Annotated in this window: 51 protein-coding genes (1 of these 51 running past the window's edge); 31 read left to right on the forward strand and 20 right to left on the reverse strand. The window is 65.4% G+C overall.

The features are described from left to right. From ACFTWF_RS30985 to ACFTWF_RS31000, 4 genes are all read right to left on the reverse strand, one after another. Positions 1–230 carry the 5' end (the start) of an HPP family protein gene (locus ACFTWF_RS30985; RefSeq protein WP_378464930.1) on the reverse strand. Its footprint begins 334 nt before the window's first position, so the window shows 230 of its 564 coding nt (coding positions 1–230); the start codon lies at positions 228–230; the stop codon falls past the left edge of the window. Between the two features lie 36 nt (positions 231–266). Continuing rightward, on the reverse strand, positions 267–1,163 hold the full coding sequence (locus tag ACFTWF_RS30990; RefSeq protein WP_378464931.1) for a universal stress protein: 897 nt from the start codon (positions 1,161–1,163) through the stop codon (positions 267–269). A 106-nt stretch (positions 1,164–1,269) separates the two neighbouring features. Further along, positions 1,270–1,527: a hypothetical protein gene (locus tag ACFTWF_RS30995; protein ID WP_378464932.1), complete on the reverse strand. Its 258-nt coding sequence runs from the start codon at positions 1,525–1,527 to the stop codon at positions 1,270–1,272. Between the two features lie 52 nt (positions 1,528–1,579). Then, the gene (locus ACFTWF_RS31000) at positions 1,580–2,167 is read right to left on the reverse strand and encodes a CBS domain-containing protein (protein ID WP_378464933.1); all 588 of its coding nucleotides are present in this window, start codon (positions 2,165–2,167) and stop codon (positions 1,580–1,582) included. Between the two features lie 176 nt (positions 2,168–2,343). Between ACFTWF_RS31000 and ACFTWF_RS31005 the strand changes: the two genes are divergently transcribed. Next, a complete protein-coding gene (locus ACFTWF_RS31005; RefSeq protein ID WP_378464934.1) occupies positions 2,344–3,447 on the forward strand; it encodes a 3-oxoacyl-ACP synthase III family protein in 1,104 nt (367 codons plus the stop codon). After that, the gene (locus ACFTWF_RS31010; RefSeq protein WP_378464935.1) at positions 3,431–4,306 is read left to right on the forward strand and encodes a 3-oxoacyl-[acyl-carrier-protein] synthase III C-terminal domain-containing protein; all 876 of its coding nucleotides are present in this window, start codon (positions 3,431–3,433) and stop codon (positions 4,304–4,306) included. Before ACFTWF_RS31005 ends, ACFTWF_RS31010 begins: the two co-directional genes overlap by 17 nt. A 1,053-nt stretch (positions 4,307–5,359) precedes the next feature. Here the strand turns inward: ACFTWF_RS31010 and ACFTWF_RS31015 are convergent. Then, the gene (locus ACFTWF_RS31015; protein WP_378464984.1) at positions 5,360–6,022 is read right to left on the reverse strand and encodes a hypothetical protein; all 663 of its coding nucleotides are present in this window, start codon (positions 6,020–6,022) and stop codon (positions 5,360–5,362) included. A 203-nt stretch (positions 6,023–6,225) separates the two neighbouring features. On the opposite strand from ACFTWF_RS31015, the gene ppsA reads away from it, so the two are divergent. Continuing rightward, the gene (gene ppsA, locus ACFTWF_RS31020) at positions 6,226–8,592 is read left to right on the forward strand and encodes a phosphoenolpyruvate synthase (RefSeq protein WP_378464936.1); all 2,367 of its coding nucleotides are present in this window, start codon (positions 6,226–6,228) and stop codon (positions 8,590–8,592) included. Positions 8,593–8,648: 56 nt separating this feature from the next. Here ppsA and ACFTWF_RS31025 read toward each other — a convergent pair whose 3' ends face one another. Genes ACFTWF_RS31025 through ACFTWF_RS31035 form a run of 3 tightly spaced genes read right to left on the reverse strand, consistent with a single transcriptional unit; the run spans position 8,649 to position 11,736 of the window. Further along, positions 8,649–9,602, reverse strand: coding sequence for a 1-phosphofructokinase family hexose kinase (locus ACFTWF_RS31025; RefSeq protein WP_378464937.1), 954 nt, complete (start codon positions 9,600–9,602; stop codon positions 8,649–8,651). Positions 9,603–9,653: 51 nt separating this feature from the next. Beyond that, complete coding sequence (locus tag ACFTWF_RS31030) at positions 9,654–11,162, reverse strand: AAA family ATPase (protein ID WP_378464938.1); 1,509 nt, start codon at positions 11,160–11,162, stop codon at positions 9,654–9,656. Then, positions 11,146–11,736, reverse strand: coding sequence for a GNAT family N-acetyltransferase (locus ACFTWF_RS31035; RefSeq protein WP_378464939.1), 591 nt, complete (start codon positions 11,734–11,736; stop codon positions 11,146–11,148). Before ACFTWF_RS31035 ends, ACFTWF_RS31030 begins: the two co-directional genes overlap by 17 nt. A gap of 173 nt (positions 11,737–11,909) precedes the next feature. Here ACFTWF_RS31035 and ACFTWF_RS31040 point away from each other — a divergent pair, with 173 nt between their 5' ends. From ACFTWF_RS31040 to ACFTWF_RS31070, 7 genes are read left to right on the forward strand one after another with little or no spacing between them, the layout of a single operon-like run. Then, positions 11,910–12,128, forward strand: a complete 219-nt coding sequence (locus ACFTWF_RS31040) for a hypothetical protein (protein WP_378464940.1) — start codon at positions 11,910–11,912, stop codon at positions 12,126–12,128. Beyond that, complete coding sequence (locus tag ACFTWF_RS31045; protein WP_378464941.1) at positions 12,125–12,490, forward strand: dsRBD fold-containing protein; 366 nt, start codon at positions 12,125–12,127, stop codon at positions 12,488–12,490. The genes ACFTWF_RS31040 and ACFTWF_RS31045 overlap by 4 nt, the downstream gene beginning before the upstream one ends. After that, positions 12,487–14,247, forward strand: a complete 1,761-nt coding sequence (gene acsA / locus ACFTWF_RS31050) for an acetate--CoA ligase (RefSeq protein WP_378464942.1) — start codon at positions 12,487–12,489, stop codon at positions 14,245–14,247. Before ACFTWF_RS31045 ends, acsA begins: the two co-directional genes overlap by 4 nt. After that, the gene (gene pdhA, locus ACFTWF_RS31055) at positions 14,244–15,242 is read left to right on the forward strand and encodes a pyruvate dehydrogenase (acetyl-transferring) E1 component subunit alpha (RefSeq protein WP_378464943.1); all 999 of its coding nucleotides are present in this window, start codon (positions 14,244–14,246) and stop codon (positions 15,240–15,242) included. Before acsA ends, pdhA begins: the two co-directional genes overlap by 4 nt. Continuing rightward, on the forward strand, positions 15,239–16,213 hold the full coding sequence (locus ACFTWF_RS31060; RefSeq protein ID WP_378464944.1) for an alpha-ketoacid dehydrogenase subunit beta: 975 nt from the start codon (positions 15,239–15,241) through the stop codon (positions 16,211–16,213). The genes pdhA and ACFTWF_RS31060 overlap by 4 nt, the downstream gene beginning before the upstream one ends. Before the next feature lie 15 nt (positions 16,214–16,228). Beyond that, on the forward strand, positions 16,229–17,359 hold the full coding sequence (locus tag ACFTWF_RS31065) for a dihydrolipoamide acetyltransferase family protein (protein WP_378464945.1): 1,131 nt from the start codon (positions 16,229–16,231) through the stop codon (positions 17,357–17,359). Positions 17,360–17,368: 9 nt separating this feature from the next. Next, positions 17,369–17,617, forward strand: a complete 249-nt coding sequence (locus tag ACFTWF_RS31070) for an acyl carrier protein (protein ID WP_378464946.1) — start codon at positions 17,369–17,371, stop codon at positions 17,615–17,617. Positions 17,618–17,629: 12 nt separating this feature from the next. On the opposite strand, the gene ACFTWF_RS31075 is transcribed toward ACFTWF_RS31070, so the two are convergent. After that, positions 17,630–20,362 carry a cation-translocating P-type ATPase gene (locus tag ACFTWF_RS31075; RefSeq protein WP_378464947.1) on the reverse strand — a complete coding sequence of 911 codons (2,733 nt, stop codon included), beginning with the start codon at positions 20,360–20,362 and terminating at the stop codon, positions 17,630–17,632. Positions 20,363–20,563: 201 nt separating this feature from the next. On the opposite strand from ACFTWF_RS31075, the gene ACFTWF_RS31080 reads away from it, so the two are divergent. Further along, positions 20,564–22,891, forward strand: coding sequence for a heavy metal translocating P-type ATPase (locus tag ACFTWF_RS31080; RefSeq protein WP_378464948.1), 2,328 nt, complete (start codon positions 20,564–20,566; stop codon positions 22,889–22,891). 19 nt (positions 22,892–22,910) lie between these two features. Here ACFTWF_RS31080 and ACFTWF_RS31085 read toward each other — a convergent pair whose 3' ends face one another. Beyond that, on the reverse strand, positions 22,911–23,792 hold the full coding sequence (locus tag ACFTWF_RS31085) for a universal stress protein (RefSeq protein WP_378464949.1): 882 nt from the start codon (positions 23,790–23,792) through the stop codon (positions 22,911–22,913). Positions 23,793–24,530: 738 nt separating this feature from the next. On the opposite strand from ACFTWF_RS31085, the gene ACFTWF_RS31090 reads away from it, so the two are divergent. Together ACFTWF_RS31090 and ACFTWF_RS31095 are read left to right on the forward strand one after the other, a co-directional pair. Beyond that, positions 24,531–25,010: a hypothetical protein gene (locus ACFTWF_RS31090; protein WP_378464950.1), complete on the forward strand. Its 480-nt coding sequence runs from the start codon at positions 24,531–24,533 to the stop codon at positions 25,008–25,010. Between the two features lie 94 nt (positions 25,011–25,104). Next, on the forward strand, positions 25,105–26,514 hold the full coding sequence (locus tag ACFTWF_RS31095) for a wax ester/triacylglycerol synthase family O-acyltransferase (protein WP_378464951.1): 1,410 nt from the start codon (positions 25,105–25,107) through the stop codon (positions 26,512–26,514). Between the two features lie 34 nt (positions 26,515–26,548). Here ACFTWF_RS31095 and otsB read toward each other — a convergent pair whose 3' ends face one another. Together otsB and ACFTWF_RS31105 are read right to left on the reverse strand one after the other, a co-directional pair. Then, entirely contained in the window at positions 26,549–30,214 is a 3,666-nt protein-coding gene (otsB, locus tag ACFTWF_RS31100; protein ID WP_378464952.1) for a trehalose-phosphatase, read from the reverse strand. 93 nt (positions 30,215–30,307) lie between these two features. Beyond that, entirely contained in the window at positions 30,308–30,841 is a 534-nt protein-coding gene (locus tag ACFTWF_RS31105) for a flavodoxin family protein (RefSeq protein WP_378464953.1), read from the reverse strand. A gap of 514 nt (positions 30,842–31,355) precedes the next feature. On the opposite strand from ACFTWF_RS31105, the gene ACFTWF_RS31110 reads away from it, so the two are divergent. Then, entirely contained in the window at positions 31,356–32,249 is an 894-nt protein-coding gene (locus ACFTWF_RS31110) for a universal stress protein (RefSeq protein WP_378464954.1), read from the forward strand. A gap of 18 nt (positions 32,250–32,267) precedes the next feature. Here ACFTWF_RS31110 and ACFTWF_RS31115 read toward each other — a convergent pair whose 3' ends face one another. Continuing rightward, the gene (locus ACFTWF_RS31115; RefSeq protein ID WP_378464955.1) at positions 32,268–33,503 is read right to left on the reverse strand and encodes a serine hydrolase domain-containing protein; all 1,236 of its coding nucleotides are present in this window, start codon (positions 33,501–33,503) and stop codon (positions 32,268–32,270) included. A gap of 246 nt (positions 33,504–33,749) precedes the next feature. Between ACFTWF_RS31115 and ACFTWF_RS31120 the strand changes: the two genes are divergently transcribed. The 9 genes from ACFTWF_RS31120 to ACFTWF_RS31160 all read left to right on the forward strand — a co-directional run bounded on the left by ACFTWF_RS31120 (position 33,750) and on the right by ACFTWF_RS31160 (position 41,069). Then, a complete protein-coding gene (locus ACFTWF_RS31120) occupies positions 33,750–33,998 on the forward strand; it encodes a hypothetical protein (RefSeq protein ID WP_378464985.1) in 249 nt (82 codons plus the stop codon). Between the two features lie 236 nt (positions 33,999–34,234). After that, complete coding sequence (locus ACFTWF_RS31125) at positions 34,235–35,623, forward strand: wax ester/triacylglycerol synthase domain-containing protein (protein ID WP_378464956.1); 1,389 nt, start codon at positions 34,235–34,237, stop codon at positions 35,621–35,623. 71 nt (positions 35,624–35,694) lie between these two features. Continuing rightward, positions 35,695–35,976: a DUF1876 domain-containing protein gene (locus tag ACFTWF_RS31130; RefSeq protein WP_378464957.1), complete on the forward strand. Its 282-nt coding sequence runs from the start codon at positions 35,695–35,697 to the stop codon at positions 35,974–35,976. Between the two features lie 116 nt (positions 35,977–36,092). Next, positions 36,093–37,241, forward strand: a complete 1,149-nt coding sequence (locus tag ACFTWF_RS31135) for a 4Fe-4S dicluster domain-containing protein (RefSeq protein ID WP_378464958.1) — start codon at positions 36,093–36,095, stop codon at positions 37,239–37,241. After that, positions 37,238–37,699, forward strand: coding sequence for a cyclic nucleotide-binding domain-containing protein (locus tag ACFTWF_RS31140; RefSeq protein ID WP_378464959.1), 462 nt, complete (start codon positions 37,238–37,240; stop codon positions 37,697–37,699). Before ACFTWF_RS31135 ends, ACFTWF_RS31140 begins: the two co-directional genes overlap by 4 nt. Continuing rightward, complete coding sequence (locus ACFTWF_RS31145; RefSeq protein WP_378464960.1) at positions 37,696–38,538, forward strand: FAD/NAD(P)-binding protein; 843 nt, start codon at positions 37,696–37,698, stop codon at positions 38,536–38,538. The genes ACFTWF_RS31140 and ACFTWF_RS31145 overlap by 4 nt, the downstream gene beginning before the upstream one ends. Further along, positions 38,538–39,329: an oxidoreductase gene (locus ACFTWF_RS31150; RefSeq protein WP_378464961.1), complete on the forward strand. Its 792-nt coding sequence runs from the start codon at positions 38,538–38,540 to the stop codon at positions 39,327–39,329. Before ACFTWF_RS31145 ends, ACFTWF_RS31150 begins: the two co-directional genes overlap by 1 nt. After that, on the forward strand, positions 39,313–40,605 hold the full coding sequence (locus ACFTWF_RS31155; protein ID WP_378464962.1) for a Ni/Fe hydrogenase subunit alpha: 1,293 nt from the start codon (positions 39,313–39,315) through the stop codon (positions 40,603–40,605). The genes ACFTWF_RS31150 and ACFTWF_RS31155 overlap by 17 nt, the downstream gene beginning before the upstream one ends. Next, positions 40,602–41,069 carry a hydrogenase maturation protease gene (locus tag ACFTWF_RS31160; protein WP_378464963.1) on the forward strand — a complete coding sequence of 156 codons (468 nt, stop codon included), beginning with the start codon at positions 40,602–40,604 and terminating at the stop codon, positions 41,067–41,069. Before ACFTWF_RS31155 ends, ACFTWF_RS31160 begins: the two co-directional genes overlap by 4 nt. On the opposite strand, the gene ACFTWF_RS31165 is transcribed toward ACFTWF_RS31160, so the two are convergent. After that, positions 41,054–42,067: an Acg family FMN-binding oxidoreductase gene (locus ACFTWF_RS31165; RefSeq protein ID WP_378464964.1), complete on the reverse strand. Its 1,014-nt coding sequence runs from the start codon at positions 42,065–42,067 to the stop codon at positions 41,054–41,056. The genes ACFTWF_RS31160 and ACFTWF_RS31165 overlap by 16 nt on opposite strands. Before the next feature lie 153 nt (positions 42,068–42,220). Between ACFTWF_RS31165 and ACFTWF_RS31170 the strand changes: the two genes are divergently transcribed. From ACFTWF_RS31170 to ACFTWF_RS31195, 6 genes are all read left to right on the forward strand, one after another. Then, positions 42,221–43,120, forward strand: coding sequence for an ABC transporter ATP-binding protein (locus ACFTWF_RS31170; RefSeq protein WP_378464965.1), 900 nt, complete (start codon positions 42,221–42,223; stop codon positions 43,118–43,120). Between the two features lies 1 nt (position 43,121). Continuing rightward, a complete protein-coding gene (locus ACFTWF_RS31175) occupies positions 43,122–43,922 on the forward strand; it encodes an ABC transporter permease subunit (RefSeq protein WP_378464966.1) in 801 nt (266 codons plus the stop codon). Positions 43,923–43,969: 47 nt separating this feature from the next. Beyond that, positions 43,970–44,827, forward strand: a complete 858-nt coding sequence (locus ACFTWF_RS31180) for a universal stress protein (RefSeq protein WP_378464967.1) — start codon at positions 43,970–43,972, stop codon at positions 44,825–44,827. A gap of 24 nt (positions 44,828–44,851) precedes the next feature. Beyond that, complete coding sequence (locus tag ACFTWF_RS31185; protein ID WP_378464968.1) at positions 44,852–46,147, forward strand: MgtC/SapB family protein; 1,296 nt, start codon at positions 44,852–44,854, stop codon at positions 46,145–46,147. A 242-nt stretch (positions 46,148–46,389) separates the two neighbouring features. Further along, complete coding sequence (locus tag ACFTWF_RS31190) at positions 46,390–47,298, forward strand: Acg family FMN-binding oxidoreductase (RefSeq protein ID WP_378464969.1); 909 nt, start codon at positions 46,390–46,392, stop codon at positions 47,296–47,298. Between the two features lie 10 nt (positions 47,299–47,308). Beyond that, entirely contained in the window at positions 47,309–48,196 is an 888-nt protein-coding gene (locus tag ACFTWF_RS31195; protein WP_378464970.1) for a universal stress protein, read from the forward strand. 15 nt (positions 48,197–48,211) lie between these two features. Here ACFTWF_RS31195 and ACFTWF_RS31200 read toward each other — a convergent pair whose 3' ends face one another. Both ACFTWF_RS31200 and ACFTWF_RS31205 read right to left on the reverse strand, forming a co-directional pair. Next, positions 48,212–48,871, reverse strand: a complete 660-nt coding sequence (locus ACFTWF_RS31200) for a hypothetical protein (RefSeq protein ID WP_378464971.1) — start codon at positions 48,869–48,871, stop codon at positions 48,212–48,214. Between the two features lie 99 nt (positions 48,872–48,970). Beyond that, entirely contained in the window at positions 48,971–49,852 is an 882-nt protein-coding gene (locus tag ACFTWF_RS31205) for a universal stress protein (protein WP_378464972.1), read from the reverse strand. A 368-nt stretch (positions 49,853–50,220) separates the two neighbouring features. Here ACFTWF_RS31205 and ACFTWF_RS31210 point away from each other — a divergent pair, with 368 nt between their 5' ends. Then, a complete protein-coding gene (locus ACFTWF_RS31210; RefSeq protein ID WP_378464973.1) occupies positions 50,221–50,403 on the forward strand; it encodes a hypothetical protein in 183 nt (60 codons plus the stop codon). A 54-nt stretch (positions 50,404–50,457) separates the two neighbouring features. On the opposite strand, the gene ACFTWF_RS31215 is transcribed toward ACFTWF_RS31210, so the two are convergent. The 3 genes from ACFTWF_RS31215 to ACFTWF_RS31225 form a co-directional block, all read right to left on the reverse strand. Next, positions 50,458–50,931: a DUF2231 domain-containing protein gene (locus tag ACFTWF_RS31215; protein WP_378464974.1), complete on the reverse strand. Its 474-nt coding sequence runs from the start codon at positions 50,929–50,931 to the stop codon at positions 50,458–50,460. Positions 50,932–51,193: 262 nt separating this feature from the next. Next, positions 51,194–51,370, reverse strand: coding sequence for a hypothetical protein (locus tag ACFTWF_RS31220; protein ID WP_378464975.1), 177 nt, complete (start codon positions 51,368–51,370; stop codon positions 51,194–51,196). A 734-nt stretch (positions 51,371–52,104) separates the two neighbouring features. Further along, positions 52,105–52,341: a TRIC cation channel family protein gene (locus ACFTWF_RS31225; RefSeq protein ID WP_378464976.1), complete on the reverse strand. Its 237-nt coding sequence runs from the start codon at positions 52,339–52,341 to the stop codon at positions 52,105–52,107. Positions 52,342–52,595: 254 nt separating this feature from the next. Between ACFTWF_RS31225 and ACFTWF_RS31230 the strand changes: the two genes are divergently transcribed. Continuing rightward, positions 52,596–54,836: an NADP-dependent isocitrate dehydrogenase gene (locus ACFTWF_RS31230; RefSeq protein ID WP_378464977.1), complete on the forward strand. Its 2,241-nt coding sequence runs from the start codon at positions 52,596–52,598 to the stop codon at positions 54,834–54,836. A gap of 188 nt (positions 54,837–55,024) precedes the next feature. Here ACFTWF_RS31230 and ACFTWF_RS31235 read toward each other — a convergent pair. Further along, the coding region (locus ACFTWF_RS31235) for a hypothetical protein (RefSeq protein WP_378464978.1) at positions 55,025–55,512 on the reverse strand (488 nt) is incomplete at its 5' end.

Genomic DNA, 55,512 nt, shown 5'->3' on the forward strand with positions numbered 1-55,512 from the left:
ACGACCGGGCTGGTCATAGTCTCGGCCGCCGAGGCATCGGCTCGGGGGAGCGTATTGAATTTTTCACGGAGCAGATCACCCTCGGAGACGATGCCCACCAGGTGATGAGATTCGTCGACGACCGGCAGAACCGTGAATCCAGTGCCCGCAATGATGCGGAGGCATTCGTCGACCGGGGTCGATGGAGTCACGGTGGTGACGGGGCTACTCATGATGAGTTGCGCACGCATGACGGCTCCTTCCTTACGCTGGTCTCTCCACGACGATCATCGGCGAGCGATCAGCAGCGGGCAAGTGATGGAGTGCAGAAGCGCACGGCTCGTCGAACCGAGCAGCAGTGCGGCGAAGCCGCCACGCCCCCGGCTACCGGTCACTACCAGTTGCGCCTCCTGTGCTTGCCGGAGTAGGTGGTGAACCGGTCGATCTCGGACGACAACTTTGCGGACGGACACGTCCGGATACTTGTCCTTCCATCCGGCAAGGCTCTCCGACAGGAGAGCATTCTCAGCGGTTTCGATTGCCGGCCAGGAAAATTCTTCGTGACTGCGATCGGTGCGGGCAACGGTCAACAGGCTGAAGTCGCTCCACGCGTGCACCGCTACCAGATCGACCTCGCGCATCGAGGCTTCCTCGAACGCCGACGCGATGGCGGGTTCATTGTTGGGTGAACCATCGATTCCGACCACCACCGGGCCGTCCAGAGGTGGGCCATCCACTTCGTGCAATCCACGGATCACCGCCACCGGGCACGGCGCATGACTGGCGACCGCGGAACTGACCGATCCGACCAGGCCACCGGTGAACTCCCCGAGCCCACGGGAACCCACAACCAGCATGCGAGCCGACTTTCCAGCGTCGAGCAGGACCGACACCGCCGAGCCGTGATGCAGCGCCGTTCGAAGCGTGAGGTGTGTGCCGCACACACTGTGTCGAGCAAGTTCCGCAGCGGCGGCGAGCCGCTGGGTGCCCACATACTCCACGCCGGTGAACGCGCCCGCGGAGAGGTTGACAGCGTCTCCGAACGTACCGGGAGCGGTCAGCAGACAGGACACCAAACGTAGTGGAGCGCGATGGCGGACCGCGGTGTCGGCGGCCCAGCGCACGGCGTCGAGCGATTGCGCCGATCCGTCCACACCCACCACGATCGGCGAATTGGGTTTCATGTCGAGTGCTCGTCTCTGATCGTTCCTGCCGGCCACGTCGGGGATGCGGTCGTGCGTGCTCGTCTCGAGAGGGCACAACGCCCTCGCGGAACCGTGGAGGGGCCGCTCACAGCGAATTCACGCCCTGCAGAAGTAGGGCGGGTAATCCCGGCACCATCAATCCGACACCGACGGAGACGATCGCGCCGCCGGCGACACGATGGTGCGGATTACGGAAGACGCCGAGTCCGATGAAGATGATCGCGGCTGCGCCTCCCAGGACGCTCAGGGGAGTGGCCACCGACAGCGCGGCGAGGCCAGCGAGGGCCGCGGCGGTCACCCAGGGCCATCGCAGGTCCTGAGCGTCGAGAGACTTTGCCTGCATTGCCACCTCCTGTCAGAGAAAGAAGAGGGTCGATGTCACACGACGCAGCGAGCTACTCGGGCGGGAAGTGCACCTCGGCGATGCCCGGCACCGTGTCGGCCAGTGCAGCGATCACATTCCGCTCCGGGTCCTCCGGCGTGACACCGAAGATCGAGGCCGAGCCGTGGGTGACGTCGACGCGCCATCGGCCCGCTCCGCCATAGATGTCGAGTCGGTGTTGCACTTCCTTGGCGATCTGAGTGTCGTCGGTGGTGAGGACGGCGATGAGATCGGGGCGGGTGACGATCCCGAGGATGTCGTGATCGTGGACGATAGGGATGCCCCGCAGTCGTGACCGAAGCATGGCGGATGCGAGTTCGCTGACCTCGGCGTCGGCGGTCATCGCCACGACAGGACTGGCCATGATGTCGCCTGCGGTCACCTCAGGCTTCGTCGTCACCGGGGCGGAGGATCCGCCCAGCTCACGAAATCGTGCACGCAGGAGATCGCCCTCGGAGACGATGCCCACGAGATGTTTCCGCTCGTCGACGACCGGAAGAACCGTGAAGCCCGACTGGCCGACCATTTGAAGGCATTCGTCCACCGAGGTGGATTGGTCCACCGTGGTGACCGGGCTGCTCATGACATGTCGTGCCTGCATGACGACTCCTCTCTTCGTTCATCAGCGTCGGCGCGCCACCGCCGCAGGACAAGGGTCATAGGACCTCACATCATCGAAAACTCGGTCGCGACGCGATCGAGCCTCGGAAGGGTCCAAATGCCCTGGTGACGAGATCGGCGGTGAGCGATTGTGGAGTGAGCACGGAGGTGGAAAGAATGGTCAAGCGCTGGCTGGTCATCGAGTCCGAGCACGAGAACGTGCGGATGCCGTTCGCTACTCGCGTTGCCGGGGCGGGCCGGCATCTACCCACGACACACCTCACCACCACGGATCTGATGTCGACCACCCGTCACTCGACTCACATCGACCTCGAGCGACTGACCGGGATTCGCGAGCGGCGGGTATCGGTGGGGGACGAGGACTCCTACACACTGGCGATCTCGGCGGCACTGGATTGTCTGGAACGAGCGAGCCGCGACGCCGGGTCGATCGATGTGGTGGTCAGTTGCAGCATCACCAAGTTTCACGGTGGTCTCACGCAATGGCTCGAACCCACCATGAGTAGTGCTGTGGCCCAAGCGATCGGCGCGGAGACGGCAATGACGTTCGATCTGTCGAATGCGTGCGCCGGGATGTTGACGGGTGTCACGGTGATGAACAACTGGATCCGCCAGGGAATCATCGAACGCGCGCTGGTGGTCAGTGGTGAGTACATTTCGCAGCTCGGACAGAATGCTGCCCAGCACATCCGGAACATCATGAGCAAGGAACTCGCCTCCCTGACGCTCGGCGACGCCGGGGCCGCGCTGCTCCTCGAACGCGCTCCCGCGGGATCGGGCGGTATCGACCTTGCCGGCTTCACCACTGTCGCCGATTACAGTCGGCTCTGCCTCGCCTACCCGAAGGGCGACGATCCCGGAGCCCGGATGTTCACGAATTCGAGGGGCATCCAGCGGGCGGCCATCGCGGACACCCCGTTGTTGTTGCACGAGGTGCTCGACGTCGCGGGAATCTCCCTGCACGATGTCGACCACGTGATCACGCATCAGACCTCGGCGCGAGCGATCCGCAAAGGGATGGCAGAAGTGACTGCCACTCTCGGCGATTCCCCGCGGCACGACGCCGTCATCACCGTCGACCGTTACGGAAACACGGCGTCGACGACCCACACCGTCGCACTCATCGAGGAACTCGAAGCCGGACGCATACGACCGGGTGAAACCGTGGCATTGATCGCGCTCGCATCGGGTTTGGAGATCGGCGTCGTTCTGTTGACTCTGGACGAGGAATTGGTGGCACGCTATGGGCACAGTCATTGATCGGCTCGACGTCGCCCGAGGCGGCTGGCGTACTCGTCACAGCGCATTGCATCTCGCGGTGTCGGCTGCCCAAACCTGCCTCGAGCGCGCGGGACGGAGCGCTGCTGACCTGGACTTGCTTGTCAATGTCGGGTTGTACCGCGACAGGAATCTGGGAGAGCCGGCACTCGCGGCACTCATTCAGGAAGACATCGGAGCTCACCCGGAAGACCCACACGACGACACGCACGGGACCTTCTCGTTCGATGTCGCAAACGGATCCTGCGGGGCCCTCACCGGTCTCCAGATCGTCGACGGCTTCCTGCGAGCCCGCACGATCGACTGGGCGCTGGTCGTTGCCAGCGACGCCGACCCCGGACGTGGGATGAGCGAGCACTTCCCCTTCGCAGCCACGGGTGGGGCGATCCTCTGCCGCTGGACCGACGACGAATTCGGCCTCGGGCCCGTCCAATGGGTGAACCTCCCCGATGCCGGTGAAAGCTTCAGCGCCACCGTGGGACTCGAAGACTCCAAGAACGTACTTCGATTCCGGGAGTCGGAGTCGATGGACGAGCGATTCGCGAGTGCCGGAGCGCAGGTAGCGCGGGAATGCCTGAAGAAATCCGCCCTCGAACTCGACGACGTCGACCTGATCGCGGTCGCACCCGCCCGGCGGAAGTTCCGCACGGCAATCGCGGAACGTTTGGGCGTCTCGGTATCGCGGATCATGGTCGCAGATGACGAACGGATGCACACCGCATCGCTGGTGGCAGCGCTGGACCGTCGGACCGGTGGTATCCCTGCAGGCAATCGAGTCCTGATCATCGCCGCCGGGGCAGGAATCACCGCTGGCGCGGCGCTGTACAGCGAACATCCCTGAACCCGCACGACGACGGTTCATCCGTCACCGGCGCCGGGACGACGGACCATTCCTCTACCCGACCCGCGGTGGTACACGCGCCGGGTAAAGGGAGTCGTTCGTCAGCCGGCCGCGCCGTGTCCCACCCTCTGCATCGCAGCCACGGGCACCGTTCGAGGCATGTCACCTTCGCCGATCAGTTCACCGTTCGCCCACAGAGACACGTGCCCACCACTGCCCGGTTTGGGTTCGTCGCCCTCGAACAGCATCTTGACGGAAACGTCACCGGTCGGAAGCTTCTGCTCGGACGTCTGCTCCGCCGATGAAGTCGGCGTTTGGCGACGATGACGCCCTCTGCGCCGTCATCGGGTATGTGCACGTTCGCCTCGTTGGCGTAGGGCGTCCAGCGTCGGAGCCCCGCCGAGCATTTGCTCGACAGGGAGCCGGCTGGTGGTGGGGAGCGCGACGATCACCATACCCGTACCGGAGGTGAGCCTCGCCGATCTCGGCCTTCAATTCGCTCTTGACCCGGTGGGACGCGAACATGCCCGCCAGGGCACCGGCACCGGCTCCGACCGCTGCCGCGGCCGACATGGAGCGAACAATCCCACTGCGAGGCCGACGTCCGCGCCACCAGTCGGCACCTTTGCGGCCCAGATGGTCGCCGGTGTCGACCACCGCGACGTTCCCGTCGGAGTCCTCTGCTATCAGGACCGCGCCCCGAAGCCTGAACTGCCGGGAGCGTACCTGAGCCGCGGGTGCATCGAAGTCCTGACAGGCACGGCCGAGTTCTTGGTAGCCGGCAACGAGGACCAGGGCATCACCTGCATCCATGGTGGTTCTCCGTCCCCGATGTCGCCGTTCCTATGAGCGATCTGATTCGAGCTCGTCCGGCCACGGACGCTGCGACAAGTATCACAGGGCCCCAATCTCGGGGACACGTGGCGGCACTCTCGAGATTGTCGACGACGTCGGCAGGAGAGTCGGCAGAAAGTGCACTAGGGCAATGTGTGTCGGGCATGCACGCGTTCGCACGGACGTTCTCCTCCGAATAGGTGCGGTGTGGTTGTCGCGTCAGCCCGGGCGTGCGGCGTCGGTACCGCCGGCCGATGCCAGGACGGCGATCGTGAGGAGCATCTTCCGGCTCATGACGAAGCCGATGGGCTCTATCAGCAGCGGTCCGAAGAACAGCCGGCTGACCAGGCCTGGGCCGTAGGTGCTACAGCCCCGCTCGATCAACCGGGTGCGCCCGGACTGGTCGCGGCGGAGATGAAAAGCCCAGATCGAGGCGTTGCCGGTGCGCGGGTCGCGGGCATGGAGAACGAGGCGGGTATTCGGTTCGACCGACGCGACCGTCAGCGGGGGCGCCTTCGGGTGCAGCCGCACCCCGTCGCCGACGCTCAGGTTCTGGTAATCACCGAGCACCTTCTCGGTGTTGCGCACGCGGCATCCGATGAGATTCTCCAGACCGACATAACTGTAGAAGCCGCCGCGGCCCTGACCCAGCTGAACGATCCAGGGCCACACCATGTCCGGGGAAGCCTCGATCGTAACGGCGTGGGTGTAGCGCCATCGCGGATGCGCGATCAGCTCGTCTCCCGGCAGTGCCACCGCAGCTTCCGCCGCGGTGGCACCCCACGTGGTACGACGCCGGCGTAGCGGTTTCGTCAGGATCACGTGCAGCGCAATCAACACCGCGCCGCCGAGGGACTGCCGGATGACCCGCGCACGCGTCACCGCCGTGACATGCCCGTGCTCGCTCGCCGTGCGGACCAGAATTCTCATTTCGCGGCTCCGTTCGGTCGAGGTAGATCCATCATCGGGTCGCCGTCCAGAGCTCGACAGGGTATTTCGACACCCGTGCGGACCGGCGGTGACTTTGGACCCTGTGCGGTCCGCGGACGACGGTGTTCGCTGGATCATGACGACGAGGAGACCTCATGAACGTGCAACATGCGGCGGTCGAACACCGTTGGGTCGAGCCGATCGATCAACTCCGATTGTCGGACGCGCCCTCGGTAGGAGGTAAGGCGGCCAATCTCGGTGAGCTGACGCACGCGCTCTATCCGGTTCCCCCTGGATTCGCGGTCACCGCGGAAGGCTATCTGGAGGCGATGGACGAAGCAGGAGTGCGCGATTCGCTTCGGGAACACGGGTTGCCGCCCGCCGGAGCCGACGACAAGGCCCTGACCGCGGCGTCGCGCGATTTGCGGTCGACCGTGCTCGGCGTACCGATGCCCGCTGCGTTGCGCGAGGCAATTCTCGGTGCGTATCGCGAGCTCGGCGCCGGGGATCCGAGGGTCGCGGTTCGCTCATCCGCTCCGGCCGAAGACGCAGCCGATACGTCGTTCGCCGGTATCCACGACAGCTTCGTCGGCGTATCCGGTGACGACGCGCTCATCGAGGCGATCGGCAAATGCTGGGCGTCGCTGTGGTCCGAGCGCGCGCTCACCTATCGCAGTGTCCAGGGCGTGAGCGACGAACCGTCGATCGCGGTAGTCGTCCAGTTGATGGTCGACGCCGACCAGTCGGGCGTGGTCTTCACCGCGGATCCCAGAACAGGCGCACGCGACCGAATCGTTGTCGAAGCCGCGACCGGTCTTGGTGAGGTGGTGGTGGGAGGCCAGGTGGAGCCGGATACGTATGTGGTGGCGAAGTCGGGCTTCGCCGTGCTCGACGCCCACATCGGGTCACAGTCCTTCTCCATCACCGCGGATGCGGACGGGGAGCATTCGGTAGAGATTCCCGCCACGGCACGAGGGCGTCGCGTTCTCACCGACCAACAGCTCGAACGGCTCGCGCTGCTCGCCGTCGCTGTCGAAGACCACTATCACGTGCCCCAAGACCTCGAATTCGCGTTCGCCGCAGATCGGTTGTGGATCGTCCAGACGCGTCCCATCACAACGCTGGGGCAGCCCCGCACTCACACCGGGGAACCCCACGAATCGACGAGTAGGGCTCTCGTCCACGGGCTCGGCGCAGGCCCCGGAACCGCGACCGGCCGGGTCCGCGTACTGCGGTCGGTATCGGATGCTCATCGGTTGTCCGACGGGGAGATACTGGTCGCACCGATGACACGTCCCGATTGGCTTCCTGTGCTGCGGCGTGCGGCGGCGATCGTCACGGACGGCGGTGGGATCACCTGTCACGCCGCCATCGTCGGGCGTGAGCTGGGACGACCAGTGGTCGTCGGTACCCGGACCGCCACCAGCGACCTGGTGGAGGGTGCGGTCGTCACCGTCGACGGCGATGCAGGGGTTGTCTACGACGGTGCGGTATCGACGTCTGCACCGGACGCCTCGGATGACGGTGCCGCCGCCACCCCGAGCCCAGTATCTGCCCGGCCCGGCGGAGGGGTCGCACCGGAGGTGACGGCCACCTCCGTCTACGTCAATCTCGCCACACCGGACGCCGCCGAGCGGGTGGCCGCCTCCGACGTCGACGGGGTGGGGTTGCTGCGCGCCGAGTTCATGATCATGGACGCGCTGGGCGGGACGCACCCCGCGGCGATGATCGCGCAAGGACGCCGCGACGAGTACGTGGCCAAGATGGCCGCAGCAGTCGAGCGCATCGCCGCTGCCTTCGCCCCGCGCCCCGTCATCTACCGGGCGATCGATCTCCGCACCAACGAATTCGCCGACCTGTCCGGTGGCGACGTGGAGCCTCACGAAGACAACCCGATGATCGGCTACCGCGGCTGCTTCCGCTACGTGCGCGAACCCGAACTGTTCCGCCTCGACCTCGACGTGCTGTTCACCGTCCGGAAGCGCTACCCGAACGTGCATCTGATGATCCCGTTCGTCCGCACCCGGTGGGAGCTCGCGCAGTGCCTCGCCGACCTCGACACCCATCCTCTGGGCTCGGATCGCCGCATGCACCGATGGATTATGGCGGAGGTCCCCTCCGTCGCATACTGGATTCCGCAGTACGCCGCCCTCGGGATCGATGGGGTCTCCATCGGTACCAACGACCTCACCCAACTCGTGCTCGGAGTCGACCGCGATTCCGAGATCTGCCGCGATCTGTTCGACACAATGGACCCCGCCGTACTCGATGCCATCGACGTGATCATCGACCGTGCCACCCGTGCCGGTCTCACCACATCCCTGTGCGGGCAGGCCGTGTCGACCAATCCGGCGTTGGCGGAACATCTCGTACGCAAGGGCATCACCTCGGTGTCCGTGGCACCGGACGTCGCCGCTACCACCCGCCGCAACGTGTCGGCCGCCGAGCGCAGGATCCTGCTCGACCGAGCGAGATCGGATCTGCGCACATCCTCAGACGAGGGCCGTCGAGGAGCGCGATGAACGTACGTGGGCGACCCTGATCAACAGCGCCACCGGTTTCCACCTCGCGCGCGGGACTATCCGGCGACGGTTCCGGCCGCGGAACCGTCGGTGAGAAGCGCGAAGAATTGCTCGACATCGGCCCGTCGGCACAGAGCGGTCCCCGGTGTCAACAGCATGGCCGCTCCCGCCGCGATCCCGTACCGCACCGATTCGCTCAACGACCGACCGCACGCAAGACCACACACCACGCCCGCGACCATACTGTCGCCCGCACCGACCCCGCTGACGACGTCGACGTCGACCGTCGGGAAGTATTCGTCGTGGGCCCGGGTAACCAGCAGCGCACCTTCGGCGCCGAGCGAGAGGACGATGACCTCGCAGACCCCCCGATCGATGACGTCCCTTGCCGCGGCGACCTGGTCGTCGATCACCGACAATTCCCGACCGGTCCAATCCCGGAGTTCGCGGATGCTGGGTTTGACGAGAAAAACACCGCCCCGAAGTTGTCGCAGGGCCGGCCCGGAAGTGTCCACGATCACGCGCGCACCCAGGTCGACGACGAGATCCGCTGCGCGTTGGTAGAAGTCGGCGGGCACACCCGGCGGCAGACTCCCGCTCATCACGATGTAGTCAGCGTCCGACGCGACCTCGGTGACCAGGTCGAGACAGGCGATCTGCTCTCTCGCGGTCACTGCCGGTCCCGGGAGGACGAATCGGTACTGCAAACCCGTCTCGTTCTCGTTGATTGTCAGGCTTTCCCGTGTCGAGCCGCGAATCGTCAAACTCCGAATCTCGACGCCCTCGGTAACGACGAGGTCCTCGAGAGCTCGGCCCGTATGGCCGCCCGACGGAAACACCGCCGTCGCATCGGCGCCGAGAACGTGCAGTACCCGGGCCACGTTCAGTCCACCGCCGCCAGGATCGCGGCGAGGCGCGCCGCAGCGCACCTTGTCGGTAGGGATCACCCGGGTCGTGCTCGTGGTGATGTCCAGCGCGGGATTCATCGTCAACGTCACGATCGTGGGCATGGGCTCTCCTGTCGTCTGGCAAGCCGGACCGCTTTCGGTGAACGTGTGCTGTCACTGGTCATCTCGCCACCCTGAGGTGGAGTGCCACGCCAGTTCCGCCGTCTTCACGCCTTCCTCACAGGAGGTGTCCGTATCGACCGGCGTTGCCGATGTCCAGGCCGTGGTTCGCGCGGCCATCACGTCGTACACCGCGATGGTTGCGTCCGAGTCGCCGGGCGGGCGGCTGCCGATTCTCTCCACCGCCACGGCGCGGGGTGCTCTGCATTCGAGTTCGACGAGATCGCTGTGGGTGCGGGACGCGGCGAGGACGGCGCGTTGCCGAAACGCCGGTTGTGTCCACGACGCATCCAGAACGACCGATCTCCCCTCCGAGAGATGCTCGTGAGCGCGCCGCAGCATCTCGGTGTAGGTGCGATCAGTCATATTGCCGCTGTACAAGCCTTCGCCGAATCCGGATACCTGGCGGGATCGTGGATCGAGGCCGGCGAGTTCTTTTCGGACGCGGTCGCTGGAGATGACTGCGGATCCGGTGACTTCGGCCAGTCTGCGGGAGAGTGTCGACTTGCCGGTACCGGGCAGCCCGCCGACCATTGCCATTCGCACGGTGCCGACCCGCAGATGCCGCAACGCGAGATCACAGTGCCCCCGCGCATCGTCGCGGGCAGCACGAGATCCCTGGGTGTACCGCAGGCACGCTACCTTCGCGCGAACGAATGCCCGGTACGCGATGTAGTGATGCCGCAAAGACACCGCTGGCTCGTCGAGCACCTCGCTGCAGTAGCGATCGAGGAACCGTCCCGCCAGGTCTTCGCGCCCCAGGTACTCGAGGTCCATGGCCAGACATGCGGCGTCGTCGACGCCGTCGACGTGCCGTAGATGGTCGTCGAAGTCGAGACAGTCGAGAATACGCGGACCATCGGCGAGGCAGAAGATGTCGTCCGCCAGCAGGTCGCCGTGACCGTCGACGATCCGACGGTCATGAATGCGACTGTCGAACAGCTTCTTTCGACCGTTCAGGTATCTGTTCGCTCGTCGCTGAACCTCGTCGAGGTCCGCCGCAGGCAACACCCCGCACCCGTAGCTCGTCACCTCGGACACATTGGCCTGCCAACGGGCGGCAACCACGTCGGGTGCCGCGTCGCAATCGATCTCGTCACCCCGCTCGGCTCGGGCGTGGAATCGGGCGAGAACAGCGGCGATCGCATCCACCTCCGCGGTAGCATCGGCACCCCGGCAGACCAGGCGGGCCAGCCGTCGGTCCGACGGCATCCGGCGCATCTTCACGATCGATTCGTTCGGTCCACCGCACGGATCGGTCAATTCGGCGACGCCGAGATACACGTCAGGGCAGAGCCTTCGGTTCAGAGCGACCTCACGCTCACAGGCGGCCCGCCGCTGTTCGGCGGTACCGAAGTCGGCGAACGCCGTCCGGATCGGCTTCTTCGCCTTGAAGACGACCTCACCGACCATGACGACGTAGGCGGTGTGCGTCTCGGCGCCGTCGACGTCGGGTTCCTCACCGGACCGGCGCGGGCACCGCGCGCTAGTGGAGTCCGACATCGGACCGCGTCACATCATCATCGGCGGAACGGTGAGGCCCCGAACAGATGTCAGCGTGCGCTCCGCCGGCATCCAACTCGAGGTCGAGGTGAAGCGTGGTCCCATGCCGACGCAGCGCATGGGACCACCCCTGGTCTCGGAGCACCTCGAGCATCAGTGAGTTTTCCACCAGCACCTCAGCGGTCATGCGCCGGACGCCATGCGCCCGCGCGGCCTCGACGAGCCGATTCAGGAGCATCGTCCCGATTCCGTGCGACTGATACGGGTGCTTCACCACCAGAGCGAATTCGACCAGCGGGGAGTCGTTGTGCGCCTGATCGGACGGGCTCACGTAGTTCGCAACGCCCACCAGGATGCCGCCGATGAACGCGCCCAGCGCACAATGCCCGGGGTCCTGCCGGCACAGTGATTCGGCGAGATCCTCGAAATGCTTCGGACGGGCACCGAAGAACCTCATGTAAGCGTCGTGCTGATCCAGCTGCTCGTGCAGATCCTGCACAGCGGCACTATCGGTTGATTCGAGGTAGCGCACGAGAACGCTGTTTGTGACCGCGCGTGATCGAATGACATTCATCCCCGTCACCGTCCATCTCGTCGGAATGCCATTCAATCGCGAGTACGTCCCGGCATGTCAGAGCCTTTGGTCCTCGACTACGGTCCTTTGCCTCTATTGCAGGCTCGGGCGGGTCGCGATGCTGAGGACAGTGCGAATGCGCACACTTCGCATCGAAGGAACATCGCATCGCTATGACCACGACCAACGCTGACACGTACGACAACCCGATGCCGCACGCGCAACTTGCGGCGGTACGGCGGTTCGTCCTCGAGTTCGGGGCGAACTTCACCCGGGACGCGATTGTTCGCACGGTTGAGGGCACCATTGCGGATCATTCGGGAGGCTTCCCCGCCGGGGGTAGCAGTGCGATCGTCGAGCTCCACCCACCGACCGAAATGGATGATCCATGACAACGCCGTGGCAAGCTCCCCAATCGCAGGAATCCCGGTCCCAGGTGAGCAGACCGGTGCCCGCGGCCACCTGGCCTGTGGAGATCGAGATACACGAACACGACGCAGAGAAGTCCTGTTCACAGGCCACGGCACGGTTGCGCACTCGCGACAAAACCCTCGAAGGACACGGAGAAGCCGGTTGCCGCTCTCGGCACGCCGACACAGTGCAGGTCAGTCGCCAGCTGGCCGCAGCTCGTGCGCTGGCCGACCTGGCGCACCAGTTGTTCGAGCTGGCATCCACACAAGACGCGGCTGCGGTCGCACACCGGCGCACTCTCGGGCTCCCGACGCCGGACGTCGACTGTGATCAGCGGCCATGACGATCGTTCCCGCCACCAGCGGGGTGTCTCCGAACTTCACCGACTACGACGAGGAGCGCACACGGTTCTCGTGGTCGGGCATCGAGCGACAACTCGGCCCGGCCCCCGGTGGATGCAACATCGCGTATTACGCGGTCGACCGCCATGACAGCGGGCCACACCGCGACAAGGCCGCTTTCCGATTCGTCGGTCCGAACACCGACGCCGGCGAGCTGTCCACGACCGAGGTGACCTACGGGGAATTCGCACACCGTGCCCGCAAGTTCACCAACGTGCTGCGCAGACTGGGTGTCGTCAAGGGCGACCCCGTCTTCGTGTTCACCGGGCGCATCCCGGAGTTGTACGTCGGCATCCTCGGCGCCCTGCGCAACGGGAACGTCGTCTCGCCGTTGTTCTCCGCCTTCGGACCCGAACCGCTGGCCACGCGAATTCGGCTCGGCGGCGCCCAGGTCCTGATCACCACGGAGCAACTGTATCGACGCCGGGTGGGGAAGATCCGTGGAACGCTGCCCACCTTGCGTCACGTACTGCTGGTCGGCGATTCCGCTGCCATCTCCGACATTCCGGACACGCTCGATTTCCACCGCATGATGGAGGAAGCCGACGACGACAGCGACATCACGCCGACCTCCGCCGAGGACAGCGCCCTGCTGCACTTCACGAGCGGTACGACCGGAACCCCCAAGGGTGCCGTCCACGTCCACGGCGCCGTCGCCACTCACTACGCGACCGGACTGTACGCACTCGACCTGCACCCGCAGGACATCTTCTGGTGTACGGCCGACCCCGGCTGGGTCACCGGTACCTCCTACGGGGTGATCACGCCGCTACTGCACGCCGTGACATCGATCGTCGACGGCAACGACTTCGATGCCGAGCGGTGGTACCGCATCCTCGGCGAACAGGCCGTCACGGTGTGGTACACCGCACCGACCGCGATCCGCATGCTGATGAAGTCCGGTCCGGAACTGGCGCACAAATTCTCCTACCCAGACCTGCGGTTCATCGCCAGCGTCGGCGAGCCCCTCAACCCCGATGCCGTGCTCTGGGGGCGGGACGTACTCGGACGGGCCATCCACGACAACTGGTGGCAGACCGAAACGGGCGGCATCATGATTGCCAATACACCCGGTTTCGACATCAAACCCGGTTCGATGGGCCGCCCACTTCCCGGTATCGACGCCTCCATCATGCGACGCACGGAGGAGGGCGGCACCGAAGTCGTCGACGAACCGGACGTGGAGGGGGAACTCGCGCTACGGCGAGGCTGGCCGTCGATGTTCCGGGGCTATCTCGACAACGACGAACGGTACCGGCGTTGCTTCGTCGGCGACTGGTACCTCACCGGCGACCTGGCCAGACGCGACGCCGACGGATACTACTGGTTCGTCGGTCGCGCCGACGACGTGATCAAGTCGGCCGGTCATCTCATCGGCCCCTTCGAAGTGGAAAACGCCCTTACCGAGCATCCCGCGGTCGCCGAGGCCGGAGTGATCGGCAAACCGGATCCCACGGTGGGGGCCGTGGTCAAGGCATTCGTGGCGGTGAACAAGGGATGGGACGCCGACGACACCCTGCGCAGAGAACTTCTCGGTTACGCCCGCAAGAAGCTCGGGGCCGCGGTCGCCCCCAAAGAGATCGAATTCGTCGATGTCCTCCCACACACGCGGAGCGGAAAGATCATGCGCAGGCTTCTGAAAGCCCGCGAACTCGGTCTGCCGGAGGGCGACACATCAACTTTGGAGGTGGGCGGATGACTGCCCCGGACTTTCCCTACGACAAGACTTTCGCCCTCGAACTGCTGACGGACATGCTCCGAATCCGGCGATTCGAGGAAAAGGCGGCAGAACTATACGGCGCCCGGAAGATCCGCGGATTCCTGCATCTGTATGTGGGGGAGGAAGCGGTCGCGGTCGGGGCCCTGCATGCATTGACACCGGGCGACGCCGTCGTCGCCACCTACCGCGAACACGGCCACGCGCTGGTGCACGGAGTCTCCATGAACTCGATCATGGCCGAAATGTTCGGCAAACGAGAAGGATGTTCGAGGGGCAGGGGCGGATCGATGCACCTGTTCGATGCCGCCACCCGATTCTACGGGGGCAATGCGATCGTGGCCGGTGGACTCCCTCTCGCCGCGGGCTTGGCCTTGGCCGACAAGATGCAGGGTAAGCGCCGAGTGACGGCCTGCTTTTTCGGCGAAGGCGCGATGGCCGAGGGCGCCTTCCACGAAACCATGAATCTCGCATCGCTGTGGCAGCTGCCGGTGCTGTTCTGCTGTGAGAACAACCTCTACGCCATGGGGACAGCCTTGTCTCGCTCGGAATCGCAAACCGATCTGTGCGTCAAAGCCGCGTCGTTCGACGTCCCCACACTCAAAGCGGATGGGATGGACGTGATCGCCACCCTGCACGCGGCGCGCTCCGGCGCCGCCCACGTCCGTACCAGCGGCGGCCCCTTCTTCATCGAATTCCAGACCTACCGCTTCCGCGCCCATTCGATGTTCGACCCGGAACTGTATCGCGACAAGGCCGAAGTGGAGTCGTGGAAGGAACGGGGGCCGATCCACACCTTCTCCGCACGGCTCAAATCGCTCCACCTGCTGACGGAGGAGGAGTTCCTCCGTATCGACGCCCGCGTCATGTCGGAGGTCGACGCCGCCGTGGCCTTCGCCGAGGCCGGTACCTGGGAGGCCCCCGGGGATCTGTTGCGCGACGTACTCACGCCGGCACGAGCAGAGGAGGCGTCGTGAAGATCACCTACCGAGATGCGATGCGGGAAGCAATCCGTGAAGCAATGCACTCGGATCCCCGGGTGTTCCTCATGGGAGAGGACGTGGGACGTTACGGCGGCACATACGCGGTGTCCAAAGGACTCCTCGACGAATTCGGGGACGAGAGAATCCGCGACACCCCGCTGTCGGAGCTGGGTTTCGTCGGAGTGGGGATCGGCGCGGCCGTGGGTGGGATGCGTCCGATCATCGAGGTGATGACCGTCAACTTCAGCCTCCTCGCCCTCGATCAGATCGTGAACACCGCAGCCTCACTCAGACACATGTCCGGCGGCCAGTTCTCCGTCCCGGTGGTGGTACGGATGGCGACCGGGGCCGGGAGGCAACTTGCCGCACAGCATTCGCACAGCCTCGAGAACTGGTACGCACACATCCCCGGAATTCGGGTCTTGGCGCCCGCGACTGTGGCAGACGCACGCGGAATGCTCCAACCCGCACTCGCCGACCCCGATCCGGTGATCATCTTCGAACACACCCAGCTGTACAACTCGTCGGAAGACCTCGAGAGTCCGGTTCCCGTAAATATCGACTCGGCAGCAGTGCGCCGGACAGGAACACATATCAGCCTCATCACCTACGGCGGTTCGCTGCCCAAGGTGTTCGCCGCCGCAGACGTCCTGGCCGAGAAAGGCATCGATGCCGAGGTGATCGACCTCCGGGTGCTACGCCCCCTCGACACCACTACGATCGCTGCGTCGATCCGGAAGACACATCGGGCTGTGGTAGTCGACGAGGGCTGGCGCACTGGGAGTCTCGCGGCGGAAATCATGTCGCAGATCATCGAACGCGAGTTCTACGAGCTCGACGCGCCACCTCGCCGCGTGTGCAGCGCCGAGGTCCCGGTGCCCTACGCCAAGCATCTCGAATACGCGACCCTTCCACAGGTCGAGACCATTGTGTCCACGGCATGGAATGTGATCGGCGACCGATAGGAACGAGGCAGATTCATGTTTGACTTCACTCTGCCGTCGCTGGGCGCCGACATGGACGAGGGAACGTTGACGGACTGGTTGGTCAAACCCGGGGACGAGGTCGAGCGCGGCCAGGCAATAGCGACAGTCGATACTGTGAAAGCGGCCGTGGACGTCGAGATTTGGCAGAGCGGCACTGTTCACCGCCTTCTTGTCGAGCCCGGCACGACCGTGTCGGTCGGAACCGCGCTGGCGACCCTGCTGAGTCCCGGAGAAACAGCACCGACGCCGACGCGACCGTCCACGGAGCCGGAAACCGCCGCCACCCCCGCGGAGGAACCGGCACCACGACGGAAGGTCTCGCCCAGAGCGCGCAGGGAAGCGGAAAGAGCCGGGATCGATCTCGCCGGTGTCACCGGGACCGGCGCTGACGCTGCGATCACACTCGACGACGTTCAGCGCACAGCAGCTCACACCGGTGAGCGCGGACCGGCCGAGACCAAGGCCCGCGACATGCGTCACGCGATAGCCGCGTCCATGAGCCGGTCCAAACGGGACATTCCGCACTACTACCTGACGGAGGAGATTCCGCTCGGGGCGGCGACGATGTGGCTCCGAGCGGAGAACGCCGCCCGCCCGATCACCGAACGAGTACTCCTCGCGGCCCTGCAGATCAAGGCGGTGGCTCTCGCAGCGCGGGAGTACCCGGACCTCAACGGGTTCTGGCGGGACGGCGAGTTCACACCCGCGCCCGACGTGCACGTCGGGGTGGCGATCTCGCTGCGAGACGGAGGCCTGGTCGCCCCCGCAATCCACGACACCGCCGACAAGCCCCTCCCACTGCTGATGGCCGAACTCGGGGATCTGGTGACCCGCGCCCGCGCCGGCTCCCTTCGCAGCTCCGAGATGTCCGATCCGACGCTGACCGTGACGAACCTCGGGGAACGAGGAGCCACGTCGGTCCTCGGTGTGATCTATCCACCTCAGGTGGCCTTGGTGGGCTTCGGGAGGCCCAGCGACCGCCCCTGGGTGGTCGACGGGGAACTGCAGATCGCCACGGTCGTGACGGCCACCCTCGCCGCGGACCACCGTGCCAGCGACGGAACACGCGGCGCACGGTTCCTGACCAGAATCAGCGAGCTGCTCCAACAACCGGACCAGTGGTGAGGACACGAGATGAACGGCGACACGATCGAATCGAGAGCCCTCCGTGCATTACAGGACATCGCACCCGAGACCGAGGACGAGGACCTGTCCCCGGGTGTGCCGTTGCGCGATCAGGTCGATCTGGATTCGATGGACTGGCTGAACTTCCTCGTGCGCCTGCACGCCGTGTTCGGCGTCGACATCCCGGAAGCTGATTACGCGACACTGGTGACGATGGATGACATCGTCAACTACATTGCCTCGCATACCGACACCTGATCGACGACCCGACTACGGTGCGACCTCCGTCCGCGCGGTCCGTCGCCGCCACCACCGCCACACTTCGTCACATCCCCAGACGATGACAGGTAACGGAACGAGCCACAGCACCTGATGTCCCTGCGGAGTCACCGTTCCGAAGATCTGCCGAAGCAGCGGTACCGTGACGACCAGCGCGGCGAAACACACCTCGAAGGCGATCCCCCACAGCAACAACGGATTGGACGCGACCCCCACCTGGGCGAGCGACGAGTGTTCGGTGCGCGAAGCGAACGCCGTGCCGATCTGACAGGCGACGATACCGAGGAAGCTCATCGTCGTGGCCGACTGCCAGGTATTGTGCAGGCTTCCCGCACCCACATCTGCACCGAAATACCAGCCGCCCTCGACGAGCGTCGCGAAGAAGAGCGCCATCACCAGCACCGCCGACACACCCCCCAGAAGCCCCCACGACCGGGCGAGGATGGACCTGTCGACCACGTTCTGGCCGGGCTCGCGCGGGCGTCTGTCCATCAGACCCGGTTCGGCCTTCTCCCGGCCCAACGCCAGAGCCGGCAACGTCTCGGTACCGAGGTCGATCGCGAGAATCTGCATCACGGTGAGAGGAAGAGGAACCTGGCCGCCGGAGAGCGCGTAGACGAGAAACGGCACCACTTCCGGGGTCGCATGCGCGAAGATGTAAACGATGAATTTGCGAACATTGTCGTACACCCTCCGCCCCGCCTCGACGGCGCTGACGATGGTCGCGAAATTGTCATCGGTCAGGACCATCGTCGCCGCCTCCCGCGCGACATCCGTGCCCGACTTCCCCATGGCCACACCGATATCCGAACGACGAAGGGCAGGTGCATCGTTCACCCCGTCGCCCGTCATCGCGACGATGTGACCGCTGTCACGCAGAGCGTCCGTGATCCGCAACTTCGCCTCGGGTGAACTGCGGGCGAAGATGAGTTCAGTGTCGGTGGCCAGCAATCTGTCGAGATCGGGTTCGGGCATCTTCTCGAGTTCTGCGCCGGTGACGACCCGCAGTCCCGCCTGCCCGATGCCCACGCTCTGTGCGATCCCGCGCGCGGTCAGACCATGATCACCGGTGACGACGATGATCCGTATCCCAGCCGAGTGGCACCGGTCCACGGCCGCGGCAGCCTCCGGACGCGGGGGATCGAGCAACGCAGCGATTCCCAGCAGGGTGAGATCGCTCTCCACCTCGTCCCGAGCAGGCGCAGGGTGGATGATGGCGTCGACTTCCCGCTCGGCGACGGCGAGCAGACGCAGACCCTCTCGAGCCCAGTCGCGCACCACGGTCTCGATGGATTCGCGTGCGGTGCTGGTCAAGACCGCGTCCACACCGGTCGGACCGGCAATGTGGGTGCACCTGTCTAGGATCTCTTCGGGTGCCCCCTTGGTGTGGACGTGCAGCACATCGCCGACACGGTCGACGGTGGACATCCGGCGCAGCTCCGGATCGAAATGGAACTGCAATACCCGAGCTCCGTCCACGGCCCCTGGTGTGGCCCCCAACGCCTCCGCGGCGTGCATCAACGCCACTTCCGTGGGATCCCCGATCTCGGCACCGGTGTTCGGGGTCCCCGCACTGCACGAGGCGACGATGGTTCGGGCGGCCCGGCTTGCCGCAGAGCCCGGCGACGCGACAGGGAGGGAGCCGTCGAAGGACACGACACCGTCAGGGGTCCACATCCGGATGGTACTCATCCGGTTCATGGTCAAGGTGCCGGTTTTGTCGGTGCAGATGACGCTGGTGGATCCGAGCGTTTCCACCGCCGAGATCCGTTTCACCAAGGCGCCCTGTCGGGCGAGAGTGCGCACGCCCACCGCGAGGGCCAAGGTGATCGTGGGCAGAAGCCCCTCCGGCACATTGGCGACCAGAAGTCCGATCGCGAAGTTGATCGAATCGTCGAGTGAGAGCCCCGCCATCAGCGTCCCCAGGGGGATGAACGCCAAACCCATCGCTACCGCGACCGCCGCGATCAGCCATGCCACACGTTTGACCTGTTTCTCGAGAGGGCTTTCCTCATGCCCTCCACGTTGCGCAAGGGCGGCTATTCTTCCGATTTCGGTGTGCATCCCGGTCGCGAACACCACTGCGGTGGCTTCGCCGCCGACGACGTTGGTCCCGCTGAAGACGATGTCCCGAGCCTCGATCAACGGTCCCGACGTCGACCCGGTGTCGAACCGTATGAGAACGGGAACGGACTCCCCGGTCAGGGTCGACAGATCGACTTCGACCGATCCCGACAGCAGCCGCGCATCGGCGGACACCCGGTCGCCTTCGGTCAGGTAAATCACGTCGCCCGGCACAAGCGACCGGGCATCGACCGTCACCCTCGCTCCCTGACGTTCGACCCGTGCCCGGGTCGGGAGAAACGCCGACAACGCCTCGACAGCCTGCTCGGCGTGTCGTTCCTGCACGAACGCGAAGCCGGCGTTGATCACGATCACGATGACGATCGCGACGCTCAGCGGCGCCGCACCGCTGATCCCCGCGAGCACGGCGGCCAGCCACAGGAGCAGCGCGAGCGGGTGCGTCAACTGCCGAAGCAACTGTCGAGGCCATTCGCGGCCGCGGTGCCGAACCAGTTCGTTGGGCCCGTACACGAGAGTTCGCCGCTCGGCCTCCCTCCCCGACAGGCCATCCCGTCTCGTGCGGAGATCGCGCAACAGCCGGTCGGTCGACTCCTGGGGGTCGACCGACTCGTCCGGTCTCACAGTCTTTGTCGCCGTCACCGTTCTCCTGTCGTCGGGCCGTTCCGGAACGGATGACTCAGGACGGGAACCGACGCGGTTCCTCTCCGACGGTGCGCCACCGATCGTCGCGGTGAAAGGGACCTTGGTCCTCTCTTGCCGCCGCACCCTCCCAAATCGAGGGCCGGCTGCAACGATGGAAAGACGCGCCCCGGCGCGTCCACCCTCGACGAGGGAAGGCCCATGCCCGACACCCACCATGCAACCCGGAACGAGAGCCTGACCAGGCTGCTGGCACCCACCTTGCTGGCCGTCACCTCGGCTGCCCTCGTCTCGGGAGTGGTGGCGTCGTCCCTGGGGTGGCCCGAAGTCGCGGATGCGTGCTGGGCGATCGGTACGGTGGTCTCGCTGGTACCGGCGCTCGGATGGGTCGTCGTGTCGCTCCGACACCGAGAAGCGGGGGTCGACCTGATCGCGGTCCTCTCCTTGGCCGGAACACTCGCAGTCGGTGAATATTTGGCTGGAGCCCTCATCGGGTTCATGCTCGCGACGGGACGCACGCTCGAGTCCGCGGCGGAGCAGCGCGCATCACGCGATCTGCGTGCCCTGCTCGAACGTGCACCTCACCGAGCGCACAAGCGAGTCGGCGGCGACATTATTCTCGTGCCACTCGACGAGGTCGAGCCCGACGACCTGCTGGTGGTAGTGACGGGGGAGGTCGTTCCCGTCGACGGCGTCCTTACCGAGGGGTTCGCCGTCCTCGACGAGTCCGCACTCACCGGCGAATCTCTCCACGTCGAGAGACGGGACGGGGAGCCGATCCGCAGCGGGGTCGTGAACGTCGGCTCGACGATTTCGCTGCGCGCGACCGCCGGTGCGGCGGACAGCACGTACGCCGGGATCGTCCGATTGGCACAGGACGCAGCTTCCGACAGGGCGCCGATAGTGCGGCTCGCGGACCACTTCGCCGCCTGGTTCCTGCCTCTGGCCCTCATCGTCTCGGGTGTCGCGTGGTGGCTGAGTGGGTCCGCGGTGCGCGCGGTGGCCGTGCTCGTCGTCGCGACTCCGTGTCCGCTGCTGCTCGCCGCACCTGTCGCTATCGTGTCGGGGCTGTCGCGCGCGTCACGGATCGGAGTGGTCATTCGGGGTGGCGGGGTCCTCGAGACACTCGGCCGAGCACGGACCCTCGTCTTGGACAAGACCGGAACCCTCACCTCCGGCCGGCCATCCGGCCTCGACGTTGTCGCCGCTCCCGGCGGCAACCCGGGCGAGATTCTCCGACTCGCCGCGGCCGTCGAGCAACTCTCACCTCATGTTCTCGCCGAATCGATCGTGCAATTCGCGAAGTCGCGAGGCTGCACCCTTCCGGTTCCCACCGACGTACGCGAGCAGGCGGGGATCGGCGTCACCGGCATTGTGGATGGTCGTGCCGTCGAGGTGGGTTCCGGACACGGCGAGTTGCCGGCCTGGGCGGATGCTGTATCGACCCGATCAGCTCTCGACGGCGCCGCGATCGCCTGGGTACAGATCGACGGCATTCTGGTCGGAGCGATCCTGCTGCGAGACCCCTTGCGGCGTGATGCACCGCGCACATTGCGGCGGCTGCGAAACGCTGGACTGGACCGCTTGATCATGCTGACCGGAGACCGCCGGGCCCCGGCACTCGAGATCGGATCGATCGTCGGACTCGACGCGGTATTCGCGGAACAGACCCCGGTCGACAAGGTGGCCGCAGTGCAGGAGGAAAAGCGTAGGGCCGTCACCATGATGGTGGGCGATGGAATCAACGACGCGCCGGCTCTGGCGGCGGCGTCGGTCGGAGTTGCGATGGGCGCGCGCGGATCGACGGCCAGTTCCGAAGCTGCCGACATCGTGTTGACGACAGACCATCTCGCCCGGTTGGCGGACGCGATGGAAATCGCGCGACGCTCGAGGGCGATCGCGATCCAGAGCGCAGGTATAGGCATGACGCTGTCACTGGTGGCGATGATCGCGGCAGCGTTCGGATGGATCGCGCCGGCACCCGGGGCCTTGCTGCAGGAAGGGATCGATGTGGCCGTGATCCTCAATGCGCTGCGCGCACTTCGAACCGGGCACACCTCCGAACTCACGGTTCCCCGGGAAACGGGGCTGCTGTTGCAGCGTTTCGATCGTGAGCACGACGAGCTGCGAGGAGCGTTGGCGCTGGTGCGCGAGGCGGCAGAGCAGGTGGCGTCCGAACCCGGGGCCGACGCGCTGGCAGCGGTGCGCAGAGCACATGCCGTTCTCCTTCAGCATGTCCTGCCACATGAACGTGCCGAGGAGACCCAGCTCTATCCGGCCCTCGCAGACGTTTTCGGGACCGCCGAGGCCATCGCGCCGATGAGCCGCGCTCATTCAGAGATCGACCGACTCAGCCGCCGACTAGGCATCCATCTCCGTACCGCCGAGGCGACGGGCGAAGTCCGTACCGATCAGCGCGAAGACCTACTCGCGTGTCTCTACGGACTGCACGCTGTGCTGCGTCTGCACTTCGCCCAAGAGGAAGAGGACTATTTCGCCCTCGCCCCGAGAATGGAGGACGACGAGTGATCAGCCTTCTTCGGCGCCTCTACCGAACGACGAGGAGCGGACAGCTGACGGAGTGCATCAACGCGCGGCTCGTGGAGCCGAGCAGCATGCTCGCGAATCCGCCACGTCCACGGCTCCCCACCACGAGGAGCCGAGCATTGGTGGCTTGTTCGCGAAGGTTACGCACCGGGTGGTCCATGACTACCATCGTCCGGACCTTGACGTCCGGGAAGTCCTCGGCGCGACCGGCCAGACTCTCGGACAGCACGGCTGTTTCCTGAGTAACGGCCTGCTTCCATGAGGAACCGGTTCCTTCTTCGTCATTCACCGGAAGATCGATGTCGGACCACGCGTGCACGGCCACCAGCTCGCACTGCCGAAGAGCGGCCTCCTCGAAAGCGGCCGAAATCGCGGGCTCGCTGTGCGCCGACCCGTCCACTCCGACCACGACGGGGCCGTCGAGCCGAGTGACATCGGAGTCCGCCCCGTGGCGGACCACCGCCACGGGGCAGCGTGCGTGGGTGGCGACCGCGGAACTGACCGATCCCAGGAATCCGCGTTCGACGAGGCCGGTCCGGTTCGAACCGACAACCACCATCGCCGCGGATTTCGCACGCTCGAGGAGTTCGCCGGCAGGGGTACCTGTACAGAGAGTGGTTTGAACGTCCAAGGTGTGTCCCGGTACGGCACGGGCAGCGATCTCGGTCGCGGTTGCCAGCCGGTGCTTGCCGTCGCGTTCCTCGTCTTCGAAGAATCTCGTGGGCATGCCGATCGGGACTCCGTAGGCACCCGAGACAAACATCGTCGTGATCACCAACAGCGGGGAATTCCGCAGCGCCGCCTCCTGAGCCGCCCATGCGACTGCCTGGTGCGACGACGGTGAACCATCGGTACCGACCACGATCGAGCGACGGGCAGTCATGACGTTCTCCTCGGGAGGTCACGCGGGAAACAGCTCTAGATGCTTCCATCGTCGCTGTCCCCACGACTTCGGCGTAGGGGATAAGGTCCCGACCTCGAGCGAAGGTGCACTTGTCGACAGCCAAATCAGGGGAGGGGAGCGGACCACCGAAGGGAGGTTTCACCCCGTGGTGTTGGGTCGACGGCACAGTGCCCGTTCACTTCCCGTGCCCGATCAGCCAGTTTTTCCAGTCCGCTCGGCCCGATGTTCTCCAATTCCTTTGCCGTCGTCCGCGACCTCGATAACGAGATCGTCGTAGACGGAGATGCTGACCCCGTGACCACCGCCGGAACTGGGTCGCGCCGCTCGAGCCCGGTCGTGTGCCGACCTCTGCAACAAGGTGCGGGTGGAGCCGCGAGCATACGATTCGAGAGACCGGGACGCGCCCGTCCGGACGTATGGGCAAGCCCGAATCCGTCGCGTCTGACGTGCTGGGCCGGACACACCCCGAGTGGTGTGGGGTGGTGCTCCCCCTGGTCACTTCTGCCAATGACCTTGTGCCCTACGCCTCGCGCGGTTTGCGCGGAAGACTCAGATTCAGCAAGGACGGCCTGCCTGAGGAGGCGTGGGATGAATACCCATCAGTCATCCGCATCGCGGTGGTGGCGACTGGCGCCGTGGAACCGAAATCCCTTGATGCGGACTACAGACCGAATCGATTTCGTCGTAGCGGCGGCCATGATCGGGTTCATTCTCATCATGGTCCCGTTCGCGGCGGCGTTCGGGACGGCGACCTACACGAGCCTCAATGACCAGTCTCGCGCCGATCTGCTGAGCAGGCATGCGCAATCCGCTGTTCTCATCGACGACCCGCACAAGGTCATCGTCGGCGACGGCGCCAGCCGCGCCCCGGAAATCGAAGACCATGCGACCGTTCAATGGACCGCGCCCGACGGAACCGCACGGTCCACCGATGTGAAGACCAACGTCGGCACCAAGCGTGGTGACACCGTCTCGGTGTGGGTCGATCCGAGCGGCAACGTGGTCGAACCACCCAGGTCGGGCCTGGAGAACGGTGCAATTGCCGTCAGCGCAGCATTGGCAGTCTGGGCAATTGCCGCTGCCGTCTCCTTCCTGATTTTCTGCGTGGTCCGGTGGATGGACACGCGAAGCCGGATGCATCAGTGGGACCGAGAATGGAAGGATGTCGGGCGGACGCCGGGCTGGCCGGTCAGCTGACGATCGCCGTTGAAGGACCAACGGCCCTTACGGATCGACCGTCGACCGAGAACGCTCGGAGATACCGAATTTTACCGAAACGACAAGGCCGGACATGGTCGACGACAACCTGACGCCACTCGACGCAGGCTTCCTCGAAACGGAAGATTCCGACCGCCATTCAAGTCTCACGATCGGAATGATGGCGATACTCGCCGGTCCGGTTCCGGCCCAGGACCGGTTCCTCGAGTCGGTCTCGCACCGCCTGGCGACATTGCCACATGCACAGCAGCGTGTACGCACCGTCCCACTCGATTTCAGTGCGCCGAACTGGGAGGACGACCCCCATTTCGACATCGATCATCACTTCCGGCGGGTCGCTCTACCGGCCCCGGGGGCTGACGAGGCACTGTTCGGGTTCATGGCACGGGTGATGGGGCATCGCCTCGATCGGGACCGCCCGCTGTGGGAATGCTGGGTGATCGAAGGGCTGGCCGACGGCCGTTGGGCCGTCCTTGCGAAAATGCATCACTGTATGGCGGACGGCATTGCGGGCGCCCGCCTCTTCGAGTCTCTATGTGACGAAGCAGAGGCGGACAATGCCGGCGCGCTCCCACCGGTTTCTCAGCAATCACGCAGCGTGCTGTCGAATGCGGTAGCGGCTTCGGGTGGCCTTCTTTTCTCCCCGTCCGCTCAACTCCATTTGTTGACCACCGTGCTCGACACCCCGCGGCGACTCGCCGTCGCGGGGTTCGGTGCAGCCCGGGGATTCGTCCGACTACTGACCGAGGTCCTCACACCGGCGAGCCCCACATCGCTGATCGGACCGATCGGGAAGCAACGACGTTACTGCGTTGCGCGAGTGAAGATGTCGGATACACGGGAGATCTGTTCCGCCTACGGCGTGACCGTGAACGACGTGGCTCTGGCCGCCATCACCAGCGGGCTCCGCCGCATCCTGCTTCAACGTGGCGAACAGCCGAGTCCGCACACGGTACGCACCCTGGTACCGGTATCGGTGCGGCCCACCGGAGAAAACAGCACTCATAACCGGGTCTCACTGATGTTGCCGTACCTCCCGGTCGACATCGAGGACGACGTCGAACAACTCAGGACGGTCCACGAGCGTCTCGCCACCCGAAAATCAGGCAAGGAAACCGAGGGCGGCCACGCGTTCACCACCCTCGCTCAATACGGCCCCTTCATGCCGATCGCCTGGGCGATCCGCCTCGCCACCCGCCTCCCGCAGCACAGCGTCGTGGCGGTCGCCACCAACGTTCCCGGACCCCGGCACACCCTTCACGTCATGGGGCGCGAAATCCTCGAAATCCACCCATACGTACCGATCGCCCTGCGTTTGCGTATCGGTATCGCGATCCTCAGCTACAGCGACAGCGTCAGCTTCGGAATCACCGGCGACTTCGACACCGCACCGGACATCTCCGACCTCGCAGACGCGATCGAGCGCGGTGTCGCATCGCTTCTCGCCGCCGCTCGTGTCGTCACGTCCGAGCCCACGACCTGAGCGCGTGTTCCACGGATCGGGTCCTCGGTGGGGCCTAGCCCAGGCTGACGGTGCATCCCGGCTCCAGCTTGACAACCTGATCGCGGCAGGCGATCTCGATCGTCCGCTGGTTGCCGGCGCCCGCACTCACCTGAACCCGCCGACCACTGATGGTCAACCACAGCTGATGACCTCGATAGACGATCGGAAACTCGAGCGCACCCAGCTTTTCCGGCCATTGTGGGCTGAAGACCAGACGATCCCCCCGGGTTTCGAGTCCGCTGAAACACCGCTGCAACAGGTCGATACTTCCCGCCATCGCCGCCAAGTGGATACCCTCCGAGGTCGTACCCCCCTGAATGTCGGCGATGTCGGAGGCGAGCACCCGGTCGAAGAACTCCATGGCCTTGTCGCGATTGGCGCGGGCCAGCACCCAGGAATGCACGACCGCACTGAGCGTCGAACCGTGCGACGTCCGGGCGAGGTAGTAGTCGACGGTGCGCGGGATCGCCTCCGGCTCGAACCGGTACCCGAGTCGGTCGAACAGGTCACGCAATTCGTCGGCCGACAGCAGATAGAACAGCATCAGTACATCGGCCTGCTTCGACGCGCGGTACCGGTTGACGTCGTCGCCCTCGGCCTCGAGGATCCGGTCGAGCCGCTGAATATCGGAGTACCGCATGCGATAGCCCTCCCAGTCCAGTTCCGCCAACCTGTCGTACCCCTCGAATTGGCTGATGACCTGATCGTGGAAGGGAACGAACATGCGGCGGCTCACGTCCGCCCACCGCGCCATCTCGTGGGCATCGACGTGTAGGCAGTCGACGAGATCGGACCGGTTCGGCGCAGGAATCGCATCGAGTGCCTCAATCGCGCGCAGTATCACCCACACGGCCATGATGTTGGTGTAAGCGTTGTTGTCGATCCCCTCGGAGGGGGCATCCGGGTAGCCGGAATGAAACTCGTCCGGTCCCATCACTCCGCGGATCGTGTAACGGCCCCGGGTCCCGTCGTACGCGGCGAGGTCGGCGAAGAATCGGGCGATCTCGACCAGCATCTCGGTGCCGAAATCGCTGAGGAACTCGAGGTCCCCGGTGACCTGGTAGTACTGCCAGACGTTGTAGGCGATCGCGATGCCGATGTGGTGCTGGCGTCGGCTGGGATCCGGCAGCCAGCGACCGGACTGCGGATTCAGATGCAGTTGCTGGCTTTCCTCACGGCCGTCACTGCCCGACTGCCACGGGAACATCGCGCCGCGGTGCCCGGCCGCCCGTGCCGCACGGCGGGCCTCCGGGAGCCGGCGGTACCGGTACCGCAGCAACGACCGGGTCAACGCCGGAACCCGCAGGTTCAGGACCGGAAAAACGAACAGCTCGTCCCAGAAGATGTGTCCCCGATATGCCTCGCCGTGCAGGCCCCGGGCCGGTACACCCACATCCAGGTCGGCCGTGTTCGGTGACACCGTCTGAAGCAGCTGCATTTGATGAAAGCGCGCGATACGCCGAGCCTCGTCGTTACCGTCGAGGGTGATGTCGACCCGGTCCCACAGGTGTTCCCACGCCAGCACGTGACCGTCCAGAACTTCCTCGAACGAGCCGATGCACGGCACCCACCGGGCCGCTCCGTCGGCCGGCTCGGACATGGCGTGATCACGCCCGGTGAACACTGTCACCATCTTCTCGAACGTCACGGACTCACCCGACTCGAGGGTGACCGTGATGTCGTGGCCGATTCGATCGTGGCCGTCGAACACACGGTAGGTAGGTTCGTAGTGTCCCTTATTGGGGGACAACGTGGTTCGCGCGGCCATGGCCACCGGTATGCGCGATTGATTGGTCTGCATCGCGAGCAGGACGGAGTCCTGCGACAGCGCCGTGGCGTCGAGCAGTTCGAGATGGTCTGCGGCGAGGTCTCGGTATCGCTCGACGAGTGTGTTGCTGACCGAACCATCGATGGCCGAGCGTAATTCGAACGAACCGGACCAGTCTTCCGCCACGATCGTCGTCTGCAGCGCGCAGACGTGGGGGAGGTGCATGGCGACGAATCGCCGCTGGATGACCAAGGTGGTTCGTCCGTCCTCGTCGCGGTACCGAAACCGGCGGGTGAGCACGGCACGCCGCAGGTTGAGGTACTGGCGATACTCGAGCAAGTCGACGGCATCGATGTCGAACCAGGGCCCACCGTCGATCCGGAACGTCGTCATCAACCAGTTCGGAGCATTCACCATGCTTTCGTTCACGATGGTCATCCCGGCACGCTCGTCCCGCAACCGGTTGTACACGCCTGCGAGGTACGTTCCCGGGTAGTGGACGGTGCCGGCGGGCGATTCGGGTGCGCACCCGCGCGTGGCGAAGTAGCCGTTCCCGAGCGTGCAGATGGCCTCGCGCAGCTTCTCCGCCGCAGGCTCGTACCCGTCGAAGAACAGCATCCACGCACCAGCCGAGGAAGCGGTGCCGGGATCCCGGTCGAGAAGATCTGCCAGCCGCTGCAACAGCTCACGGACCTGAGCCGGCCCGTCCACCGCGTATCGAGCCGCCGATCGTCGATCACCGCTCTCACTGCTGCGGACCACAATTCCTACTCCCGCGGCAGACACTGCGTCGAATGCGTCTTCGTCGGTGAGGTCGTCACCGACATACACCGGAAATATCGCCTCGGCATCGAGGACATGGTTGAGCACCCACTCGAGTGCGCGCCCCTTGTCCCAATCGACGTCGGGACGCAATTCGACCACCTTGCGCCCCCCGCTGACCCGCAGGCGAACCTCCCCCTGGGCGGCGACTTCCCGAACCGTGCCGACCACTTCGTCCGCCCGATCGGCGGCGACGTTGCGATAGTGCACGGCGACGGTGAACTTCTTGTGCTCGATCAGCACTCCAGGCACATGTCGCAGACGGGCGGTGAGCGCGCGCGCGGCGTCGGCAAGCGCCGGCACTGCTGCGAGGGCATCGGGGTTCCGGTAGTACTGTCCATCCGGTCCGGCCAACTCGAACCCGTGGCTGCCCGCGCACCAGATTCCCGCCGTATCGACCCGCGCTCGGACGTCGGCGAGGTCGCGTCCGCTGATGACGCCGACAGGGCACTCGCGCGCGACCAATCTGGCCAACTCGTCGGAGACCCCGTCGACGAGAACGGCTGCTGACGGATCGGACACGATGTCGGAGAGGGTGCCGTCGAAGTCGACGAACACGGCAGGCCGGCGGACTCGGAGGAGTGCGGTGAGTTCGTGGCGGGACGTCAATGCGTCCGGAATCTCCGAAAGCCGAAGATCGCCGGCACGGACTTCGATGCCCGAGGAGTCGGCGACGACGACGTCTGCTCCGCCGCTTCTCAGTTCGTCGGCGCGGTGGCCCTGACCGACCCCGACCACGAGCGCGAAGCCACCACGGCTGGCGGCGGCGGCCGTGTCTCCTGACGCCGTGATCACCACCGCTCGATCCGGACGAGTCCCCAGTCGATCGGTGGCATCGGCGGGCGACGCGCCGTCGACCCGAACGGGAACCAAGTCGGCGATCCCGGCGTCGTCGAGCACCGGTTGAACGTCGCGATGAGCGGCGAAGATCGCTGTCGCCACCCCGAGGCTCTGCAACTGGCGGATCAGCGTCACCGTGGTGTCGATTGCGGCCATGGGGTCTGGCGGTGCCGGGGCCTCGGTCACCACATCGTCGAGGTCGAAGATCACCGCATCATGGCGGCGTAGATCGATCGCAGATCGTGACATGGGCTCAGTTTCCGGGTGGTGGACGCACGTCAACTGCTGTCCGAGCGAGCAACGCACGCGACCGCCGCGCTGCAACAATGCACGCGAGAACTGTTACGCGTGAGTGGAACTCACCTGCCGGGCGAGTGTCCGGCCCCACTGCTCGGCGCGACTCTCCTCGCCGTCCTCGAGCCGCGATTCCTTGTCGACGAGGAAGCTCTCGGACTCGGCCACGAGATCGAAGCCGCGCAGGCGCAGTTTTCGGCAGATACCTTTCGATGCTCTGCCGGTGAGCAGCGGGGGAGCATCGGCGCGGGTATCGAACGCCACTGCTTTCCCGTGGGACGGTGGAAGCGAGTCCAGCCACTCGCGGATGCCTTCGCTTTCCGCATCAGGTTCCAGCGTCACGGCGCTGTTCGGTTTATGCGCCGTTTCGACGGCGCCCCGGCGGGTCGACTCGCGACTCATCCCGTGGACGTGCGTCGGGCCGCCGACCATCACGAGGTCGTAGTCGGACAGGTCTTCGTCGCCGGCTCGGGTTACCGGGACGGTTGTCACGGTTCCCGCGGACTCGAGACCTCGGGCGATCGCATCAGCAACGTGGCGGGTGTTTCCGAACATCGACTCGTAGACCACTAGTGTTCGCATGTCGGTTTCCTTCTGATGATTTGGGTGCGTCGGGGGTGGGCGACACTTGCCAGTCTTCTCCCGGAAGGGCCGGCGGCGAAGAGTCCAAAGACCTGTGAAAGATGCTGTGTCCGCCCCGGCGGCGCTACCGAAATGCAGCGGGCGGACCGAACACCACGAGCCGCCACCAGGTGGCCAACGGACTCGGATCGGGCCATTCGATCCGGTCCTCGTCCTCCTCCGAGGACGGACGCGACGTGCTGCGCCGCATATCCCGGCGGGGAGCGACGTCGTCACGCGGCGGTGTTCCGGGTCGAGTACTCCTCGTCACGGACGATCTGTCCCGTCCAGAGTCGAAGGGTGCAGGATTCATGGCGAACTCCAGGTGTGTCGTTTCACTTCCGAATCCAACCGACAGTGGCGACCGCCGGCTAGGGTCTACCGTCACTTTCCGAAAGATGCGAGAGGACCTATGCCTCTACCGGCGCGGTTGCCGCATCTGCGACCGTGACGGTGACCGGAGGAGTTGAGAAGAATGAGCGTTCTTGCACAACACCAGGCCATAGTCGTCGGCGTCGATGGTTCGGAACGCGCGATGCGAGCGGCGGTGTGGGCGGCCGCGGTGGCCGAACGGAAATCGGTACCACTGCGGTTGGCTCACGTCCTCCCCAGCCCGGGGTACCACTACAGCGAAGCCGCCCTCCTGTTCCAGAACGAGTTCGCCCAGGAGGTCGAGAAGTCTGCCCACGAAATCCTGGACCGGGCTGAACAACACGTCAAGAGCGCATACCCCGCCGTCACCGTGTCGGGCAGCACGCACCCCGGCCCCGCGGGACCCGCACTCGCGGAGCTGAGTTCGCACGCAGAGATGGTGGTGGTCGGCTCCACCGGTGTGGGGGCGCTGGAAGCGCTCGTCACCGGCTCCACGGTCATGCAGGTGGTCAACCGGGCACACTGCCCCGTCACCGTGTTCCGATCGGAGGCACGGTCCCCGATCCCGGACCACCGTCCCGTGGTCGTCGGAGTCGACGGAAGCGAACTGAGTTCGCTCGCGATCGCCACGGCTGTCGAATTCGCAACGTTTTTCGAATTACCGCTGCTCGCGGTGCACGGCTGGGGCGCCGGCGAATACTCGGGACGCCATACCGCCTTGACGATGGTGAACTGGGCCGTCGTCGAGGAAGAACAGACCGTCCTGATGGCGGAGAACCTCGCCGGCTGGCGGGAAAAGTACCCGGACCTGCAACTGACCACCATCATCGAGCAAGCCAACCCGGCCGAACTGATCCTCGACTACGCGCGCGACGCGCAACTCGTCGTCATCGGCAGCCACGGCCGAAACCGACTGGCGGGGACGTTTCTGGGATCGACGAGTCAGAATCTTCTCCACCACGTCCCCTGCCCGATCACGATCTGCCGGGCGAACTGACAGCACCGGCGAGGGCACTCACAGTCGCCGAGCGATCGATTCCGCCTGCGCGCCCAGCTTGGCCAGCCGCAGGTCGGCGAGCGGGGTCAGTGCACCGCCCATCCTGTTCGTCACGAACGCCACCGACAGTCCCGTCTCCGGATCCGCGAACGCCCCCGATCCACCGAGCCCGTAATGGCCGAACGCGTACGGATACTGGTTTCGGCTGGCGACGAACGCCGAGTGATAGCCCAGGCGCCAGTTCATGCGGATTCCGAGCACGTAATCGCGTGCCGTCGTCTGGACCTCACCGATCTGCTCGAGGGTTTCTTCGGTCAGGAACCTGCGACCACCCACCATGCCCCCGTTCGCGAGCGCCGCGTACATCCGGGCGAGGGCGCGGGCACTGAAGACGCCGTTCCAACCGGGCATCACATGGTCGTGGATTGCCGGATTCCGGACCAGTTCGTCGAACCCCTCCGGCATACCTGCGTGTGCGAGGTTCCGCAGCACAGGCAGACACGACAGCGCAAAGGACGCGGTCTCCCAGGGCACCCCGAACGGATTGATGCGGGGGAACGACTTCGCGATGCGATGACGTTCCTCCGTCGGCACCTGGAACCAGAACTCTCCGATTCCAAGCGGTTCGGCGATCTCGGTGCGGACGAGGTCCGTGAACGACGCACCGGCAGCCCGAGTGGTGAGTTCCGCGACCAGTGACCCAAATGTGACGGCGTGATACCCCGGCCCCACTGCTCGGCGACGATCCGGTACCGCGGATGCGAGCGCACCCACGACGCTGTGGTGATCGAACAGAGCCGAGCGGCCCGGCACCAGCCCGCGGACCCGGTGCAACCCCGCCCGGTGCGTCAGCAGCTCGCGAACCGTCACCAATTCCTTTCCAGCACCGGCGAACTCGGGCCAGTATTGGGCGACGGGGGCGTCGTAATCGATCAGCCCGCGGTCCACCAGCCGGTGGAGCACCGTACTCGCGACGCCCTTGCCTGTGGAGAAGGACACCGCCACGGTGTCGGATTGCCAGCGCGCCTCGCGTGCAGCCCATCCCGACCAGATGTCGAGCACAGGCTCACCGTGCAGGTAGAGCGCGAGGGCACCACCCCCGTCGGTAGGCTGCCCGAACAGCCGGAAGAACTGACCGGCCAGCGCACCGAAGCGGGGATCGACGAGCATCATCCGCGGCGCAGGCTCTCCGCCCGCGACCGTACGCTGGCGGGTCGGCGGATGTCCTGCGGCGAGTTGGCGAGGGTTCGTCATAATGCACGTCTTCTATCGTTCGGCGGTAGCCCGATGCCACCACCATCGCCTGTATACAACACCGGATACGGCGCACTGATTCCTTTCGCATCCATCATTCAGCCCTCGACGAGAACGCTCGCGCGAATTCCTCGGAAACGGCCGAAAGACCCTGTGAACGACCCCGCGCACAGTTGGACACTGGGTAGTAGCGGCGGGCCGACTTGAACGCACACCGCCGAACAGACCCTAGGAGGCCGCCCCGTGATGTACGACGACGAGTTCGGCGGCTGGGGGTATGCACTGATGCTTACCGGCATGGCACTGTTCTGGGGACTGCTGATCGTGGGAATCATCCTGCTTATCCGCTATTCACATCACCTGTTCCCAGCACCACCGACGGGGTCACCGCACAGCGCGGAAGCGCTCCTTGCCGAGCGGTTCGCGCGCGGAGAGATCGACGAGCAGGAATACCGGAGTCGCCTGAACATTCTGCGCGCCGGGAGGACCCCCTGACGCCTGGGACACCGGAGGAGGTGACCGTGATGGATGCGATGCAGATGTTCCACATGTTCATGATGTGCCTGCACAGCATGGGTGTCCTGCCACCCATGCAGCACATGATGCCGATGTGACCCCGTAGCCCGGGGAGCCTCGCGATGATCGGCTCCCCAGGCGACCACACCGGGCACCGTCCGCCCGCAGACAATCCACGAGCGAGTACAGACATGAGCACGACGGATCAGCGATACATGACACAGACCGATTTCATGTCGTGGCGCATGGAAGAGGACCCGATCCTCCGCTCGACCATCGTCGCAGTCGCACTGCTCGACCAAAGCCCGGATCAGACCCGGTTCATCGACATGATGAGCAGGGCGGTCGACATGGTTCCCATCTTCCGGCGAACGGTGAACGGGAACGCGATGAGCCTGGCACCGCCTAGATGGGCGGACGATGAGGACTTCGATCTCAGCTGGCACCTGCGCCGCTACACTCTCACCGAACCGAGCACGTGGGACGCGGTACTCGACTTCGCCCGCACCGCCGCGATGACCGCGTTCGACAAGAGTCGGCCGCTCTGGGAGTTCACGGTGCTCGACGGGCTGCACGACGGCAGGTCCGCCCTCGTGATGAAAGTGCATCACTCTCTCACCGACGGTGTGGGTGGAATGCAAATCGCCCGGGAGATAGTGGATTTCACTCGGGAGGGAACCCCGAGGCCGACCGACACGGACCCTCGGCCGGCTCCACCGGACGGTGACATGCCTCATCCACCGGGTCGCACCCCCTGGTATCGGAACACCGCCGCGGATCTGACCCGTCGAGCATCGAACTCATTGCTCCGGAGCAGTGTCCGAGCAGTCCGCGCTCCGAGGGCCACTTACCGTGAGGCAACCTCGACCGCGGGCTCCGTAGCGCGTCTTGCACGCCCTGTCGTCTCCACACTGTCCCCCGTGATGACCAAACGCAGCACACGGCGACATTGTGCGGTTCTCGATGTCCCGGTGGAGGCGCTCGCTCAGGCAGCCACCACCGGCGCCGGGTCCATCAACGACGCGTTTCTCGCGGCCGTCCTGCTAGGAATGGCGAAGTATCACCGACTTCATGGCGCCGAGATCAGCGAACTACGGATGACCCTGCCGATCAGCCTGCGTACGGAGACGGATCCGATGGGAGGCAACCGCATCACCCTGGCACGGTTCGCCTTACCGATCGACATCGGCGACCCCGCCGAACTGATGCGCCGGGTGCACGCCACCGTCGAGGAATGGCGCAACGAGCCCGCGGTTCCCCTGTCACCCATGATCGCCGGCGCCTTGAATCTGCTTCCGGCCTCGACGCTCGGAAATATGCTCAAACACGTCGACTTCGTCGCCTCGAACGTCGTCGGATCCTCCATACCCCTGTTCGTCGCCGGATCGAAAATACTGCGCTATTACGCGTTCAGTCCCACACTCGGATCGGCATTCAACGTCACACTGATGTCCTACACCGAGCAGTGCTGTGTCGGGATCAACGCCGACACCGCCGCGGTGCCGGATCTCGGCGCCCTGACTGATTCGATAGCGGACGGGTTTCGCGCAGTCCTCGGTCTGTGCCCGGCGACAACCGATACGAGGGTGGTCGTGGCCTCGTAAAACGTAAACCCCGCACCCAACGCAGAACGAGGACGCGCCACCGCGTTCGCACCGAATGGAGGCAGAGGAACATGAACGAGAAGAAATGGTCCGTGGAAATCGTCATCGACGAACACGATGCCGACGGCGGCGGGTCCAAGACCCGGGCACAGGCCCGGCTCCGAACCCGCGACACCCACACCCTTGTCGGGGTCGGGCTCGCACGCCGAAATCCTGCGGACACCGAAATCCCCGAAATCGGGGACGAACTGGCCACGGCACGCGCGCTGGCCGACCTCGCCCACCAGTTGATCGAGCTCACCGCAGCCGACGTGGAAGCGGCTACGCACAGCCCCGCTCACCTGACCGAATAGCCGGACCGCCGGTACGCGCCCCGAAGCGCACCGATCAAGGCCGAACGACCCTGGTTCCGGGAGCGATATGCCTGGCTCAATGGAAAGAGCACACCGGGTCGCAAAGGAGTGAGCGCATGGATGGGCGACCTACCGCGCACACCGAAGAGAGCGTTCTGAGTCGACGAGGTCTCGACCAACTGATCGAGGTCCTGCACACCCACGGCTACCGCGTCGTCGGCCCCACCGCCACGGACTCGGCCATCGTCCTCACCGAACTCGAATCCGGCGCGCAGCTACCGTCCGGCTGGGGTGTGACGACCGGACCGGGTACGTATCGGCTGCACCGGCGCGACGACGCCGCGGTCTTCGGCCACTCCGCGGGCCCGCAGTCGTGGAAGCGATTCCTCCACCCACCCCGGCAGCAGCAGTGGTCCGTCAACCGCGACGGTGTCTTCACAGAGCCGGCACACGACGACCGGCCCTACGCATTCGTGGGGGTCCGAGGCTGTGACCTCGCCGCGATCTCGGTCCTGCGCCGGGTGCTGTGTCCCGACCCGAACGCAGACAGTCCCACCGCCCGCAGATTCCGGCGGCTGTTCGTCGTGGCCGCCCACTGCACCGAGCCCGGCGAGGTCTGCTTCTGCACCTCCATGGGCACCGGCCCCGCAGCCGGGCCGGGCTACGACCTCGCACTGACCGAACGCATCGACGACGAACACGGCCACCGCTTCGTCGTCGACGTCGGCACCGATAACGGTGCCGACGTCCTCGCCGAGGTTGCCCACCGCGCCGCCGCACCCGCGGAGATCGACGACGCCCACCACGCCGTGAGCGCCGCAGCCGGCCGGATGGGCCGCACCATGCCGGACGTGGACCTGCGGCAACTACTGCACTCGGCGCGCGACGCCGAAGTCTGGGACGACGTCGCCAGCCGGTGCCTCACCTGCGGAAACTGCACCATGGTGTGCCCAACCTGCTTCTGCACCACCAGCGAAGACGTCACCGACCTGACCGGGGAGCACGCCGAACGGTGGCAGCACTGGTCGTCGTGTTTCGAACCCGACTTCAGCCATCTGCACGGCGGGAACGTCCGAGTATCGGCGGAGAGCCGATACCGGCAGTGGATGTCCCACAAGCTCGGCACCTGGTTCGACCAGTTCGGCAGTTCCGGTTGCGTCGGCTGCGGACGGTGCATCGACTGGTGCCCCGTTGGCATCGACATCACCGAGGAGGCGGCGCGGCTGGCGCAGGTCCTTCCGGCGTACCCCGCGGAGGATCCGTGACCGGCCGACACACCGACCCGTTCCCGTTCCTGCACGGACTCGAGCAGGAACACCGGATCGCACTCGCTGAACTCACCACACCCGTGAGATTCGCCGCCGGTGACCGCATCTTCCAGGAGAACCACCCCGCCAGGCACCTGTGGTTACTCGACACCGGCACTGTCGACCTGACCACCGCGATCCCCGGTAGAGGTACCGTGACGGTCGAGACACTGCACGGCGGCGACGTCCTGGGCTGGTCCTGGCTGAACCCGCGCCCGGTGTGGCAGTTCACCGCCATGGCGACGTCGGTCACCGACGCGGCAGAACTCGACGTCACCACGCTCGAACAAAGGGTGAGCGATGAGCCGACCTTCGTGTACGCGGTGACGCGGGCGCTGTCCGGGGTGCTGATCGCCCGCCTGCAGTCCAGCCGGGCACGCCTGCTCGACCTCTACGCCAATAGCCGCGAACCGTGAACGGCGTACAGACCGACCGCGTCCCGAACTGGTATCGGGTGCTCTCGCGCACAGAGGAGACACCCGACACCGTCACCGTGACTCTCGAGCCCACCAGACGAGTTCCCGCGCAACGTCACCCCACTCCGGGACAGTTCATGATGTTGTACGCCCACGGTGTCGGAGAAGTCGCGATCTCGATCAGCGGTCACCCCTACGGCGCCGGCGACATGCTGACCCACACCGTCCGCAACGTCGGGGCCGTGAGCAAAGCCATTCACGACGCCCCGGTGGACTCGGTCCTCGGCGCCCGCGGACCCTTCGGGCGCGGCTGGAACCTGGATATCGACCAGGGGTCCGACCTGGTGATCGTCGCCGGGGGCGTGGGTCTGGCCCCACTACGCCCCGTGGTCGAGGCCGCACTCGCCGCGCGAGCACACTTCCGCAGGCTGACACTGATCGTCGGTGCGCGCACTCCGTCGAACATCCTGTACCGCCGCGAACTCGCAGCGTGGGCAGCTTCCGACACGATCGCAGTGGAGGTGACGATCGACCAGCCTGTCTCCGGATGGACCGGCCCCGTCGGATTTGTCACCGACCCACTGCGCCGCGTGGACATCGATACCACACGTACCACCGCACTGCTCTGCGGACCCGAACCGATGATGCGATTCTGCGCACGCACATTGATCGACCGCGGCGTACTCGCCGCCAACATCCAGGTGTCCTTGGAACGCAACATGCAGTGCGGGATGGGCACATGCGGGCACTGCCAGCTCGGCGAACTGCTGCTCTGCCGCGACGGCCCCGTAGTCGATTACGTCACCGCCGAGCCACTCCTACAGGTACCGGAGCTGTGATGAGTACACCGACAACCACCAAACCGACACTCGCCGTGTGGAAATTCGCGTCCTGCGACGGCTGTCAACTCACCCTGCTCGATTGTGAGGACGAACTACTCGCCCTGTCCGAGGCGGTGGAGATAGCCCACTTCCTCGAACTGTCCGACACCGTCACCGCAGGCCCGTACGACCTGTCCCTCGTCGAGGGCTCGATCACCACCGCCGCCGACCGCGATCGGATCCGCGCAGTGCGGGAACAATCACGTTTCCTCGTCACCATCGGAGCCTGCGCCACCGCCGGCGGCATCCAGGCACTACGCAATTTCGCCGACATCGACGAATTCCTGTCCGTGGTGTACGCCAGCCCCGACTACATCGACACCCTCGCCACCTCGACGGCAATCGCCGACCATGTCCCGGTCGATTTCGAACTCCGCGGCTGTCCGATCGACCGGCGGCAGCTCCTCGAGGTCATCACGGCGTACCTGGCAGGCCGGAAACCGAACATTCCGAACACCAGCGTGTGCACCGAATGCAAGCGCCGGGGCCTGACCTGCGTGATGGTCGCCGACGGTATACCGTGCCTGGGCCCGGTCACCCACTCCGGGTGCGGCGCACTCTGCCCGTCGGTCTCGCGGGGGTGCTACGGATGCTTCGGTCCCACCCCCGACCCCAACCTCGCTGCGATGAGCGGGTGGCTGCGCACATGCGGAATGAGCGACGACGCGATCGACCGGATCTTCGCCACCTTCAACGTCGCCGCCTACCACCAGCTCTCGACAGACTCGTCCCGTGACGCCCCGCAGTAGGGAACTGACCGTGCGCGCACTCGCCCGGGTCGAGGGCGAGGGGCGGATCAACGTGACGGTGCGCGGGGACCGCGCCGAACGCGTCGAACTGTCCATCTACGAGCCGCCCCGCTTCTTCGAATCCTTTCTCCGGGGTAGACACTTTCTCGAGCCCCCCGACATCACCTCACGCATCTGCGGAATCTGCCCGGTCGCCTATCAGGTGAGCGCGTGCAACGCCATCGAGCAGGCCTGCGGCCTCGAACTCGACGACGCCCTGACGGATCTGCGGCGACTTCTCTACTGCGGCGAGTGGATCGCGAGTCACGTGCTGCACATCTACTTCCTTCATGCCCCCGACTTCCTCGGCATGCCCGATTCGATCGCCCTCGCCAGGCACGACAGGGCTGCCGTCGAGCGAGGACTTATGCTGAAAAAGGCGGGGAACGCGATCCTCGACCTCATCGGTGGCAGGCCGATCCACCCGGTCAATGTGCGCATCGGCGGGTTCCACAGGGTTCCCACCCGCGCGGAACTGACTCCGCTGTCCGACCAATTACACGCCGTGCTCGATCAAGCCGTGGCCACCGTCCGATGGGTCTCGTCCTTCGACTTCCCCGACATCGAACTCGACCACGACTTCCTCGCTCTTCATGACGACTCCTATTACGCCATCGAGAACGGAACGATCTGGTCGTCGACCGGACTGCGCTGCACCGCCGACGAATTCCCGAAACACGTGGTCGAGCGTCAGGTGCCGCACTCGACCGCACTCCACGCCGAACTCGACGGTCGGCGCTACCTCACCGGACCATTGGCACGGTACTCACTCAATTCGTCCCAACTGGTCGGCGGCGCCGCGAAGACCGCCACCGAAGCGGGACTGGGCGCGCAATGCCGGAACCCATACCGCAGCATCGTCGTCCGGGCCGTAGAGGTCGTCTATGCCGTCGAGGAAGCGTTGCGCATCATCGACCGGTACCAACGCCCCGCGGCACCCTTCATCGCCGGGTCGCCCGCACGCACGATCGGACACGGCGTCAGCGAAGCACCCCGAGGGCTGCTGTACCACCGATACGAAGTCGATCCCATCGGACTGATCAGCGCCGCCACCATCATTCCGCCGACGTCACAGAATCAGGCTGCCATCGAACACGATCTCCGTCACGTTGTCGACTCACACTTGATGTTGCCCGACGACGAGTTGACGACCCTGTGCGAACGGACCATCCGCAATTACGACCCATGTATCTCCTGCGCCACCCACTTTCTGACACTCACGGTCGACCGCCGATGACCGTGGCGGTGATCGGACTGGGGAACGACCTTCGCCGCGACGACGGGATCGGCCCGGCAGTGGCGCGGGAAGTGGCAACCCACGCAGGACCGGGCGTATGTGTCACCGTATCGGACGGTGACCCCGCCGCTCTCCTCGACGCCTGGACCGGTGCGGACCTGGCCGTGATCATCGACGCCGTCGTCTGCGATCCGCCGCAGCCGGGCAATGTGCACCGGCTGGTTCCGGCTGAGCTGGGCGGCACACGGGCGGCGACGTCCAGCACGCACGGAATCCGGCTCGACGACGCCCTGCGGCTCGGCGCAGTACTGGGTCGACTGCCGCATCGGACGGTCATTCTTGCCGTGGAAGTCTCGGACGTGGAACTCGGCCGCGAACTCTCACCCGCAGTGCGTGGTGCTCTCGGGACGACGGTCTCGGCGGTGCTGACAGAAATCTCCGAAGCGTGTCAACGGGCGCCGTGACGATGCCCGATCGAGAACACCGAATCGAGGGGCCGCCGAGGGGTCTGTCGCGGTGGCGACTTCTTCTCGGTGATGCCCACCCGGACCAGCGCCTGCGGGACCCCGCGGTCGGGGATCAGCCCGCGGATGATGTCCCGACCCTGACGCAGTTCGGTCATGTGGGTCAGCGGACAGGTCGACAGACCTGCGACAGTGGCCTCCAGAAGTAGTGCGGAAAGTGCCTCGCCGGTGCGGAGCCACTCACCGCGGCCGTCGGTATCGGAACTCAACACCAGTACCGTCGAACGGTCGATCCCCGTGGTCCCGCTGTTGTCTCGGCCAACGGGAAAGCGGCGCCCGATGTCGACGCGGTCACGGTTGTCCGCGGTGGCCAACGCGTCGGCCGGGATTCCGCCCTGGGGGAGGGAGTGACCGGCCCACCAATGGAGTTCGGTCTGATAGGCAGAGTCGTATTTACGTGCGGCCGCTGTTATTTCGGTTGCTTCTGCCAGCGACGGACGCGCGTGCTGCCCCAGGACGGTAAGGTGCACACCATAACGCTGCACCAGATCGTCCAAGTGGCTGGGCAACGGGGTCTTCACACTGACCGGGCCGAACGGTCTGCGGTCGGAATGTCGGTGTCGGATCGCTGCGAGCAGATCGAAGTCGTGTGACTGCGGTCGGGCGTCGTGGCGGAACCGAATGGTCGCGAGGTGCCCCGAGTGGGGCCCCTCCGGGACACGCTGAATGCCCGCGGACCATTTGAGTGCGGTCAGCGCCGTCTGCAAATGATTCAGCGCCGCACCACAACTGATGACCATTTGCCGGCCCGACGGGTCCGCCGAGGCCAGAAGTCGCCCTGAGTCGGTGTAGAGGTCGAGTTGTCCGTCGGCGTATTTCCACTGCCAGGGCTGGCTGTTGTGTACCGACGGTGCCCGGCAGGCGAGGTCCACGGCAATGCGAAGTGCGATCTCGTCAGGAGTGGTGCTGTCCACGATTGCCTCCTCGGTACATCTCACGCCTCATGCCAGGGGTGGCAAGTCGTTGTGTGGATCTCAGTGTTCGCCGCCCGGAGGGCTGAGGTTAGGGCCGATGGTCACCGTCGGACGACATCGACGATTCGGGGCCGGAAGACCCTACTGACAAAGTCAGCACGCTGTAAGCCTGAGAAGATGTCCAGCGGCATCGCCGTCCAGACGGCCGGCCTCACGAAGCGATTCGGCTCCGTGCTCGCTCTCGATTCCGTGGACCTGACAATCGTCGAGGGTGAGGTTTTCGGCTATCTCGGTCCCAACGGCGCCGGGAAGTCGACCACACTGCGGGTGCTCGCGGGGTTGTTGCGTCCGACGGCGGGAACGGCTCAGGTGCTCGGTCTCGATGCGTGGTCGTCCGCGCCGGCGGTTCACCGTCTGATCGGCTACGTACCCGGTGAATTGGCGTTCTACGACCGCATGACAGGTCGTCAGCACATCACCTATTTCGGGCACCTCCGCGGCAAGCCGGACGACAAGGCGGCGGCAGTGATCGCCGATCGGCTCGATCTCGATCTCGATCGGACAGTCCGGTCCCTGTCGAGAGGAAACCGTCAAAAGCTCGCACTGGTCCTCGCGCTGATGTCCGGTCCGCAGTTGCTCATCCTGGACGAGCCGACCGGAGGCCTCGACCCGCTCGTGCAACACGAGTTCCACGCGATCATCCGCGAGCACACCGGGTCCGGGGGAACGGTGTTGTTGTCGTCTCATGTACTCAGCGAAGTTCAGCAGGTGGCCGACCGCGTCGGTGTACTCAGGGCAGGTCAGCTCATCGCTGTCGAAAGTCTCCACGAGCTACGCCAGAAGTCGCTGCACCATGTCGCCGCCGAGTTCGCGGCGCCGATCCGGGAATCAGATTTTCGCGACGTGGCCGACATCCGGGATCTCACGGTCGAGGGGACCTCGCTCACCTGCAGCGCACCCCAGTCCGCGCTCGACGCCCTGATACGGCGCATCGGGGGTTTCCGCATCGTCGACTTCGAGTGCGCCGAGGCAGACCTCGAGGAGACCTTCATGGCCTACTACGGAATCGACGACTGACATGCTGCGGAGCGTTCTGACCAAGACGCTGTACGACCAGCGCCGGGCACTACCTGCCTGGGTGATCGGTCTTGCGTTGCTGGTGGCAATGTACGTGGCGATCTGGCCCAGTGTCCGCGGCGAGCCGTCGATGAATCAGTTCCTCGATCAGATGCCGGAGGGGTTTCGCGCGCTGTTCGCGATGTCCGGTGCGGACATGTCCACCCCGGTCGGATACATCGAGATCGAATTGCTGTCCTTCATGGGTCCGCTGCTGCTGTTGATCTACACCGTCGGAGTGGGTGCGGCAGCCGTCGCGGGGGAGGAGGAGCGAGGGACGCTCGATCAATTGCTCGCCACTCCGCTGCACCGCGGGCGGATTCTGGCAGAGAAGTTCGGCGCCCTCCTGGTGGGCACCGTGGCGCTGTCGGCGGCCCTGGGCTTGGCCCTGCTCGGGGAGGGGATGCTCGCCGATATGGACCTTCCGGTGGGTAACGTCGCCGCGGCAATGCTGCACCTGGCGCTGCTGGCGCTGGTCTTCGGTGCCCTCGCATTCACGATCGGCGCCGTCACCGGGCACCCCGCAGCGAGCCGTTCGGTACCCGCCGTCGTCGCGGTCCTGGCCTACATACTCAACGGTCTCGGGCCGGTAGTGTCCTGGTTGGCGCCGTGGCAACGATATTCACCGTTCTTCCAGTACGCCGGCCACGACCCGCTGCGTCATGGGTTCTCGTTCGCGGCGGCATCGGTGTCAGCGTTGACGATCGCGGTGTTGCTCGCTGTCGCGCTGATCGGGTTCGCTCGCCGAGACGTGGCGAGGTAGTCGTGGGCAGTGCGGATGCAGCCGTTGGCGGGCCTGTCATTGTCGGCGTGAACGGTTCGCCAGCATCGATGAATGCAGCGCGATGGGCAGCCGCGGTCGCGGAAGGGCAGGGGACCACACTTCACCTCATTCACGTACTGCCCCCGACGCCCCTCTCCTACAGGGAATCCCGGCCCGTGTCGTCGGACGACGAGCGACGCATCGCCGGCGAAGCGGCCTTGGCGGAAGCCGTGCGCAGCATGCGAAACGATGGACGGACACTCGAGGTGTTGTGCTCATCGCCGACCGGGTCGACAGCAGCCGACATCCTGCTGCCGGCGGCGGAGCAGGCGTCGATGATGGTGATCGGCTCGGCGGCAGGCGGGCCGGTTCAGGGATACCTGAACCCGACCGCACTGCGACTCGCACACCACTGCCCGTGTCCGCTCGTGGTGTGGAGGGGAAGGGAACGGCATGCGCTTCCCGACCACCGCACGGTCGTCGTCGGCGTCGACGGAAGCCAATGCAGTATCACCGCCGTGGCCGACGCCTTCGGCATGGCCGGGCGATTCGACGCGCCTCTGGCGGCCGTGCACTCATGGAAGTCAAGTGTTCCGCACGACGCCGACAACGACGCTGACGGGGTCGCGGCCGGCCAACGGGAAGGGGCGGTCCTCGCGGAAAGTCTCGCCGGATGGGCCGAACGATATCCCGACGTCGTCGTGCGAGAGATTGTCGAGTGCGGTGGGACAGGCGAGGTGCTGCTCCGTTGGTGCGCGGACGCGCAACTTCTGATCGTCGGCAGCCATGGCCACGGCGCACTCGGCCGCGCGGTCCTCGGCTCGACCAGTCAGGACATGCTGCACCGTGCACCGTGTCCGGTCATGATCAGCCACCTTCGTCCTCGGACCGCCGCGGTTCGATGATCGGGGCAACAGGGGTCGGTCGGCATGGACATTTCTGAATTCCACGCATATGGCTACTCCGCTGCACTGCTGATCGGGCTGGGGCTCGGAATCGAGCGAGAGCACGCCGCACGAACGCCACCCGGCGACGACGCCGGGCTCTGGGAGTGGCCCGGTGCGCGCACGTTCCCGCTCATCGCCCTCGCCGGAGCCGTCGCGGCACATCTCGGCACCGCAGTTGTCACCGCCGCGTTCGTCGGGATCGCGGCCCTCATCCTGGGTTGGTATTGGGTGCGCACCCATCTCCCGCCGCGACCGGACGTCGGGACGACCACCGCGTTCGCTGCCCTGGTCGCGTTTCTGCTCGGTGCGCTCGCCTGGCATTATCCGTCCCTCGCGGTTGCGCTCGGTGTCGTCGTACTCGTCCTGCTCGCCGTCAAGTACCCGATGCACGAATTCGCAGAGCGCATGATCGACGAGCGCGACATCACGGACTTCTGCGTACTGCTCGCCATCGCATTCCTCGTCCTCCCGCTCCTTCCGGACCGGGCAGTCGGACCGTACGGTGCGCTCAACCCCGCGATGATCGGGCGACTCGTGCTGATGCTCAGCCTGATCGGGTGGGTGGGCTACGTCGCGACTCGGATCCTCGGCCCACGATGGGGACTGCTGATCGTCGGATTCGGCGGCGGATTCGTCTCCGGTGCCGCGACCACCGCCGTCATGGCGCGGACAGCGCGTCGAGAGCAGGATTCGCCGGATGCCCTCCCTGCGGCACTGATTGTGAATCTGTCCACCATCCTGCTCGTCGTTGTCATCACCTGGGTCGTCAACGCCGAGGTGTCGGCACAGCTGGCGCTGATCTTCGGCGGAGCTGCCGCACTCGTCGTCGCGGAGACCGCGGTCCTCGTGCTGCGGGGACCGCACGACAGAATGCCGGGCAGCCGCACCCCGAAGGCGCAGCCGTCCACAGGTCTACTCGACCGCCCGATCTCGGTGCCGGCAACCCTGTCATTGGCAGGAATTCTGCTGGTTCTCCTGCTCATGACGAAGGGGGCCGCGGACATCTTCGGCGGCGGCGGTGTCATCGCCGCGTCGGCTGTCGGCGGATTCGCCGATGCACACTCCGCCTCGCTCGCGGCGGCGTCCGCCGCAGGTGACGCGATCACCGTGGACACCGCCACAGCGGCTGCGGTTGTCGCCGTCGGAACGAACCTGCTCACCAAACTGGTCCTGGCCGCCCTCGCCGGTTCGTTTCGCTTTGCCCTGATGCTGTCGCTGCTGCTGGCCGCACCCGTCGTCGCTACCGTACTGACGTTGTGGGCGATGGCCTTCGGCTGAGCGCCGTCGTCCGATGTCGATGACATACGGCCCTACAGTCCTCGAGATGCGAAACGGAATACTCGAGGTGAGGACAACGCAGGAGACGAGACCATGACCGGCGCAGCGACAGTCGAGACCCGGGACGCGCGGTGAACACGCACGAAACCTCGGTCATACCCGACCGGCGCACAGTCGAATCAGCTGTGGCGTTGGCGTGCCGGGCACCGTCCCTACACAACAGCCAACCGTGGCACTGGCTCATGGGCACAGCTGACCTGCAATTGTTCAGTGATCCCGACCGATTGCTGCCTGCCACCGATGCGTTCGGCCGGCAGATGGTGATCTCGTGCGGCGCCGCTTTGAACCACCTGGAGTACGCGTTCGAATCGAACCTGTGGCGGCCCGTGATCCACCGGCTGCCGCACTCTGCCGACCGTGAGCTTCTGGCGAAAATCGGCTTCGCCCCGGAGTCGTCCTCATCGGATGTTGCCGTCCGTATGACGTCTGCGATCGAGCGACGACGAACCGATCGGCTCCCGCTGCAGGCACCACCCGAATGGAAGGCAACACTGGAACACCTCGTCCGGATCGCAGCTCGGGCGGGGGCCGAGCTCGAGGATCTGGGCGAACGTAGTCGTCCCGCCCTCGAGGACGTATCACGCCGAATGACCGGGTTACGGCACGATGACCCCACCTATCAAGCTGAGCTGCGGTGGTGGTCGGGGCGCGGACTGTTCCCCGACGGTGTGCCGGAACAGGCGCGTCCGTCCTCCCGGCAACAACACTCGGTGCACCTCTCACGCGAGTTTCCACCCGGTAGCGCCGGCACGCCCGATGGAAGTCCGTCGGAAGACCGAGCCGCGATCCTCCTGCTCTCCACCTCCTCGGATTCGAGACTCGATTGGCTACGGAGCGGCGAGGCACTCTCCGCCGTACTGCTCGCCTGCACCGACCGCGGGCTCGCCACCTGCCCGGTCACCCACCTGACCGAACGTGCGCCGAGCCGGACGCTGCTGCGCGAGCTTTCCGCGGCCGACAACCTGCCGCAGGTCCTGATCAGGGTGGGAGTGGGCGCTCGCGCCGGTGAACCCGCGCCCACGCCCAGACGCCCCCTGTCGGAAGTCTTGGTTCGAGAGCGGCCGACACCGGACGGCGAACGGAATCGATGAGGAGGTTCCCGTGGTCGATCCGGCGATCGTTGTGGGAGTGGACGGATCCCGGTCGTCGCTCGACGCGGTGCGGTGGGCCACATGCGAGGCGACCGCTCGGAAGACACCGCTACAGTTGCTGTCCTGCATCACGTACCGCGGTACCGACGATGGGCCTGGACTCGCCGACATCCTGCACGAGCGAGCTGAGCGGGACCTAGCCGAAGCACTCGAGATCGCTCGTGCCGTGTCCGGCGAAGCAGACCTCGGCATTCGAGTCGAGTTGTCCCACCAGAATGCTCCGGGATCACTCGTCGACCGATCCAGTGGAGCAGCGATGGTCGTGCTCGGCCGTCGCGGACTCGGGGAGTTCACCGACGGGCTGATCGGCTCCGTGACGTCGGCCGTGGCGCGCCATGCGCAATGCCCGGTAGCAGTGATCGACGGTTGGTCCCGGGTTGCCCACGGCACAGGACCCGTGATCGTCGGCGTCGACGGATCTGCGAACAGTGAACAGGCTATCGGGCTGGCGTTCGAGGAGTGTTCCCTTCACCGCGCGAAACTGATAGCGCTGCATGCGTGGTCCGACTACGACCTGTCGATGCTCCCGGTCGCTGAGGAACAGACCGTCGAGCGGTCGGTACTCGAGGCGAGCATCGCCGGATGGTCTGAACGGTTCCCCGACGTCGCGGTGCGGGAGACCCTCGTTCGGGACCGCCCCGTTCGCCACCTTCTCGAGATGGCAGACGATGCCCAGATGGTCGTGGTCGGTCATCGTGGGCGGGGCGGTTTCGCTGGGTTGACTCTCGGCTCGACAAGCGCAGCCTTGTTGCACATCACGCCGTGTCCGCTGCTGATTGCCAGGCCGGGCAGATTCAACCAGGGGTTGACGGAGACTACCGGTCACGCCGCACAATGACGCTGCGCTTCGTCCTCAGGTTCCTGAATCCGACTCGGTTATCTCGATTTGTCCTGTCCATGGTGCAGCCCTGGTAGGCGGAGCGGGGGTTTCCGCTTCGTCCCGGATCAGGCGCAATATCGGCCCGCTCATCGCCTTGACGAACGGACCCACAATCACCCAATACCTGCGAAACATCCGCCGCGCCCGTTCATCGGTGCCGTGGACACGGACCTCCGTGACGAGTACGGATGTAACTGTGTCGTACTCGAGAACCGCGAAACCCCAGGCACCGATGCCATACCCGGGAAGCGAGAACCGGCCGAAGTCCTCTGCGGCCCACGGGACACGGCCGTAGCCCTTCTCCCACCAGCGCCCGATGAATCCGAGCACCATCGCGTGATCGGGCTCCTCCGCCAGAAGTTGAAACCCGCCGCCGGGTTCCAGCAGTTGGTCGAAGCGGAATTCGGACTCACCCCGCTGGATGCATGCACACCGTCGCTCGCGGACTGCGTCGATCGCAACTCGGGCCCGGTTCGGCAGCGCAACCACCGGCGACCGGAAGAAGTCGACGCGCTGGATGGCGGCGAAGGTTGCCGGTCCAGGTGCACGCACCACCTGGGTCCGAAGTACGCGCTGCTCGTAAACCGGTAGCTGGGCATCGATCAGACTCGATCCGAGGCTGGGTTCATGCATGTTGGATCTCCTCCTGGGTACAGTCGCGCGGCAGGACTGAAATTCGCACGACCAAGGATCAGAGCCTCGACCTAGCTAGCCCATCCCCGCAGCGGCGGGTTAGCGAACGATGAGGAGTGGGCAGGCGGCCGAATGCATCAGCGCCCGGCTGGTCGACCCCAGCAGCATGCTGGAAAACCCCCCTCGCCCCCGGCTTCCCACCACGAGGAGCTGCGCGTTCTCGGCTTGCTCACGCAGATGCTGGGTGGGTCGATCCCTGACCACGATCGTGTGCACTTTCACATCCGGATAGTTCTCCGCACGTCCGGCGAGATTCTCGGACAGCAGGGCGGTTTCATTGGCCGCATCCCGCATCCACTCGGCGTCACTGCCTCCGTCCAAGGAAAGTTGCAGAACGATGTCGGACCACGCATGGACGGCAACGAGTTCCGACTGTCGCAGGGCTGCTTCCTCGAATGCCATCGAAATTGCCGGTTCACTCTGTTGCGTTCCATCGACGCCGACCACGATCGGTCCGGGAATGTCATTGATGTCGCGATCAGGAACCCCACGGATCACGGCCACCGGGCATGGGGCATGGGCAGCAACGGCGGAACTGACCGATCCCAGCACGGCTCTTTCGACGATTCCCCGCCTGTTCGCACCGACCACGAGCATCGAAGCATTCGTGGAGTGTGCAAGTAGTTCACCGACCGGCGTCCCGGTGCAGAGCATGGTGGCGATCTCGACCGGGTGTCCGGGCGCTGCGTCACGGGCCGTCTGCGCCGCACGATCCAACCTAGTCTTGCCGTCGCGTTCCTCGTCTTCGAAGAAGCCGGAGGGCATGCCGATCGGCACGCCGTACGTTCCGGGTACGAATGCCGTAGTGATCAGCGACAGTGGAGTGTTGCGGAGCGCAGCTTCCCTGGCTGCCCACGAAACAGCCTGCAACGATGATGGTGAGCCGTCGATGCCTACAACGATCGGGCGGTGGCCGGACATGGTGCACTCCTACGGGTTGCCGGCGGCGAGCTTCTGGTTCGATGTTCATCGTTGCGGCTTGCGTGTGACACCCGTAGGGGACAATGTCACCAGAACCGGAACCGAGCGCCCGGCAGGGCGTACCCGCGACGAGCGAGTCCAATGGATGTGACCGTGCCGACCGGTCCTCACCGGTTGTTGACCAAGGACTCTGGCACCGGAGGCTGCCGGTGCTGAGACTGAGGTGATGGCTCCGATTGCCCCCTCGACATCCCGCGTCGCGTCCTCGATGTCGAGCTACGGTGCCTGACGGCCTTTTGACGATCGGACGGGAATCCTTCGCGACCGGTCGGCGATCACCAGCGGATCCGCCTGGAAGGAATCAAACGATGAGCGACCGCAACACCGGCGTCGCGGGCGGCGGAGCGATATACGCCCTGGGCATCTTCGGAGCTTGGGTGTGGTTCTGGCAGCAAGCGGACGCATTCTGGGAGTACGTCCTTGCGATCGTCCAAGGGGTATTCTGGCCGGCCTGGATGGTCTACGAGGTCTTCAAGACACTTGCCGGCTGACGCCGATTCTCCGATCGCACGACGCGAATCCACTGAGCACGAGCCGGGGACGTGTCACGGTGCCGAATTCGCGGTGACGGCGTCGTTCCAGGTGGCGCGCGAACCGGATTCGCCGATGCGGTAGACCTGGATCACCGTCCCCACCGCGACCACGACCGCAAGCAGGGCGACGATCAGCGTGAGAGGCCGGGAGGGTTCCGACTTCCGTTCGCGAAGCTGGACGGCGGCGACGGCCATCGCGGCGAGGAGGAGGGCGACGGAGAAGTAGATCATGGTGTCGCCGAGTTCGGTGTGGGTATGCACGGCAGCCGACCGGGCGACGTGCTTTTCGAGCCACTCGCCGGCGTCGGTGGTCAGCGGGGTCAGGGCTGCAGTCACTGCCGCGAGCGCGAGGCTGAGCCAGACCAGCCGGCGCCGGGCTGCCGGCCACACGCTGCATAGTACGACCAGAATCGCGGTGAGCGGGGCCATGACCACGATGAAGTGGACGAACAATATGTGGGCGGGCAACCCGTTGACAGTCGACATGACACGAGTATTCGGCGGCGGGGCTGAGAAACCACTGAGATTGCCCTCGGATCGCCGGGAGGGTCGGTCGAGTACACCACTTCGGCGTCGATGCCACAGATCAGCTGCACCGACCCGATTCCCAGTTCCAGGTACGCGCGCTGCATCGCAGCAGTCAGAAGCGAAAGATTCACGCGACCGTGAAGTTCCGCGTACTGAGCGACGACGAAAGGCACCTCAGGACAGAGTAGTTGGGCGAACCAGATCCCCTTCTGTACCGCCGTCAGCGGAAGGAATTGCCGAGTTCCTCGGTGGTCTGACCCGCCGCGACGAGTCCGCGTGCTTCGAGCATGTGGCGACGGGAGGAGAGCACCGGCCCGAAGGGGATCTCGAACCGTGAGGCGATGTCGATGCTCAGCCCTTGGCTTTCGTGTCGGCTCCGCGGTTTGCTCGATTCCACGGCGCGAAGACTGCGCGATCAGCAGGACTCCACCGGTGCCGAGGACAGCGGGGCCCCGACGCAGATGCGACCGAGCAGGGCCCGCCGGTATTGATCCAGGTGCTGACCACCGCGCGACGTGGCACATCGACTGCGGTCACGCGGCCCGCACCCCATGGCAGCGGCCTGCAAAGTCGGAAGACCCGTACCGGTACACAGATCGAGCACCCGCGAATCCTGCCCAAGGACCTCCGACCCAACGCTCGTGCGAGTATCCCCGTGTCTGCCTGGGGAGGGTAGACGCCGGTAGGCGCAGCAACGTCTAGGACTCCTCCAGGCGGTTCTGAGACGACGGCGCCATCCGGCAGATGATACTGGGTGGTATCAACGCCCGCGCCGCGCACAGAGGATTCTCGCACTGTACAGTGACCGGGCGGCCGGTCTTCGGCAGGAACATCCCCTCGTCACACTCGTTCGCCCCGGCCACCCCTACAGACTTCGGCGCGTCCGGGTCCACCACGAGGCATACATGTGACCGAGTGTCACCGATGGCGGCGGAATGTCCCGGAACCCGGGATGCTGCTGGACGTCATCTCGGGGCGGAACTCGACCGCACCGACTCCTGTACCGGCGCGGTGTGGCGACATCGACGACCTCCACGCTCTGACCGGACGGGTGTCCGGCATCGCAGGCCGCGGTGATCGTGCCCACCGACAGCGCGGGGACGCCCACCGAGAGGGTTTCCCAGGCTCCGATCACGGCCCCGCAGCCAGGGCGAGGGCGTCGAGAAGCGGCGACGCCCGGCGTCCCGCGAATCGGAACAGAACATCGGCGTTGGCCGCGGTCAGGTAGGAGTGGTCGGTGAGCGCGATCGGCGTGCGGTCCTGCAGCATTCTGTCACGGATCACTCCGCCGCCGGACGCGACAGGCCTGCGAGAACGGCGAAACCGACCGGGTCCAGTGTCTTCGCCCGCGGGCCGTCTGTGTGTCACGACTCCGTCTCGGTCGAACGATCGTCACCACTTGTTGTGGCGTTTATCGCAGGTGGCGAACGACCACCGCGCTTTCGTGGGGCATCGACCAACTCTCGCCTGCGATCGAATCGGACACACGCGATAGAGTTCGGAATGCCTGCGCTCGAACAAGGCGCAGGCGATGTAGTACCTAACCTGATACTTGACGCGATACCGACAGGGCCCACCCTGAGCCCTTCGAAATCGGACCGAACAGACGCGGGAGAACAACCATGAGCGCCGACAAGCCGCCGACCATCATCTACACGTTGACCGACGAGGCGCCGCTGCTCGCGACCTACGCCTTCCTGCCGATCGTGCGTACCTTCGCCAGTGCCGCGGGCATCGAGATCGACTCCAGCGACATCTCGGTAGCGTCGCGCATCCTGGCCGAGTTTCCCGAGAACCTCACCGAAGAGCAGCGCGTCCCCGACAACCTGGCCGAGCTGGGTCGCCTGACGCAGCTGCCCGAGACGAACATCATCAAGCTCCCTAACATCAGCGCATCCGTGCCGCAACTCCTGGCCGCCATCAAGGAACTGCAGGGCAAGGGCTACAAGATTCCCGACTTCCCGGGCGATCCCAAGTCCGACGAGGAACGCGACATCCGGCAGCGCTACGGCAAGATCCTCGGCAGCGCGGTCAACCCGGTCCTGCGTGAGGGCAACTCCGACCGTCGCGCACCCCGGGCCGTCAAGCAGTACGCCCGCAAGCACCCGCACAGCATGGACGAGTGGTCGATGGCCTCGCGCAGCCACGTCGCGCACATGCGGCACGGCGACTTCTACCACTCCGAGAAGTCGATGACGCTGGACCGGCCGCGTAAGGTCCGGATGGAACTGGTGACCAAGGCCGGCGAGACGGTCGTCCTCAAGCCAGAGGTGGACCTGGGCGAGGGCGACATCATGGACAGCATGTTCATGAGCAAGAAGGCGTTGCTCGACTTCTACGAGGAGCAGATGGAGGACGCGCGCAAGACGGGCGTGATGTTCTCCCTCCACGTCAAGGCGACGATGATGAAGGTCTCGCACCCCATCGTCTTCGGCCACGCGGTGAAGACCTTCTACAAGGATGCCTTCGCCAAGCATCAGGCGCTGTTCGACGAACTGGGCGTCAACGTCAACAACGGCCTCGGCGATCTCTACGACAAGATCGAGACGCTGCCCAGCACGCAGCGCGAGGAGATCATCCAGGATCTGCACGACTGCCACGAGCACCGTCCCGAGTTGGCCATGGTCGATTCCGCTCGCGGCATCTCGAACTTCCATTCGCCCAGCGACGTGATCGTGGACGCCTCGATGCCCGCGATGATCCGCTCGGGCGGCAAGATGTACGGCGCCGACGGACGGCCCAAGGACGCCAAGGCAGTGATGCCGGAGTCCACGTTCGCGCGCATCTACCAGGAGATCATCAACTTCTGTAAGACCAACGGCGCGTTCGACCCGACGACCATGGGCACCGTCCCCAACGTCGGGCTCATGGCGCAGAAGGCCGAGGAGTACGGCTCGCACGACAAGACCTTCGAGATTCCGGAGGAGGGCGACGCCAACTTCGTGGACGTCGAGTCCGGTGAGGTACTACTCACCCAGCACGTCGAGGCCGGCGACATCTGGCGCATGTGCACCGTCAAGGACGCGCCGATCCGCGACTGGGTCAAGCTCGCGGTCACCCGGGCACGCAACTCCGGCATGCCGGTCCTGTTCTGGCTCGACCCGTACCGCCCGCACGAGAACGAGCTGATCAAGAAGGTCGAACTGTACCTGCAGGATCACGACACCGAAGGCCTCGACATCCAGATCATGTCGCAGGTGCGCTCGATGCGGTACACGCTGGAGCGGCTGATCCGCGGGATGGACACCATCGCCGCGACCGGCAACATTCTGCGCGACTACCTCACCGATCTGTTCCCGATCCTGGAACTCGGCACGAGCGCCAAGATGCTGTCGATTGTGCCTCTGATGGCCGGCGGCGGCATGTACGAGACGGGTGCCGGCGGCTCGGCGCCCAAGCACGTCAAGCAGTTGGTGGAGGAGAACCACCTGCGCTGGGATTCGCTCGGTGAGTTCCTGGCGTTGGCCGTCAGCCTGGAGGAGCTCGGCACCAAGACTGACAACGAGCGCGCGAAGATCCTGGCCAAGACGCTCGATGCGGCCACCGGCAAGCTGCTCGACGAGAACAAGAACCCGTCGCGCAAGACCGGCGAACTCGACAACCGGGGCAGCCAGTACTACCTCGCGAAGTACTGGGCGCAGGAACTTGCCGCGCAGAGCGAGGACAAGGAACTGGCGGAACGCTTCGCCACGCTCACCCAGGCGCTGGACGAGAACGAAGACACCATCGTGCGGGAGCTCATCGAGGTGCAGGGAACCGCGGTCGACATCGGCGGCTACTACAAGCTGGACGGCGAGAAGACCGCCGCCGTGATGCGGCCGAGCAAGACTCTGAACACCACGCTTGCGGCCGTGCAGAACTGAGCCCCAGTGACCGTGTGAGTCAGGTCCGCCCGTCCATGGACGGGCGGACCGCGAGGTCGTAGCTGCGGACATCAACCGTGAGGTGTGACCTCGTTTCCCGGACTGCGACCAAGGGCCTTTCTCGACGGTCCTCCAGTGGCGCGCGGCTATTCTGACAGTTCGGCAGGGGGCGGGTTCCCTGCGGGGAGTCAGTCAGCGATGCGCAGTTCGACAATGATTTTTTGGCCGATTTGGCGTGGTATCGGCCGCTGCCGTGGTGGCAGGCGCGCTCTCGTTCGGACCATGTGCCGTTGCGGCGGCTGATCCGGCGCAATCGACTGTGTTTGCGGTTCCGGAGACGTTTGTTTCGGGTGTTTCAGTTTGCTGATGTGAACGGTGCCGCAGGTGGTATCGGCGACGACGACGGAGGAACCCGGCGTGGTGACCCTTTCGGCGCGGCCGTCGCCGCTGTTTCTCACAATGGACTGTATTGACGTGGCAGTGAACTGGCGAAACCTGTCTACGGGAGCGGGCGATGCAACCGTGCTGCGCGGTGTGACGTCGGTGGATTCCACCGAGCCTGTCGTTGCCGAGGAACGGTGTAACGGTGACGTCGGATATTCGAACTGTCCGAATGCCTCATGATCTCGATGATCGTCGGCTGATCTCGACGGCGTAGTTGGTCCAGTCCCCGGCG

Origin of the sequence: Rhodococcus sp. NPDC056960, assembly GCF_042674125.1 — a bacterium.
Classification (GTDB): domain Bacteria; phylum Actinomycetota; class Actinomycetes; order Mycobacteriales; family Mycobacteriaceae; genus Rhodococcus_F.

What these genes read in the sequence shown, in the direction of transcription:
- ACFTWF_RS30990 (WP_378464931.1), bottom strand. Translation starts at nt 1,163, where the DNA reads ATGAAACCCAATTCGCCGATCGTGGTGGGTGTGGACGGATCGGCGCAA.
- ACFTWF_RS30995 (WP_378464932.1), bottom strand. Translation starts at nt 1,527, where the DNA reads ATGCAGGCAAAGTCTCTCGACGCTCAGGACCTGCGATGGCCCTGGGTG.
- ACFTWF_RS31000 (WP_378464933.1), bottom strand. Translation starts at nt 2,167, where the DNA reads ATGCAGGCACGACATGTCATGAGCAGCCCGGTCACCACGGTGGACCAA.
- ACFTWF_RS31005 (WP_378464934.1), top strand. Translation starts at nt 2,344, where the DNA reads ATGGTCAAGCGCTGGCTGGTCATCGAGTCCGAGCACGAGAACGTGCGG.
- ACFTWF_RS31010 (WP_378464935.1), top strand. Translation starts at nt 3,431, where the DNA reads ATGGGCACAGTCATTGATCGGCTCGACGTCGCCCGAGGCGGCTGGCGT.
- ppsA (WP_378464936.1), top strand. Translation starts at nt 6,226, where the DNA reads ATGAACGTGCAACATGCGGCGGTCGAACACCGTTGGGTCGAGCCGATC.
- ACFTWF_RS31025 (WP_378464937.1), bottom strand. Translation starts at nt 9,602, where the DNA reads ATGCCCACGATCGTGACGTTGACGATGAATCCCGCGCTGGACATCACC.
- ACFTWF_RS31030 (WP_378464938.1), bottom strand. Translation starts at nt 11,162, where the DNA reads ATGTCGGACTCCACTAGCGCGCGGTGCCCGCGCCGGTCCGGTGAGGAA.
- ACFTWF_RS31035 (WP_378464939.1), bottom strand. Translation starts at nt 11,736, where the DNA reads ATGAATGTCATTCGATCACGCGCGGTCACAAACAGCGTTCTCGTGCGC.
- ACFTWF_RS31040 (WP_378464940.1), top strand. Translation starts at nt 11,910, where the DNA reads ATGACCACGACCAACGCTGACACGTACGACAACCCGATGCCGCACGCG.
- ACFTWF_RS31045 (WP_378464941.1), top strand. Translation starts at nt 12,125, where the DNA reads ATGACAACGCCGTGGCAAGCTCCCCAATCGCAGGAATCCCGGTCCCAG.
- acsA (WP_378464942.1), top strand. Translation starts at nt 12,487, where the DNA reads ATGACGATCGTTCCCGCCACCAGCGGGGTGTCTCCGAACTTCACCGAC.
- pdhA (WP_378464943.1), top strand. Translation starts at nt 14,244, where the DNA reads ATGACTGCCCCGGACTTTCCCTACGACAAGACTTTCGCCCTCGAACTG.
- ACFTWF_RS31065 (WP_378464945.1), top strand. Translation starts at nt 16,229, where the DNA reads ATGTTTGACTTCACTCTGCCGTCGCTGGGCGCCGACATGGACGAGGGA.
- ACFTWF_RS31070 (WP_378464946.1), top strand. Translation starts at nt 17,369, where the DNA reads ATGAACGGCGACACGATCGAATCGAGAGCCCTCCGTGCATTACAGGAC.
- ACFTWF_RS31080 (WP_378464948.1), top strand. Translation starts at nt 20,564, where the DNA reads ATGCCCGACACCCACCATGCAACCCGGAACGAGAGCCTGACCAGGCTG.
- ACFTWF_RS31085 (WP_378464949.1), bottom strand. Translation starts at nt 23,792, where the DNA reads ATGACTGCCCGTCGCTCGATCGTGGTCGGTACCGATGGTTCACCGTCG.
- ACFTWF_RS31090 (WP_378464950.1), top strand. Translation starts at nt 24,531, where the DNA reads ATGGTCCCGTTCGCGGCGGCGTTCGGGACGGCGACCTACACGAGCCTC.
- ACFTWF_RS31095 (WP_378464951.1), top strand. Translation starts at nt 25,105, where the DNA reads ATGGTCGACGACAACCTGACGCCACTCGACGCAGGCTTCCTCGAAACG.
- otsB (WP_378464952.1), bottom strand. Translation starts at nt 30,214, where the DNA reads ATGTCACGATCTGCGATCGATCTACGCCGCCATGATGCGGTGATCTTC.
- ACFTWF_RS31105 (WP_378464953.1), bottom strand. Translation starts at nt 30,841, where the DNA reads ATGCGAACACTAGTGGTCTACGAGTCGATGTTCGGAAACACCCGCCAC.
- ACFTWF_RS31110 (WP_378464954.1), top strand. Translation starts at nt 31,356, where the DNA reads ATGAGCGTTCTTGCACAACACCAGGCCATAGTCGTCGGCGTCGATGGT.
- ACFTWF_RS31115 (WP_378464955.1), bottom strand. Translation starts at nt 33,503, where the DNA reads ATGACGAACCCTCGCCAACTCGCCGCAGGACATCCGCCGACCCGCCAG.
- ACFTWF_RS31120 (WP_378464985.1), top strand. Translation starts at nt 33,750, where the DNA reads ATGTACGACGACGAGTTCGGCGGCTGGGGGTATGCACTGATGCTTACC.
- ACFTWF_RS31125 (WP_378464956.1), top strand. Translation starts at nt 34,235, where the DNA reads ATGACACAGACCGATTTCATGTCGTGGCGCATGGAAGAGGACCCGATC.
- ACFTWF_RS31130 (WP_378464957.1), top strand. Translation starts at nt 35,695, where the DNA reads ATGAACGAGAAGAAATGGTCCGTGGAAATCGTCATCGACGAACACGAT.
- ACFTWF_RS31135 (WP_378464958.1), top strand. Translation starts at nt 36,093, where the DNA reads ATGGATGGGCGACCTACCGCGCACACCGAAGAGAGCGTTCTGAGTCGA.
- ACFTWF_RS31150 (WP_378464961.1), top strand. Translation starts at nt 38,538, where the DNA reads ATGAGTACACCGACAACCACCAAACCGACACTCGCCGTGTGGAAATTC.
- ACFTWF_RS31160 (WP_378464963.1), top strand. Translation starts at nt 40,602, where the DNA reads ATGACCGTGGCGGTGATCGGACTGGGGAACGACCTTCGCCGCGACGAC.
- ACFTWF_RS31170 (WP_378464965.1), top strand. Translation starts at nt 42,221, where the DNA reads ATGTCCAGCGGCATCGCCGTCCAGACGGCCGGCCTCACGAAGCGATTC.
- ACFTWF_RS31175 (WP_378464966.1), top strand. Translation starts at nt 43,122, where the DNA reads ATGCTGCGGAGCGTTCTGACCAAGACGCTGTACGACCAGCGCCGGGCA.
- ACFTWF_RS31185 (WP_378464968.1), top strand. Translation starts at nt 44,852, where the DNA reads ATGGACATTTCTGAATTCCACGCATATGGCTACTCCGCTGCACTGCTG.
- ACFTWF_RS31190 (WP_378464969.1), top strand. Translation starts at nt 46,390, where the DNA reads ATGGGCACAGCTGACCTGCAATTGTTCAGTGATCCCGACCGATTGCTG.
- ACFTWF_RS31200 (WP_378464971.1), bottom strand. Translation starts at nt 48,871, where the DNA reads ATGCATGAACCCAGCCTCGGATCGAGTCTGATCGATGCCCAGCTACCG.
- ACFTWF_RS31205 (WP_378464972.1), bottom strand. Translation starts at nt 49,852, where the DNA reads ATGTCCGGCCACCGCCCGATCGTTGTAGGCATCGACGGCTCACCATCA.
- ACFTWF_RS31210 (WP_378464973.1), top strand. Translation starts at nt 50,221, where the DNA reads ATGAGCGACCGCAACACCGGCGTCGCGGGCGGCGGAGCGATATACGCC.
- ACFTWF_RS31215 (WP_378464974.1), bottom strand. Translation starts at nt 50,931, where the DNA reads ATGTCGACTGTCAACGGGTTGCCCGCCCACATATTGTTCGTCCACTTC.
- ACFTWF_RS31230 (WP_378464977.1), top strand. Translation starts at nt 52,596, where the DNA reads ATGAGCGCCGACAAGCCGCCGACCATCATCTACACGTTGACCGACGAG.